This window comes from Rhodanobacter sp. K2T2 (assembly GCF_013408815.1).
GTDB lineage: Bacteria > Pseudomonadota > Gammaproteobacteria > Xanthomonadales > Rhodanobacteraceae > Rhodanobacter.
In genome coordinates this window covers 57,672-115,342 of record NZ_JACCCA010000001.1, presented here as the reverse complement: position 1 = coordinate 115,342, position 57,671 = coordinate 57,672, and the positions used below count along the sequence as shown (strand labels likewise).

Sequence of the window (57,671 nt, the reverse complement as noted above, 5' to 3'; positions counted from 1 at the left end):
CGCATCATGCCGCCGTGGTTGCGGCCAACAGTCGTCGGTCGCGTCAGGACGAATTGCGCTGGCTGGCCTCGATATGCATTCTTCAAGAGGGAAATCTGAGCACGCTCGCATCTGAGGCAATTGCAAGTTTTCCTGATGATCTTCCATTCGATTACGAGGAAGAGAAGGAAAACGCTAACCGAGTGGCTTATTTGAAACGAAACGCTGGGATCTGGGCGGAGATAGGCAAAAGAGAAAACTATCGAGCAACACCGATCGAAAATGGCTCGAAAGTGCTCATTCAATTGGACAATCCTAAGGCTCAAGGGCCAGACATTGACGCAATCAACCAGCGTCAGAAAGAGATGGAGGAGCACTATGGGTTACTCAACTGGATCTATACGTACTTTGAGAAAAACACGATTGGAGAGCGCCTTACGCTCGATCAGGCGATTGAAGGTGCGCGGCGACTAGATAGCGCATCACTATTCCTAGAGGCTTACCCGCACGTTAGTCCAAGCTTTGAGCGACAAAGCGCTGTAGCCGGCGTGGCTGCTGTGGTGGTGATAAATCACGGCACGGTGTCGAAAGCTGAGTTTGAATGGGCAGCCGAAGTGTGTTTCCGCGCATGGAAGACCATGGAGGTTCCTGACGACCTCTTCTACCGCGGATCTATTTTGCTCCACCACCCCGTGCTCTATGCCACCCGCGGGCTGGGTGCACTACTTCGCCATGAGCCGAAACGACGGAATGCTCAAGAGGCGCTCTTGCAGCTAGCTGGACATCCGTACGACCAGATTGTGATTGAGACGCTGAGCGCGATGTTGCGCGTTTGGGATGAATTGCCGGAAGTTAGTTGGCTTGCACTTGGTCTGACGATTACGCTGACCCTCTTCAATCATCTTCCATACGATGCGACACCCCAGCAGCATGAGGAAGAACGTCGGCATCACGTCGAAGCTGCAATTCAAAGTGCTTTAGCTCGGGCTGGTGCCTCAGAAAAGCCCCCGTCACCGTTACCAGAGCTGCCATCCGCATGGGTTCCTGTTGCCAAAGGGGCGCCGGCGAGAAGGAGTCGGCGTGGCAAGAACGTTTCGGGTGAATGGGAGCACTCGACCATTGACCTTCAAACGGACTTCCTAGCGAAAGTTCTAGCTAGTGTCCCGGTGCATGTCGTGATGGCGGACGCCTCGAGGCGCGAGCCGTTCTTGTCCTGGTGTGACAGCCTCGTCGCCTGGACCATCGAACGCCTTCATCCGGCCTGGTCGCGTAAGCTTGGTGGACAAATCTTCGAGAACGACTCGTCGGAGCTGTTTGAATGGCGACGCTCCCTCTTTCGATTTTTGGCAAACGTGTCATCGCGATTGGAACTGGCAAACGCTCATCGATTCATTGATCCGGCAACCAACTGCGACGATGAGACGTTCGGTTCACTCGCAGAGTCATTCGTCTCGTATCTCACGTGCAACATCATGGACGAGGCAATCTTTCCCGTCGTGTCGCTGACCCTGTTGGAGCGAATTGTTCCCCGAATGGTATCGTTCGAGAGCTGGAAACAGGCTACGTGGAATGATGGCTCGCTTCACGACGCGGAACTGTCTCACATGATCAGGTCGGTGTTTTTCGTGGACGTTGAGACGGCGATGGGGGCTGCACGGTATGCAAACGGTGACTGGAATGATGTTTCGGTTGTCCTTCCGCTCACCGAACCCATCTTGGAAGAGCACGGCGAAAGCCCGACAGTAGTTTCGGCGTTTCTGACGCGCTGCGAACGCGCATTCGAGGCTTATCCGGTCGATCAATTTGTTAGGCAACTTCCTTTGGTGCTTGAACGCAGCGAAGGTATGCCGCTTGGATGGCATCGGTCATTGTTGCCCGCGCGACTCGCGGGTTTAATTCAACGTTTTTCAGAAAAGACGCGGCCTTTACCGATAGCAATGGCTCGTGCTTTGTTGAGCGCACTAGACGCGCTCGTTGACATGGGTGACCGGCGTGCTGCGGCCGTGCAGACTAGCGAGGTTTTCAAGGATGTTCGGACTGTATAGCATCTTCGCTTAGACCTGACCCTTTGCTGGCGGATCAATGTGTAACTCGATCTGAGTCGGATGGCTCCGATCAACCAACAGAACGATGATCTAAGAGCCTTCGATTCAAGTAGGAAGATAAGACTTTCCTACGCTCCGATGCTTTCTCACCGTTGCCATATTGCCTATCGCCGTCTATTCATTGCGCTCATCGATACGGCGTTACGTTGACAAAATTTGCTATGAGCGTTATGGCAAATCCTTGCCTCGCGCGCCTTTCGCGTCGACCATATAGGCATGAGCTTCTACTACCGTTTTCGCCCCATTGGCCGACTTCTCGGGGATTCCCGAGAACTCGAAACTCAAACCATCTTCTTCGCTTCCCCAGAGAGTCTCAATGACCCGATGGAAGGGCTGACCGAAGTGGTCTTCCAGGGTGATGTTATCGTCTGGGAGAATCTTTTTCGCCACTTCATTGGCTGTCTCGCATGGGCAGTCTGCGACCATTTGGTCCGCCGGGAGGAAACGGAGATGAAGGTCTCCGACCTTCTTGTGGTGGACCCATGGCATACACCTGCAATGCCCTTCGTCCAGATCATCAAGAGGCTTGCCGACGAACTCGTCGGCGCAGAGGATGTGCAGGCACTTGTTTCCCACTTCGCGTCGCGGAAAGACGCGGTCAGTGAGTACGAGCTACGCGCCTATCTTTCCCGTCTTCATAGTCCGTGGGCTGTGTCGATCCTACACACACTGCCCGAAGATGCGTTCAACGGCCAGTTGCCCGATGTTGCCGCCCCCGAACTTATAACCATGCTTAGGTCGGTAGAGGCAACGCTCGCGGAACTTAGTGACGACGATATCGCATCCGTGGAGAGGCTCCACGTTACCTTTCAGGTTGCCAACTCCACGTCCGATCAGATTGCCTTGGATACATGGATCAACGGGAATGGGCCGGACCTGCCCAATCATCGTTTTATCTACGTCAACTTCGTTGACCACTATCTCAAGAGCTTGCGTACGCTTCTCTACCCCGACTGGTACACGGCTTGCTTTATGGACGACATCAGCAATGCCTCGGTATGGGGGCATTACGCCAATGGACACCAGGATGTCTGCTTGAAATTCCGTGCGCGGCCATTGAACGGGCATGATTGCTTACCGCTGCGTATTCCCAGCGCAGCAAATAGTGAGGGGGTGATCTGGAATATCGCACCCCTCCCCTTCAAGCCAGTGTCGTATTCTCCAACGCTGGTACGTCTGAATTTCTTCACGGCCATGGGCAACCTGCCGGTGCCGCTCCTTAACAAAGTTTGGCGGAGCAGTTGCGTGGGCGCGCTCAGCCCGATCGAGCGAGAGGTCCATGGCGACGAGGGCAAGTGGAGAGCTGGGTACTGGCAGGACTTCGAAGGCAGCATCACAACTAAGCTCAAGGACTGGGAATATGAGAGGGAGTACCGCTTGACGTTCTGGAGCGGCATCAACGACATCACCGAGCCATCGATGCGCTGCATGAAGTACGACTTCAACGATCTCGAGGGTATCGTATTCGGCATCAGGACGTCGGAGGCGGATAAGCGCCGTATAGTTCACCTCGTGCGCTCCAAGTGCAGGGAAGCTGGTCGCAAGGATTTCGAATTTCTCCAGGCCTACCGCAGTCCGGATGGCCAAGGGATCAGTACGTTTCCGCTTAGTGTGTTATCAAGAATGCCTAGCGATTGACGCAATCGGTGCTCTGGCTTCCAGGTACGACCAAAGCCTGCGGTCAACGTTGCTCAGATCCGCGGATGGCTTCCTGGGTCGGGAGCGATCCTCTACCCTCGATAACAGCGGCGAATTGCCCGCCCATGGACCTATTTCATTCACTTCAGTTAATCATCCACACTACGAGACGTTCTTCAGCTTCGACCTAGCATCGCCCTGTCGCTGCGCGTGCTCTTTACCTTGCTGATGTCCATGCCTGATAGTTTACTGAAACCGCGAAACCACATCTGCGCTGATCGGCAGTCAAGCAAGCATGAGTGAACTTGAACGTACGCCCCTGGCACAACGGCCCTCACGACACGGTGCGCCTTGGGCAATAGACGAGGTCGAGATGCTCGTCGATGAGATCCAGCAAGGCCTAACTCTTTCGGAGCTCGCAGGCCGGCACCAGCGTACGCCTGCAGGTATCACAGGGGCCGTCATGCGCTTGATTCCACCGGCGCTGCGCCCGGACAGTCGCACTCGTTCAGTGGAACTTCTTGCCCAATACCTGCGTGAGCATAACGATGCTTACAAGCAGCAGCTGATCACCGACTTCCGACCAACTCGCTCGCCTCCAACCAGATCGAGACCTTCGGAATTGCCACGGGATTCTGTGATAAGGCCGATATCCGAGCTGACCGTGACGATGTCTACCGAGATCAACCAGACCCATGATGAGAACACACCACTGAGTCCCACTGCGTCGACGAAAGCTGTGGCCAAGCCCACCGAGGAATGCCTCAGCGCTACAGATGTGGGAATGCTCATTACTGTCGCCATCACCTGCTTGCCGAAGAGTCGAGATTGCGAAGTGCTCGAGATGCGCCTGGGCATAGATGGCCAGCCGCTCACGCTAGCCGAGATCGGTAAGAAATATGGCCTATCGAGAGAACGGGTGCGCCAGATCCAAGAGCGGGCGCTAAGAAAACTAGCGCGACATGCTCGCGATGAAGGCACACCTGGCTACATTCTCAAGAATCTGTTGGAACCACTTCGCCATAACGATAAGGCATTGGCGATATGGCTGCTTGAAGCAGCCAGCAGCGGTTTCGAGATTTCGCCGCGAGCCGCCGCGAAGTTTATCCTTCACACCGCTGGCTACACCAAGGCAAAAACGACAGAAGTAGCAGCACTATTGCCCACTGTCGAACGCCCTCAGAAGGCGAGATCGACCAATGAAGCCCAAGCTCGCGTAGCAAGACCCTTTAAGTCCAACGTTAGTAAATGGCTCGAACACTCGGAATGGCCGACTGTGGTTGCGCCACCACCGCCAGCCGCGCAGCTGTCTGCATATCGCGTTGTCAACGAATCCGATATCGCTGGTAATTTTTTTTCGCACAAGCTCGGTCGCACGGTATATTACGAGTCACACCTTGAGCTTGAGGTGTTGACTGCATTGGAGCGTAGCGAGCACATCGCGTACTACCAGGAGCAGCCGGCCCAGATTCCCTATACATTCAATGGGCGGCAGCGCGTATATTTTCCGGATGTATTTGCCGCCACTGCGGATGGGCGAGGCTTGCTCATCGAGATAAAGCCAACGGACAACATGGCATTGACCATTAATCGCATCAAAGCCAAGGCTGGACGAGCCTGGGCCCACGCTCAAGGATGGGGGTGGCTGATAGTGAACAATCGACACACCTTTCGTGAAATTGAGGGACACGTCATCCCTGACGGCAAGCGGGCTTTGCTAGAAAGTGAGCTAAAGATACGCGGCGCTCTTACATGGCGCGACTTGCTACGTCTTCGCAATCAACAGGGGCTCACTAGACTCGACTTCACGGCATACATTGTTCAATCAGGCGCTCATCTCGATCGGACATATCGTGTCACTGCCAGCGACGCATCATCCTTCTAGAGTCGACTAGTAATCACGACGAGATGGGCATTGCTCTGCCCGCTGCATTAGCACCATGCTGAGTGGGGATGGGAAGTATCGTATGGCGTCCGTGGTAACTAACCTTTCATTTGCTTTGCCTAGCGTCGACTGCATGACTGCGTTTGTAGCATACGAAGACTACGTCTCGTGGCACGTCCTAAAATGTGACGATGTGGCTTGTGACGCTATTCCTAGTGCCAATGGTTCACATCATTACCGAAGCTATAGCAGCGCCTATAGGTACCTCCCATTTGCGCAAAGCCAATGCGCTCGTCCCCTCGTAACCCCGCCCTACCCCGATAACTTGGCCTAATCCTCAGCACCTCGACTCCTCTTTCGGTTACGCGCTGGCGCAATCTGGTCGGTGTCCGTTGCTCAATGAAGGGATTCCGCCAGCGGACTAGAACGGCGCAGGTGGTAACGGACGACCCATAGCAATTTGGAGTGCTGCGCGCGCCCAAATATCGCCAGGCCGCTGCGCGGCCTCCCTCAAGGACGGCGTGCAGGCTAACTGCCATGTTGGTGACGACATCTTCAAGGGCTCGTCAGACTGCCGGAGCGTCATGCACTGGCCGACGAAGTCGGCGACCCGTTGCTCCATCGATAAATCGGCTCGCATGTCGATGTCGCGGCGACCACGCTCATGGTACCGAAGGTAACTTGGCTGCGCCTCGTTAAGTGGCCAACGAACAAGGGGCATGCGCGCAATCGACCAACTGCTCTCGGCGGGAAGATAGTGAGTCCCGACATCTAGCAGCACGTCCGCCGTCTCGACCCAGAAGTGGGCCGCCGGACCTTTCCCATCATTGGCGAAGCCCTGCCAGCCAGCTCTTTGTGCATCAGGGGATATGGTGAAGCAGGCCACGTCCCCGTAAACGACCTCTGCAAGGACACCATCCGCACACAGCATCTCTCGCATGCCGATCGCTGCGTACATGCAACGCTTCCAATAACTTCTCGGAAACGACTGGCGAAGCGTCTGGTCGACGACAGAGAAGCAACGGGTGATAGAGTCGTTTTGGGACATGAGAAATAGTTTGTTAGATTGGCATGACGCGACCAACTAGATCGCTGAAAATAGCGAACAATTCTATCTTCGCCCTACACTTTACGATCAAAAGCACCTGCCCTCGTCGACTTCTCCCGCTAAAGTGGATAAGGAATCCATTCGACCATCAGGTCCCCATGAGCGAAAAATCGCAAGCCATCGTCTGCTTCATTGCAAACCTATTGCCGCTTTACACCAGCGTTTCTTTCGAAGAGCGAACCTGTGCCCTCTGCTTGCTTGACGGAACTATCGTTGCACCCATTGTCAATGTGGAAGTCGACTCTTTGGACGACGACGGATGGGTCATGATCTATTGGCAAGGAAATCCAGACCGAAAGACTGAGATGTCTGCAACCCTGTTCGCAAGTCAGGCTGTCTTGCGCTATGTAGAGCTTCGCAGCGCGGGTCTGCCACCGGATACCTATCGCAATGAAAGAGCCGGCCTTGCTGAGCACTTTAATCACAAGACCGGCGCATCCCTTTATTTCGCTGATGGATGGATCGAATCCGAAAACACCGCAATGATGAAACGTTGGGGAGCGCGGGTCTTTGGTGTGCTGGCGAGCGTATTAGCAAAGCACTTTGGAGCTGCGTGAATAACATGATGTACCCGGACCTTGAAGCTGCCCTGTCGAACTGGCGGCTGGACAGCTAGCTATCCTCGGTACATCAACGGCTGGCCTTTCCTACCCCCGATAACAGCGGCTAATCGCCCGGCCCTGACTAGGCCACTGGTTAAGAGTGGAGGTGCGACGCTGGGGTTAAGCGGCGGCGCATGCCAGTGGAGACGACGAGATCATCACCGTGTCGTCAGTAATTTTACCCTATGCATATTGCCGGCAAAATTATTGACCTCCTCTCGGTGCGCGAGCCAGAAGCTTCAATCTGCCCGTCAGAGGTTGCGCGCGCCCTGACTGATGGTGAAATGGCATGGCGGGCAATGATGCCAGCCGTGCGCGAGACGGCAGCCGCATTGGCCCGCTCAGGCCGCATCGTCATCACGCAAGGCGATCAACGGATTGACCCCAATGATGCATATCGAGGCCCCGTCCGGCTGCGGCGAGGGCCCGTATTCCGATGAGCGCGTAGAACGCTCACCGCGAAATGCTGTAACCGGCTTCGCCAGAAACTGCGGTGGTTAGGCTAGGATCACCCAATGGAAATTTGCGGTAAATATTCTGAAGTCGGCAGCTCTTCGGCCCCCTTCGCTATAGCTTCCTCGACCTCATTGGGCGAGATGGGCTGCACGAGGCATAGGACATCCAGCTTTGCCTTTGCGCGCACGTAGAGCTCGTCAGTGGGCTTCATACGGCCTGTGCGCACTTCCCGCTCCGTAATTTCCCGAAGCGCAACTTTATTAACCCTTCCGGATAAGGTTGACGCTTCGCTTACGAGTAGGCATCGGAACTGAGTCTCATGAAGAGCTTTGAGCCTGCGAAGCTCTTCAAAAGTGCCAGCCTGTTTTTCCAGGTGTCGACTGAGACCAATGCGCATGGTTAGAAGGTGCTCTCTGCGCTCTATCGACTCCGCTCGGGCATATTCGGCCCTAATCCATCCACGCACCTTCTGGGCGATGAAGTATAAGTCGTGATTTTCCTGCCCGTCACACATAAGGGCTCCCCACCGATATGGTTGACTAAGTTGCGTCGATGAAAAAACTACCGGCGCGGCATACAAAAGTGTGTGAATTCAATCGTAAAAAAAAGTAAAAATTGTGGCTTACATGGACACACTGCCCATGCGACCATACCCCGGAGCGTCCATCTATACCCCAACGAATTGCTGCTGCTCTTAAGCTTAACGTGAACATGTGGAGCTTATCGACCAGCGCTAGACAGCGCCCCTATAGCTGATCACCAATATCGCCGTGGAAATCGATAGCGTCGCAGCTGCCATGATCGATAGCTAAAGCAGAAAGGAGGCGTTTGCCGATGGATACCCTCAAGCGCTTAATTCCCCTGCATCGGTCAGCGAACTTTGGAGATCGGGTGGATAGCAAGGCCACAAGGTACAGGGTAGCGAATGGGACTGCTTCCACCGCCGTGACTCGGCACAGCATAGACGTGAGAAAAAAACCGTCTGCCGAAGCTCTCAATCCACAGGCTTGAGGTCGGGCGTGAATAACCGCCACTTCTTATCTCCGCCTTGCACGCATAAATAGCTACTTCGCTTTGTTCGGTAACCGTTTGCTTGGCAATTCTACGGGCAAATGCGAGTGCATCATTGCGTGAACCAAATTGCCTTTCCCCATCCTTCGGAATCGGTACTTTCCAACCGTGTGTAGCGTCTGGTTTGAAAGGGATATAGAAAATTTCCATCTATGTATCCTCGGCGTCAGGCCACGGATAAGTTCAAACCTGTGATCGCCGGGTATAAAATTTGTCGCATTCGAACGAGTTTAGTCATTCGAGCTAAATCGGTTCCTTCCCAGTCCCGTTGTCGCTAGCGAAGCGAATACGTCAAGCTTCCTTGCGTATATCGTTTTCGGCTTATCGGTTGGGCATAGCCAATCTGGGCCGCGAAGAAGCCTATATACGCAAGTTATTGCCGGTGCTCAGCGATTCCGGCGCGTTCTATACCCTGCTGGTAGGAGGTCTGGAGTGAACAAGCGCCACTGGTCGTCGGCACCCTGGACGCAGACCAAACTATCGCCATGACCCCTCTTACGGTCTTCATTCGCTAAAGCCAGTGCGAAAGCCAACGCTTTATCCCGGGAAGCAAATCTTCTTTCGCCATCGCCGAAAACCGGAACAATCCATTCCCCGGATGGGTCGGAATCAAACGGAATTTCAAAAAGCCTCAAACCCGCATCCTCGGCGAATGGTGGCGGCGAGGCTAGGCTGGCGATCGTGAAGAATCCGTGCATGGAAGAATCGCTAACTATGCGCGGACTACCGGACTCGGAGCGAACATATTTATTGATCCGCGATGGCGGCTTTGTTTAACCAACCTCTCTAAATTTTTTTATGAAACAGTGCAGATAAAACTGCGGGTCTCGTGCACAATTCGCCGCAAAGGCCTTCGTCACCTCAACACAATCTTCGGATGTCCTAGCGCATGACCCGCATTCCTAACGGCGATCCTCTAGCCTTCCTCGGTACTAACAGCGGGATCGCGGCGTTAATTCGATCGTATGACTGGTCTTCAACCCCGCTGGGTACCATTGCCGAATGGTCGACCGAGCTCAAAAACATCACATCCTTTATGTTGCGCTCCAACGTCCCTATGACGCTACTTTGGGGCCCGGAAGGCATCATGATTTACAACGAGGCGTATCAGGAGTTTGCCGGGCAGCGGCATCCTGCCCTTTTGGGGTCGAGGGTCTTGGAAGGCTGGGTAGAAGTCGCCGATTTCAATGCCCATGTGCTGAAAACATGCCTGGCCGGCGGCACACTTTCTTATCTCGATCAACACTTGATCCTATCCAGGAAGGGCGAACCAGCGGACGCGTGGCTCTCACTGGACTACAGCCCGGTCGTTGACGCCGGCGGGAAACCAGCTGGCGTTATGGCCATCGTTCGGGATACCACGGACAGAGTGTTGGCAGAACGAAAGCTTCGCTTTGCACAAGAAGTGGGGGGCGTTGGAACGTTCGAGTGGGATCCAGACACCGGCCAATTGGAGGTGTCCGACCAGTACCGAAAAATCTGGCATATAGCGCCGGATATTGAAGTGACCGAGTCGCTACTCGTTAGCCTGATTCATCCGGATGATCGGCACCTCCTCGGACCGAGCAGATATGGCTCGTTCAATCCCATCAGTTACGCCGAATTTCGGCGCGTGTATCCGGAGACGGGAGAGATTCGCTGGATCGCGCGACGAGGCGAAGCCGTGACGCTAGCCGCCTCGGATCGTCAGCGCTACATCGGTATCGCGATGGACATCACTGAGCGTAAGGCTGCCGAAGAGGCCGTCGCACGCAGTGAGTTTCGTTGGCGAGAGCTGTTCGAACAAATGCAGGAAGGTTTTTTTGTCGGCTATGCCATACGTGATGAAGGCGGTCGCATGGTTGATTTCCAGCTGTTGGAAATCAATCCGGCCTTTGGCACCCAGACAGGCCTAGATGCATCAACTGCGGTGGGGCATTCGATCCTGGAGCTCGTGCCCACTCTGGATGCATCTGTCATCGACACTTACGCCGAAGTGGTGAGAACAGGCAATCCCATTCAATTCGAGATAAACGTACCTGCCCTGCAGAACCGGTGGTTCGAAGCTCGCGCTAGACGCATGGATGCGGACCGCTTCGCGGTACTGTTCGTTGATATTTCCGCGCGTAAGGCCGCCGACGACGCGTTGCGAGAAAGTGAAGTTCGCTTTCGGCTACTAGCGCAATCCATGCCCAATCAGGTCTGGACAGCGGATAGTGCCGGACAACTCGACTGGTTCAACGACCGCGTGTACGAATACTTTCAAGTTGATCCAGGCGCCTTGAACGGGGGGCAGTGGACCGTGGTGGTGCATCCCGACGATCTGGACGGGACGCTCGCTGCCTGGAATGCTTCATTGAGCTCTGGATCTCCCTATCAGTCTGAATTTAGATTGCGTCGCCATGATGGAGCGTATCGTTGGTACAGCACCCGTGCGTTGCCCGTACGCGGCGATAGTGGAAGCGTTGAGCGCTGGATCGGAAACAACGCGGATATTCATGATCAAAAAGTCGCCGAAGAAGCGATCGCCGCGCTTGCGGCATCACTTGAGCAACGGGTGGAAGAGCGGACCGCTGATTTGATAAAAAGTCAAAACGCACTCAGGCAAAGTCAAAAGATGGAGGCGATTGGCAATTTAACTGGCGGTGTGGCACACGATTTTAACAACCTGCTTCAAGTCGTCAGCGGCAATCTCCAGCTGCTCGCCAGTGATGTCGACGACAACCCGCAGGCTTTACGCCGTCTTGATAACGCGATGGCCGGCGTCACGCGCGGAGCCAAGCTGGCCTCTCAGCTGCTTTCCTTTGGTCGCCGTCAGCCGCTTGCACCGCGCGTAACCAACCCGGCACGTCTCATTCGCAATATGGACGATCTGCTGCGGCGAACGTTGGGGGAAGAAGTCGAACTTGAAACAGTCATTTCTGGGGGCCTCTGGAACATTTTTATCGATCCGGGCAATCTAGAAAACGCTTTGCTCAATCTGGCCATCAACGCGCGCGACGCGATGAATGGGCGGGGTCGCTTGACCATAGAAGCAGGGAACGCGTGGCTGGATGACGAGTACGCACGCGCCCACCCTGACGCTACCCCGGGGAGATATGTCCTGGTTGCTGTGACGGATACTGGATGCGGCATGGCACCCGACATCATCGAGAAAGTCTTCGAGCCTTTTTTCACGACCAAACCCGAAGGACACGGCACCGGATTAGGCCTGTCCATGGTCTACGGTTTTGTAAAGCAGTCCGATGGCCACATCAAAATCTATAGTGAAATAGGTCACGGTACGACATTTAAGTTGTACTTGCCTCGTACGACGCGCATCGAAGATAGCTTGCCTGCACAGGAAAAGGGACCAATTCAAGGCGGTCACGAAACGATTCTAGTGGCCGAAGACGACGACTCCGTTCGCGAGATCGTCGTGACACTACTGATAGAGCTTGGTTATCACGTGCTTCAAGCGAAGGACGCGCAGAGCGCGCTGTGTATCCTGGAAAGCGGCATCGAGGTCGATTTACTGTTTACGGACGTCGTCATGCCGGGTCCTATTCGCAGTCCTGAATTGGCAAGAAGAGCGCGCGCACTTCTTCCTGGAGTGGCCATCCTCTTTACGTCGGGCTACACCGAAAACGCCATCGTCCACGGCGGTCGACTTGACGAAGGCGTTGAACTGATCAGTAAACCCTATTCCAATGAGGCGCTCGCGCGAAAAGTCCGTACCGTGCTTTCGTCCCGGCCTCCAGCTGCGCCCGTCGACGCACTATCCTCTCCTCCTTCAAAACCCAGGTTAGCAACTACTGTCCCTAAGACGTCGAAGCCGTTGCGTATCCTGTTGTGCGAAGACGATGAACTCATACGCTTGACAGTCGTGGAGATGTTGCAAATGCAAGGGCACGAAGTCACGGAGGCGACGACTGCGCAACAGGCACTCAACTTTTACGCCGATAAGAGTTATCACTTATTGATTACGGATGTCGGGCTCCCGGACGACTCCGGCGTTGAGCTGGCCAAGGCCATTAGGCAGCACACGCCAGACTTACCGGTGCTGTTCGCAACGGGACGTTTTGACGATGATCGTGTCCGATCAGAACACCGCACGCGCACCATTTTGAAACCGTACGGATCAGAAGACTTACTGCGTGCGATAGAACAACTAACCAACTGATCAACCCGCTTTTTCACATTTTCTTAACGTCTACGGATGTCCCCAATTCGGAAATTTCTCACGCCAAACAATTGCTCGTAAGTTTACGTACGCTTTCTATAGAGCTAAATCCCCGATAGCTACGAACGCGTGATCTGGACTACGTCGGTGCGCTGGATTCACGCTTCGAGATGACAGAATTATCCGTCGAGCGTAGTAATCCTATCGGGGAGCCATAGGCATTGCTAAGAAGGGGAATCGATGTGGGGCACAACGCACCGGTAGATGCCAAAAAATCGTTGTGGGCCAAGCTAGGCGCCGGACTCATCACCGGCGCCGCCGACGATGATCCAAGTGGCATAGCGACGTACTCCCAGGTTGGCGCAGCTTACGGCTACGCAACGGTCTGGAGCCTCTTTTTGGCGATGCCGCTGATGATCGCCATACAGACCATCAGCGCGCGCATAGGATGCGCAACGGGAAGAGGTATCGGCTCAAACATGCGGCTTTATTATCCGCGGGGCGTGGTTTATGGGCTGATCTTGTCTGTGGTCGTAGCAAACGTCATTAACCTGGCCGCCGACATAGGTGCCATGGGGGCTGCGCTGAAGCTGCTTATTGGCGGGCCTGCTGTGCTTTACGCCACCAGTTTCGCTTTAGCCTCGCTGGCCCTGCAGGTGTGGGTGCCGTTTTCTCGGTACTCACCCATATTGAAGCTTTTGACGCTGAGCCTATTTGCTTACATCGCGACCGTATTCGTTATCCACGTACCGTGGGGCGACGTACTAAAGGACATCGTTTTACCAAAAGCAAAATTCGATGCCAAATATGCAGTGGCCATCGTCGCCGTACTCGGAACAACCATCAGCCCCTATCTCTTCTTTTGGCAAGCAGCCCAAGAAGTGGAGGAAATACGTGCAAGCAGTGACCGTAAGGCACTCAAGCGTGCGCCGTCTCAGGGGCTAGAGGCTATTCGACGTATCGGTATCGATACGACGATTGGCATGTTGTTTTCCAACATCGTGGCTTGTTTCATCATTCTGACCGCGGCGGTTGTGTTACATGCACACGGTAAAACGGATATCCAGTCGTCCTCAGATGCTGCCCAAGCGCTACGACCTATCGCTGGCCCCTTTGCCTTTTATCTTTTCGCCGCCGGTATTGTTGGTACAGGACTTTTAGCCGTGCCCATTCTTGCCGGGTCGACAGCGTTTGCCGTTGCGGGTGCATTTGACGAGCCGTACGGCCTTGAACAAAAGCCAAGTCAGGCCAAGCTGTTTTACGGCGTACTGATGTTTGCCAGCGTGGCGGGAATCGCTCTCAATTTCACCCCGATCGATCCGATCAAGGCACTGTATTGGAGTGCAGTTATTAACGGCGTCGCGGCTGTTCCTTCGATGGTGATGATCATGAAGATGAGCACGAACTCGAAGGTCATGGGTGCGTTCACCATAAGCACCTCACTGAATGTCTGGGGATGGCTCGCCACGGCGGTAATGGCCGCAGCGGCGGTGGTTATGTTTGTTACCTGGGGTAAGTGACACCTAATCGCCGATTAAGCACCGGGTCGACCGGCCGCCGCTGTGGGTTTTTTTTAGCAAGGAGATTCTCCACTTCCACCTTGGCCCAAGCGCAGGACTTGCCGCTCGTTCAGAGGTTGGCTTAGCTCGCTGGACTGAGCGCCCAGTTCACAGTCAAGCGACAGTTCATAGGCAATCGCCTCACATGAGAGCGCTCATTGTATCGTGGTGGTCAAACCCACTGAGCATCGATGCAATTGCAGCGGCGGTTATCAAATAAACCTACCGCCTGCCAACGGAATCAAGCTATGACGCTATCTTTGGAAGGACGCGTAGCCGTGGTGACTGGCGCGGCTAAGGGTTTTGGACGTGCAGCGGCTGTTGCGCTAGCCACTGAGGGTTGCGATATCGTCGGAATAGACGCAGCGGCGCCGGTAAGTTCCATTCCTGATTATAGACCCGCGTCGCCTGAGGACTTGTCGCAAACCGGTCGCTCGGTGCAAGCGCTGGGCAGACGCTGGCTCGCTTATCAACTAGACCAGCGAAACATGCCTGCGTTACGAGATCTTGCCCATCAGATCAAAACTGAATTGAAACGCATTGATATCGTCTTCGCAAACGCGGGTATCCAGCCTGGCACGAAATTCGGAGCATCTTATTCAGCGTCAAAGTGGGGAATTCTCGGGCTGATGAAATCAATCGCTTTGGAACTCGTAGAGCACAAAATTACGGTGAATGCCGTCATTCCAGGCCTCATTAATACGACTCTTACCCGGCATGAGGATCGATACGCGCAAGCGCTCGGGGAAGGCGGAAAGTCAGCATCGGTTGACCCCGAGAAAGACGAATCGGCGGCAATCAAAGTTCTTAAGGGGAAAACTCCCCTTGGTCTTCCCTGGATTGAGCCGGAAGACGTTGCGTCTGCTGTAGTTTTTCTCGCGTCCTACGCAGCACGTATGATTACTGGCACGACAATAGCTGTGACCGGCGGGGACAGTGCTCACGGAGTTGCGTAGAGACCCCACTGAATCTTCGTCAATGAAGCCGCCCATTACCGTGGAGCCTGCTGACCAAGCGTCTAGCGACTGATGCCTATCGACGAATGAATGACGCCACTTTTCGGAGAACGCATATGTCATCAATTATCAACGGACTTGCTCTGCCTTGGTGGGAATTCGCGGTACGAGGCGTCGCAGTCTACCTCATTTTGCTTTTACTGATGCGCGTATCCGGCAAACGCTCCTTCGGCGAAATGTCCGCGTTTGACGTCATCGTTCTTGTCTTGGTCGGTGGCACGCTGCGTACCTCCATCATTGGGGCTGACACCTCCTTCCTTGGGGCGCTGATCGCCGTTACGGGCATCTTGGCGACCGACAAATTTCTTGCAATCATCTGCACAAAATACCCGGTCGTAAATCGTATCGTTGAAGGAAAAGCGACGTTCCTTGTTCGTCGTGGAAAACACGTTCCCGGTGCACTTAAGCGATGCAACATACCTTTAGCCGCGTTTGATCGCGCACTTCACTCTGCGGGCCGCGAAGATATAAACGATTGCGACAATGCCCGTCTGGAGCCGAACGGTCGAATCACTGTTACATCAGATCGTTAGACAGCGTAAGAATCAGAACGGTTGGGCAAAGACGCTCACGCCGTTAGTCTCAAATCGGTGCCAAATAATGAGCTGCCCGCCCCGCCGTGATCGCGTTGTCGGCATCGGGCAACCTGGTTTCGACGTTCCCGGCATACGTTTTGTCGGGGAGCGCGGCGGGGAGAGCCAAATGAGAGTCCGCAGCTAAATATTCGAAACTCGCTCTCGACTGCGGCCGTTCACACCGAGCACGCTTCGAGGACACGCGCTGTTAATGGTCACTGTTGAACGATGCACTGCCATGCGGTTACTTGATACCGCCTCGCCTACACGGGCACGAAGAAATCCATGAAAGCTCTAAGTACTTCTTTAAGAGATCGCCTGCATCGATATTGGTCAGCGGCTAATTACCTGACGGTTGGCCAGATATATCTGCAAGAGAACCCCCTGCTCAAAGAACCGCTGGCGTTTAAGCACATCAAACCCCGATTGTTAGGGCACTGGGGAACAACGACCGGGCTTAATTTCATCTATACCCATCTCAATCGTGCGATCTGTCAGTTTGACCTGAACATGATTTTTATAGCGGGCCCGGGTCATGGTGGTCCAGGCCTAATTGCGCATACTTACTTGGAGGGCTCTTACAGCGAGATCTATCCCAGGGTTGAGCGGAATTCGGCGGGGATGAGACAGCTGTTTCGCCAATTTTCTTGGCCCTACGGCATTCCTAGTCATGCGGCTCCCGATACTCCTGGGTCGATTCATGAAGGTGGAGAGCTTGGATACTCGCTATCCCACGCTTACGGAGCTGCCTTCGACAACCCGGATCTCATTGTGGCTTGCGTGGTCGGCGATGGTGAGGCCGAAACAGGTCCATTGGCTACCAGCTGGCATTCCAATAAATTTCTCAATCCAATACGCGATGGGGCGGTCCTGCCGATTCTTCACCTCAATGGATACAAGATAGCCAATCCCACCCTGCTCACTCGGATAAGTGAAACCGAGTTACTTCAGCTCTTTCAAGGGTATGGCTATGACCCTATCGTCGTCTCGGGGGACGACGAGATGAAAATGCATGACGCTTTTGCCGACGCTCTTGATGGAGCTTTAGCAAAAATACGACGTATACAGCACGCCGCTAGAAGGGCCGGCGAACCTGCTAATCGTCCGGCGTGGCCGCTGATCATTTTTCGCTCGCCAAAGGGATGGACAGGCCCCAAAAGCGTCGATGGACTTCCAGTCGAGGGGAGCTGGCGCTCTCACCAAATTCCCATCGCTCACCTAGAGAAAAAAACGCATCTCAAAGCTCTCGAAAAATGGATGCGCAGCTATTCGCCTAAAAACCTTTTTGACGCGGACGGGCGATTGGTGCCGGACCTACAGGAGCTATCACCCAAGGGCCATCGTCGCATGGGAATGAATCCCCACACGAACGGCGGCTATTTGCTAAAGCCGCTGATACTGGCTGACTTCAGGGAGCAAGCCGTGCTCGTGGAGACGCCGGGTGACCGGAAGGCAGAAGCAACCAAGGTCTTGGGCATCTGGCTGCGTGACGTTATGCACTTAAACGACGCGGAAGCGAATTTCCGTCTTTTTGGTCCGGACGAAACCGCGTCTAACAGGCTGGATGCCGTATACGAAGTGAGTCAGAAAAGTTGGATGGCTGACTCCATTGAGACAGACACCGACTTAGCGACCACTGGCCGCGTCATGGAAGTTCTGAGTGAACACCAGTGCCAAGGCTGGCTCGAGGGTTATCTGCTCACAGGGCGACATGGTCTTTTCAACTGTTATGAAGCCTTTATCCACATTATCGACTCGATGTTCAACCAACATGCAAAGTGGTTGAAGGTAACCCGGTCAATGCCATGGCGTCCGAAGCTAGCTTCGCTTAACTATCTGCTCTCGTCTCATGTCTGGCATCAGGACCATAACGGCTTTTCTCATCAGGATCCTGGCTTCATCGATCACGCCGCGAACAAGAGCTCTGCCGTGGTTCGAATTTACCTCCCTCCCGACGCCAACTGTCTACTGTACGTGGCAGATCAATGTCTACGTAGCCGCCATCTCATCAACGTCATTGTTGCAGGCAAGCAACCCGACTGGCAGTGGTTGAATATTGAAGACGCCTGCGCGCATTGCGCGGCAGGAGCCGGCACGTGGCGGTGGGCAAGCACAGATCCAGATGATCCAGAGCTTGTTATGGCTTGTGCCGGTGATGCTCCCACCGTCGAGGTACTCGCTGCCGTCATGCTACTGCGCAGCTATGAGCCGGATCTGCGTATCCGGGTGGTGAACGTCGTAGACCTGCTAATTCTTCAACCCACAAGCGAGGAACCGCACGGCATGGATAATGACCAGTTCGATCGTCTTTTTACCGCTGACAAACCGGTAATTTTCGCGTTTCACGGTTATCCCGGAATTGTGCATCGGTTGACCTATCGCCGGCATAACCACCAAAATATTCATGTTCGTGGCTACCGTGATGAGGGCACGACAACCACAGCATTGGACATGATGGTGAAGAATCACATGGACCGCTTTCAATTGGCCTTAGATGCGATTGAACGGGTTCCACGTCTGAAAGATCGTGTCGAAGCAGCAAGGCAGCGCTACTGGACCGATATTGAACGACACCATCTGTACGTCAGTGAAAACGGAATTGATCTTCCCGAGATTGTATACTGGCAGTGGGTTGCCCCATCGGTCAGCTAACGATGAACGCGAGCCCTGAAAAGAGCGGCATCATTGTTTGCCTCAACATCGGTTCAAGCTCGTTGAAGTTCTCTCTCTACAGTCTGGCTTCTGCCGCGCTGACTGAAATAGGATCGGGGACTATCGGGTCTCGTGAAACCTCCCCTCAGCTGTCCTTCGATTACGTACATCAAGATAGAAAGCCGCTAAAGAAAGTGCCCATCTCCGGGCTCATTACGACCTCGCTTCGTGAATTGGCATTGGCGGAAGGTGAAATCATCGCGATCGGCCATCGTTTAGTGCATGGCGGTCTAACGATCTTGGAGCATCTTGTCTTGTCGAAGACAGTCGTTGCTACGCTTCGGCGTGCGGTGCCCTTTGCCCCTTTGCACCTGCCGCCTTCGCTAGATTTGATTGATGAGTGTTTCGAGACATTTCCGGGTACGCCGCAGGTCGGATGCCTTGACACAGCTTTTCATAGGACGCTCCCCGCTTTAGCGGCAACACTACCGCTACCCACTCAAATCCGCGATAGCGGCATAAGGCGCTTTGGTTTCCATGGCTTGTCCTGCGAGTCGGTCCTTGAACAGCTCAGAAATGCGCCGGTAAGGCGGTTGGTTGTCGCCCACCTAGGTGGGGGATGCAGCATTACGGCGATTCTCAATGGTCAATCCGTGGACACTTCTATGGGACTTACGCCCATGGGCGGCGTAGTCATGAGTCGCCGTACCGGCGACCTCGATCCCGGGATAATTTTTTATCTGATGCGCGAACAGCGTTACGACGTGAACACGTTAGAAGACCTTTTTGAACATCGGTCTGGTCTTGCAGGAATCTCCAAATCGGACGGCGATTTACGCGATCTGCAAAGCGCATCCGATAGGGGCGATGCCGATGCGGCACTCGCACTCGATATCTTCAGTCACTCAGTTGCGAAGCAAATCGCTGGGATGTGCATCGCCCTGGGGGCCATTGACGTACTGGTTTTCACGGGCGGCGTAGGTGAAAACGCTGGCGTAGTGCGAGAACGCGTCACACAACTCATCGGAGCCCTGGAATTGTCACTGAGCATCCTGGTTTTGCCAGCTCGCGAAAATGAGCGGATAGCCTTCCATGTCGCCAACCTGATCTAGCTTTTATCGACGAATACTAAACTTCGATGTCGAGATCTATGACTATGCAAACGTCAACTTACCGTAATGTCGTCTATCCGACGCACCATCTTTTCTCTAAAAAGGGTAGAAGTCTCGCGACTCAGTAATGTAATTAGTCGGCTTTGGATGTGGAGAGAGCTATGCCGATCGCAGCCGGTAATCGAAAGCTAGTACTTGAGGGTTATGAGGCATGGCTCCATGCGACCGATGCTGAAAAGAGCCCCTACGCCGCAAGCTTATTCGCCAAGCTGATGACAGATTTCGGCTCAGCCAACTACGAGGGAATGACGCAGACCGAGGTAGAGGCCGTCATTCTGTTACCTGAATAAAACATCGAAGATCATAGAAGCCCCATAAAAAACTATGACGAAGATTAATTGGACTAGTGGCAACGAACTCACGGAAGCAGCCACGCTGACTTTCGGCACGGCACCTACGTCTGTGGATCATGTCAACGGATTTATCGTCGTGGCCGGTGCTTTTTTTGTTGATGATGTTGGCTGGTATGGGCAATGGTCGATCGCAGAGATGTATCCACCTAACTCGTATCGGTTGTTGCATGACGGTATTACTTTCGACGTAAGGGAGAGCGAGCTGGAAGCCAGAGCGGACGCAAGGATTGATGGGCTAAGCGCTGCCGCTACGATCCGACCCCACGTCGATCGCTGCTAGAGCTCGCCCGTGGTAACAATCGATGGCGACTTTAAGGTCACGTTTGAGAAATGTTGACAGCCTTCCTCCGCTCAGTTTTGTACCATGCCCATACGAAGTCCCAGCGAGGCCATGATCCATAGCGTGCCGGCCAGCATGATGGAAAGAATCAGGGCGGAGAAAATCAAAAGCTGAAGATCTTCGCGCTTCTGCCTGAAGCTGATATGCAGAAAGAAACGAAAGTGCACGACGATTTGCACGAGCGCTAATACGCCGATAACGGCAAGCACGGCTAGCGGCGTCATCGCACCCCATTTCACCATGGCAAACGGCACGATCGTGAGCGCGAGCGCCAAGCCAAGGCCCCAGACATAGCTGAGGAATTCCCGGCGTTCCTGCGCTTTGAGATCGGCTTTTTCGTTACCCGATGGCATGCATGCACCCCGGTAGATAGAGGACTGAAAAAATGGCGATCCATATGATGTCCAGAAAATGCCAGAACAGCGCCAACCGCATGATGCCGAGCTTGGCCTTGGTATCCACACCGTAGCGCACGAGCTGGCCCAGCAACGCAATCATCCACAGGCACCCTGCCGCTACATGCAGCCCATGCAGCGGCACCAGGTCGAAGAACGCCGAAAGAAATCCGCTGCGCGTGGGCACGCCACCTTTAGCAGCCATGCTGGCGAAGTCGTGCAGCTCCACGCCGATAAAGGCCAGCCCTAGCAGCAGCGTCACCAACAGCCAGGCAACCAGACGTCGCTCGCTATGCCGATATTTCATCGCCAGCGATGCCATGCCGAAGGTGAAGCTGCTCGCCAGCAGCAGCAGGGTTTCGACGAACGTGCTGGTGAGGTCGTAGAGCTGCGAGGCGCCGGGCCCACCGGCGGTGGCGCTCAGCGACGTGAGGTACGTGGCGAAAACCATGCCAAAAAGAATGGCATCGCTCATCATGAATACCCAGAAGCCGAACATCAGCCCTTCGGCCGCCGCATCGTCTTTGCCGTGACCAGGGCCTAGATTGAGTCCAGGATGTTTGGCGATGCCGTCACTCATTGTTCGGCGCCCGTATCGATCGGCATGGCCAGCCCCTCATTGGCAGAGGTCGTTTCCTTGTCGCGCGCTATCGGCTCGGCGCGCGCCACGGCATCCATCCAATGCTGATGCTGGCGGCGCACTTCTTCCGCAGTCACGACGCGCGAAGTGTTGCGGGCAAAGCCACGAACGATCATCGCGGTGATTACTATCGTGCCGAAGATGATCACCATCCACCAGATGTGCCACACCAGCCCGAAGGCGATGGCGAATCCCGCCGCGCCGAGCACAGGCCCCAACGCGCTGTTTCGGGGAACCTCGATATCCTCGAACGGCACGGCCGCTGTGTAGGCCGCCCCGCTTTCCTTCATCACGGTAAATGCGTCGCGATCGGTCACCACAGGAATTGCCGCAAAGTTGTATTCCGGTGGCGGCGCCGAGATGGACCATTCCAGGCTACGGCCATCCCAGGGGTCGCCAACAAACACGCGGTTCGCGTGCCGGTGTTTGATCGATACCCACAGCTGCACACCCAGCGCGCATAGCGCTGCGACCACCAGGATGGCACCGAAAAAAGCGACCGTTTCCAGCGGCACATAGGCCGGCTCGGTGTAGGCCACGGTGCGCCGGGGCATGCCCATCAATCCCAGGGCATAAAGCGGAAAGAAGGCGAGCATGAAACCGAGAATCCAGCACACCGCTGACACTTTCCCCCAGCGTTCGTCGAGACGAAAACCGAACGCTTTGGGAAACCAGAAATGGTACGCCGCGATCATGCCGAACAGCAGCCCCGGCACGGCCACATTGTGAAAGTGCGCGACGAGGAAAACGCTGTTGTGCACCTGATAATCGATGACCGGGTCGGCCAGCAGCACACCACTCAGGCCACCCAGCACGAACAGCAGCATGAAGCCCATCGCATAGATCATCGGCACACTGAAACGTATGCGCCCGCGGAACATCGTCCACATCCAGTCATATATTTTGACGCCGGTCGGGATGCCGATCAGCATCGTGGCCACGCCGAAGGCTGCATTGAGATCTGCACCCTGCCCCATGGTAAAAAAATGGTGCAACCAGACCGTGAAGGAAAGAACGCCAATCGCCATGGTCGCCACCACGAGCGAACGATAGCCGAATAAGGCCTTGCCGGAAAACGTGGAGATCGTTTCCGAATAAACGCCAAACGCCGGCAGGATGAGGATATAGACCTCCGGATGGCCAAACAGCCAGAACATGTTGGCGAAGTGCATCATGTTGCCGCCAAGATCGTTCGTGAAAAAATGGAAGCCCAGGTAACGGTCCAGCGCCAGCTGCGCCGTCGCCACGGTCAGCGGCGGCATCGCGAAAATCATTAGGATACTGGTGCACAGCGCCGTCCAGGTGAAAAGAGGCAGGCGCATCAACGTCATTCCCGGCGCGCGTTTCTTGTAAATAGTGACCGCGAAATTGATGCCGGTGAACGTGGAGCCCAGCGAGGAAAGCGTCAGCGCCCAGATCCAGTAATCCGGGCCAACGCCCGGGCTGAAGCTGGCTTCCGTATACGGCGGATAGCCGAACCAGCCACCCGTCGAAAACGTGCCGAGCACCAGCGAGATCATGACCAGCGCGGCGCCGGCGGCCGTCAGCGCGAGGCTGATGGAATTGAGCACGGGAAAGGAAACGTCGCGCGCACCGATCTGCAGCGGCATGACGTAATTGATGATGCCGGTCAGAAACGGCATGGCCATGAAGAAGATCATGATCGTGCCGTGCGTGCTGAACAGCTGGGCAAAGTGGTTTGGCGTCAGAAAGCCACCGCCCAGACCGTATGCCTGTTGCGCCCGCATCAGCAGCGCCTCGAGCAGCGCCCGTATCAGCATGACAAAAGCCAGCACCACGTACATGACGCCGATCTTCTTGTGGTCCGGGCTGGTCAGCCACTGCGACCAGAGCACGCGCCACAGGCGATAGCGGCTGATCAGCGCGACGGTGACGATACCGCCCAACACCACCATCAATGCCGCACCGGTGGCGATGATGCCGTTGATCACCACGCCCTTGCTCGGGTGTTGCAGCATGTCCCAGAACGGCAGCGCCTGAAGGCTAAGCCGTCCGAAAGGATGCGCCAGCATGCCGGCGCCGATCACCGTCGTTGCCCCATCGGCATGTCTGCCGTCGTGGCTGCGGCGCCAGGTGTTCCGTTTGTCGCCGCAGCGGAATCCGCAGGGATGGTCATGGGCTTACCAGTACCGGTTGTTGCCACCACGGCGGAAAAAAGCGACGCGGGGACGTCCTTGAAATACACGCTGCCACCAGCGGCCCCACGGCTGGTCAGAGCCGCCACCAGCTCGCCCTGCGTCGACCGTCTGGCGATGAGCGCAAGCGCGGACAAATTCATGGGCACGCCCTGCGTGCGGGCGTGGCGCACCCAACCCAGAAATGCCGTCGGCGTCATGGCGACGGCCGTGAAGTGCTGTTGATGAAAGCCGTCGCCGTTGTACATCGTGTTTTCGCCCAAGAAGCGCCCTGCCTCACTGGCTTCCAGATTCAGCTGGGTAACCATACCGCCCATGGCATAGATCTGGCTGCCCAGCGCGGGAATCTGCAACGACTGCATCACCGTGGCGGAGGTCAGCGTCAGCGCAATGGGGCGTCCGACCGGAAGCGCCAACTCGCCGATGCTGGCCACCCCCTCGTCCGGATAGATGAAGAGCCATTTCCAGTCGTAACCGATCACCTCCACGCGCATGGGGGCGACGCTGGAAGCGATACGCCTGTACGGATCCAGTGCATGCGTGCTGCGCCAGACCAGGATGCTGAGCAGGGCCACGATCACCAGCGGACCGCCCCAGGTTGCCACCTCCAGCGGCCCGTAATAGGACCATTTCGGCGCGTACCGCGCGCGTCTGGCGCGATAACGGTAGCGCCACGCAAACCAGGGCAGGATCACGAAAATCGGCAGCGCGACGAAGATCGCCAGCAGCACCACCACGTCAAGAAGCTGGTCGTGCTGCGATTGCGCGACGGGACCGTGAGGATCGAGGAAACCCAGACGCACGCTGCTGCAGCCAGCCAACGAAGAAGCCAGCACGAGAAGGCCAGTCGCCGCGATGGCAACCCTTGTTCCGCGTCCGATGGATTTAAACCCCATGACGTTGATTCGCCCATTGCACATCGCTGAGCAGCGCCGACTTCGGCTCACAATCAAAGTTGCTCACAAATTGCCGCTCCCGGTCGGATCGACTTCTTGTGAGTTGCTCTACCATCCGGTAATCGTGCGCGCGGCCTTGTTCAAGCGACGTCAACCCAGTCGTCATTAACTCAAGCGGCGTTGGCTTGCTTGAGTTCATTCGGTCTCATACTGTTCGGTGAAACTCTCATCCTGCCTGGCGTCGATCGAAACGTCTCTCGCATGATCCCGATGCGCTGATAGGTGCTAACACTTTTGCGCCTTTCGAACTCCCAAGCGATCTGCGCGATTGGAGCAACGATGCTTCCAAGCGCAGGCTATCGACTTTTGCCATGCAGTTGCCGGTCCATACTTTTTCTGGTCAATGAAGTCTTTCGGCTCCATCAAAAGTTTCGTGAATGGAAAATCATGGCATCTGAACTCGCGCATGAAGAATTTTTCGGAGTGCCTCGACGTGCGCACGGAGGGCGTACGTTTGTGTACGTCCTCCAATGTCGAGGGGAAGACTTGCTCAAAGTCGGCTTTTCGCACCAACCGATCGTGAGATTCCACGCGCTGCATCCCCGGTTCTATGCGTTCTTCGACCTCGATGAGAGTTTTCTGATCGAGACGGATCGGCTAAAGGATGCCCGCCGTATCGAAAGGCTCTTCATCGAGCGCTGGCCAGAACATCAGGCACCCGCGCCGCTTGCTATCAAACCGACGGCAGGTGGGCACACGGAATGGTTTCGCGGCGTTGGCGATTCCGTTTTTCAGATCGCGCAGAGACTGGCCGAGCGATACGGCCATCCTGTCCACGCGCCGGTGCGCCTTTGGCTTCGTGCGCAAATGATAGAACGCGCAGACTTGCTCTTTGCGTGGTCGGATCGCCTATTTCAGATCGTCGACTGGCAAGATAAAAATCAGCACGACCAGGCGAGAGATCCGAGATACCGCCGCATGCTTTGCGACGCGCTGGATGCCATGGAATCGGTAGGTATTGAAAGCAAAGAACTTGTCCCCGAGCCTGTGCATCAATGGTATTTGTCGAGCTGCGCATTGAGGTCTTGATGCCTCATGTCGAGAGTCTCAAATTTTGATACAAGCTCGTTGTAAGCTCCGCCCAATGCGCCAGCCTTCCCTATTTGCCAGCGATACATCGGCCTTGTTGAGCGGGCCGGAGGGCGAGGTCCGTTACTACGCGAATGTCCTGACGCCAGAAGACGCCGGCCGATGGTTTGCAGATTTGCATGAGCACACCGTCTGGCAGGCCGAGCGACGGGCAATGTACGACCGTGAAGTGGACGTGCCCAGGCTACGTGCGCATTTTTTACGCAACGACCACCTGTCGCCCACCCTGCTCGAAGCTTTCGGCCTCGTGACCCACTATCTCAATGTTCCGTTCAACAGCGTGGGATTGAACCTCTACAGGGATGGACACGACAGCGTCGCACCTCACAATGACAAGCTTTCTTTTCTCGAGGCCGATCAGCCTATTGCGGTGCTATCCCTGGGCGCGACACGCCGTATGCTCATTCGCCGGAAAAAGGCGCCGTATAGGCGCCTATCCATTGATCTGGAAGCGGGAAGCTTGCTGGTCATGTCATGGACGAGCCAATGGCATTACGACCACGGCGTGCCAAAAGAGCGCGGCGTGGTCGGCCCCCGGATAAGCCTGGCGTTCCGGGTGTCGAAGGGCGCCAGCACCGGCGAGAGTTCTTCGTCCGCTTAGTTGGACGGGCCACCCATCACCGGCACTATGGCACCCGAAATGTAGCTCGAGCACGACGGCGCGGCGAGAAAGACATAAGCAGGGGCGACTTCCTCCGGCTGTGCGGGACGGCCCATAGGGCTGGATTTTCCAAAGTCTCTTATCTTCTTCGACGACTGATCGGCCGGGTTCAGCGGTGTCCACACAGGCCCGGGAGCAACCGCATTAACGCGAATCCCTTTGGCAACCAGGTTTCGCGCAAGCGCTTTGGTGAAGGCATGAATGCCGCCCTTCGTCATGGAATAATCCAACAGGTTTTCATTGCCGAAGAGCCCAGTCTCGGATCCCGTGTTGATGATGCAGTCGCCGCTTTCAAGGTGAGGTAGCGATGCCTTGGCCATATGGAAGTAACCGAAGAGGTTGGTTCTCAGCGTCAGTTCGAAATGCTTCTCGGTAATGTCTTCCAATTGATCAGCATGTTCCTGGAACGCCGCATTGTTGACCAAGATCGACAACTTACCGAGCTTCTTGATCGTCTTTGCCACCGCCTTTTTACAAAAACTGAAATCTCGCACGTCTCCATCGATCAACAGGCATCGGCGGCCTTCCGCTTTGACGTGATCTCGTGTCTTGCGGGCATCCTTGTGCTCGTTCAAATACACGATGGCGACATCGGCGCCCTCCCGCGCAAAGAGCACGGCGACAGCGCGTCCAATGCCGGAATCGCCACCGGTAATGATGGCGACCCGGCCATCGAGCTTCCCGCTGCCGTGATACGCCGGCGCTTCGAATTGAGGAGCCAGAGCCAAATCCGATTCCAGCCCTGGCTTACGCAAGTGCTTCTTCGGTAGCGGATTGGTTGGATACGTCCTTGCTCCCGCTTGTGAAGGCTTGTGAGCTTTCTTGCGCGTGTTTTTAGTTGCGTCTTTCGCGTCTGTTGCGCTTTGAATGCGACGCTGCAGCCGAGCGGTTTTTGACGTTGCTTTTTCTGCTGTTGCCATGGTCATCTCCGATACTTTTGACGATAGCTCGCCATGCGCATGTATCAATTGTTTATGGGCTAACGGATCGCACTATTCGCACGGGAACGCCCTTTGACGCAGGCGTCTTCGACGCCTCGTCGTGATACCACAGAGGTATCAACGGATTCATTTCCGGGTAGTAGCCACCCAGGCAGCCATCGGGGAGATTGAACGGTGTCACCGTCAAACCGGATACTTCTCGATGCACCCCGTCTTCCGCATCGCCTGTGAGATTGACGACATCGCCTTCATTCAAACCCGCGCGCGCCATGTCCGCAGGGTTGATCAGCAGAATTGTCCGCGATCCCTCAAGACCACGCAGTCGATCGCTGAAGCCGTAGATCGTCGTGTTGAACTGATCGTTCGAACGCATTGTGATCAGATGATATCGGCCCGGTGCATCGCCGATTCCCAGGGCCGAGATGACCGTTGGATGAGTAAATTCCGCCCTGCCGCTTTCGGTTTTCCAAATGCGATCATGCGCTGGGTTGCCCCGATAGAAACCTCCCGGCTGAAACATCCGTTGATTGAAGTCGTGAAACTCTTTTGCGTATGTCTCGGCGATAAGATCCCGAACCCGACTGTAGTCCGCCGACCACTCGTCCCACGGGCGCTTGGGATGTTCGGGTAGCGTCGCTTTGGCAATGCCTGCGATGATCGCCAGCTCCGAAAGAAGGTGTTCGCTGGCGGGCGCTCGTTTACCGATGGACCCGTAGATATGGCTGAAGCTGTCTTCGATCGAGACAGACTGCGGACCGCTAGCCTGGATGTCTTCTTCGGATCGAACCAGACACGGCAGGAGATAGGAGGCTTTACCGTGCACCAGGTGACTGCGGTTGAGTTTGGTAGCGATGTAGACAGTGATTTCCTGGCGCGTCCACGCCTCTTCCATGATGGCCCGATCGGGTATCGCGCGGACAAAGTTCCCGCCCAGACTGATAAAGCCTTTAACTGAGCCATCGCGAATACCTTCGCAGGCGTCGACGGTGGTTAGCCCCTTTTCTCGGGGTGGCTCGAAATCGAACATTTCCGCCAGCTTGTCGAGCGGCACCAGCTCCGGTTTTTCCGAGATGCCCACCGTGCGCTGGCCTTGTACGTTGGAATGGCCACGCACTGGCGACATGCCGGCGCCCTGGCGGCCGATATTTCCCCGCAGCAGCATCAGGTTTACGAGCATGCCAATGCTCTGGGATCCATGAACGTGCTGGGTCAGGCCCATACCGTAAACGCCGATGACGCGCTCGGACGCGATATACACATCTGCCGCCGCCATAAGGTCAGCGCGCGCCAGGCCCGAGGCCGCTTCTATCGTTTCCCATGTCACCGCGCTGGCAATATCGACAAAGGCGTTGAACCCATGGGTGTGCTGGTCGATGAATGCACGATCGAGCACGCCTGGCGACCCCTCGGCAATCCGTGCCGCGTCGACCGCGAGCACGTGCTTGCAAAGCCCCATCAGTGCGGCGATATCGCCGCCAGGCCTAACCTGCAGGTACATATGCGATAGTTCCGTCGCATCATCGGTGAGCATTTGCAGCGGATTTTGAGGATTGACGAAGCGGAGCAGGCCCTGCTCGCGAACGGGGTTAAAAGTAATGATCTTGCAGCCTCGCTTGACTGCGTCCTGGAGAGGATGAAGGAAGCGGGGGCTGTTGGTTCCGGGATTTTGTCCAAAGTAGAAGATGGCGTCGCAGTGTTCGAAGTCTTCAAGCACACATGTCCCGACGGGCGATCCGATGACCTTTTTCAGGCCCACCGACGTTGTTTCGTGGCACATGTTCGAGCTGTCAGGAAGATTGTTGTTCCCGTACAGGCGCGCCGATAGCGCGTAAAGATAGGAGGCTTCCAGACCGGCCTTGCCCGAGGCGTAGAAGACAACTGATTTAGGATCGAGGGTTTTCAGCGACGATCCAATGCCTTCGAAGGCCGCCTCCCATGTGCATTCGACATACTTGTCCGTGGCTTCGTCGTAGCGCATGGGATGAGTCAACCGGCCTTCCATCTCCAGATCGTAATCCCGCCATTCGAGCAGTTCGGTAACCGTATACTTGGCGAAGAACTCCGGCGTACATCGGTTTTTGGTCAGCTCCCATATCGTGGATTTGGCCCCGTTTTCGCAAAACTCGAATTTGTGCGGATGTGCCGGCTTGCCCCACGCACACGAGCTGCACATGAAACCCTCGGTTTTGTTTTGGCGCAGCAGGGTCTGCACAATCGTTGGACTAGGTAATTCTCGAAGAAAGACGCTGCCAATACCTTTGAGAGACCCCCATCCGCCAGCCGGCTCACTCGGGGTTACAGGCTCCACCTTTTCGTCAGTCATAGCTACTTACCCGTTAGATTTTTTTGGAAGGCGCTACCGCGCGAGTGAGACGAATCCAGCCTGCGCGCCTCGCCTACTGGTTGTGGTGGTTGTCCTCACCCGTACCGTTCAGCGCATCGCCGCTTGCGTCGGTATCTTCCGGCTTGGTGGGAATTGATGAACTCTCAGAGGATCGCTTTTTATTATCGCTATCGGGCTGAGTATCGGATTCGTTATTTTGGGGCTTATTCATCGATGGCTCCACGAGCTTGTGGTTTTAAGGCGCAGCGTTTTAACAAAAAAATCATTAATGCGATTTGTCGCGCTGCGGCGTTTGGACTTACGGTAGCGCTCATCAAGCGGGTTGAACGAAGATGCGCGAACCCGCCAGATTCACTATGGAGTGAGCACTACCTTGCGGCAGGCGTCGGCCATGTCGTTGAAGGTCTTGTAGCCAAGTGCCGCATCAGCAAGATTCATTCGGTGCGAAATAATCACGTCCGGCTGAAGATCGCCGTCTTCAATATGCTGAAGAAGTTTCGGGAGATATTTCTGTACGTGGGTCTGTCCCATCTTGAATGACAGACCTTTGTCGAACGCATCCCCTATCAGAAACGCGTTGACGAAGCCGGCATAGACGCCTGGAATGCTGACGATACCCGCACGGCGCGTCGACGCAATGCACTGACGAAGGGTTGCGCCCGAGCTAGTTTCCGCCTTTAACGCGGTCATCAGGCTGTCCCCCATATTCCCTTTGGCCTCAAAGCCGACTGCGTCGATACTCGCATCTACACCTCTTCCACGCGTCGACTCCAAGATCTTCTCAGAAGGTTCGACATCATCGAAGTTGATCGGTATCACTCCATATGTGGCTTTTGCAAAATCCAGACGGTAACCAACGTTATCGACCATGAAAATAGTTTCCGCTCCCATGAGCTTCGCTGACGCAGCCGCCATAAGCCCCACCGGTCCGGCGCCAAAAATGGCCACCGTTGATCCCTGCTTGATTTCCGCATTAAGCGCGGCCTGATAACCTGTCGGGAGGATGTCGCTTAGAAACAGAACGCGCTCATCGGACAAGCTACCCGGGACAGCAAATGGGCCAACGTTAGCTTTCGGTACACGCACTAATTCAGCTTGGCCTCCGGGCACTCCACCGTAGAGATGGCTATAGCCAAACAAGGCGGCTGGGGGCGTTATTTTATCCTTGTGCTTGAGCGCTGCGCCTTGGTTTGGATTGGTGGTCTCGCACGCGGAATATAATTCCTGCGCGCAGAAGTAGCACTCGCCGCAGGCAATAACAAAAGGAATCACCACGCGGTCACCTTTCTTAACTGCGGTGACGTCTTTGCCGGCTTCCTCAACGACTCCCATAAATTCGTGGCCTAAGATATCTCCAGATTTCAATTCTGGAATCTTGCCGTGGTACAGATGAAGGTCTGAGCCGCAGATAGCAGTCGCTGTGACTCGCAAAATCACGTCGTCACCCGCTTCAATTTTTGGATCGGGTACGGTTTCGACGCGGACGTCTTTCGTGCCGTGATAAGTCAAAGCTTGCATGATCCATCTCCTCTGGAAGGGAGCCCCACCATGCGAAATTTAAGGTCAATCAAAAGTGATTACCTGACGTCACTGCGATCTCACTTTCCCGCGCATCTCTGCTCCTAAGGAGCGACACCAGCGACTACCCCGAGGTGTGGTGTCTGAAAGATATGAACGCCGAAGCTTCAGCCGGCCCGCTTTGAGCACCTTCCTTTACAGGTCGATCGAATTCGTGATCGTCGGCATGCTCTGCACCGCCGAGGCACGAAGTGGCCCCGGCGATTGACGCGATTTTGCCTTTAGATAAAACAAGATATTTCTCAAAGCCCGATTGAAGAGGAATCGAATGAACGCAAAAGAAAGCTCCGGTATGCGGGCGGCGGCGGCAGCGATGAAATCGTCGAACTCAGAGACCAAGTCACGTTTAATCGTAGTTTCCAATCGCGTAGCTCTTCCCGGCGAAACCTCCACAGGAGGGCTTGCATCCGCCATGAGCGCAGCACTCGCCGAAAGCGGTGGACTATGGTTTGGATGGAGTGGAAAGATTGGTAGCGTCACAGGTGATGTGGTTCATCGTGTATCGAACGGGCAGGTGGACTACGTAACCATTGACCTCTCACGCCCAGATCATGAGCAGTTCTACACCGGCTTTTCCAATAGCGCGTTATGGCCGCTGTTTCATTATCGTCCTGACCTGGTCAATTACCGTCGAAAGGATCTGGATGGATACCTCCGCATCAATGAAACGTTTGCCAACAAACTTTTCCATTTGATCAATCCGGATGACGTCGTGTGGATCCACGACTATCACCTAATTCCCCTGGGTTCGGCGCTACGTGCGCGCGGCATAAAAAATAGAATAGGCTTCTTTCTGCACACCCCACTGCCCGCGGCAGCGCTGCTCATTGCGCTGCCAAAGCACCGGGCGCTATTCGGGAGCTTTGCCAGCTACGATCTCGTCGGCGTTCACACTGCGCGCGATGCGCGGGCCCTTGAGGACTATTTCCTCCATGAACTGGGGGCCGCCATGCGAACGAAGGGCCGGATCCGCAGCCCGAGCGGGAGGGTGTTTCAAGTGGGCGTCTTCCCCATTAGCATCGATACCGAAAAGGTGGCTCGCCTAGCGAGAGACGCGTCACAGGATGTGACGGTCAAGAACCTCAAGGCAAGTATGGTGGACCGGTCGCTGGTAATAGGCGTGGATCGGCTCGATTATTCCAAGGGGCTGGCCGACCGGCTAAGGGCGTTTTCGGCGTTCCTGGAAAACAACGGCAACATGCAGCGAAAAGTAACGCTGCTGCAGATCACTCCGCCCTCGCGCGGCACAGTGCCTCAGTATCGGCAGATTCGTCGAGAGCTCGAACGTGAGGCCGGCCACATCAACGGAAAGTACGCGACCGCGGATTGGGTCCCGGTTCGCTATGTCAATCAATCTTTCCCGCATGAAGTTCTCGCCGGATACTACCGAGCCGCCAAGGTGGCGATCGTTACACCGCTACGCGACGGCATGAACTTGGTCGCAAAAGAGTATGTGGCATCCCAAGACCCCAGCGATCCTGGGGTTTTGATACTTTCCGAATTTGCCGGGGCTGCTCACGAGCTTGACGGCGCATTGCTCGTTAACCCGAATGACATCGATGAAGTAGTACAAGCGCTTGAGAAGGCCTTGAGAATGTCCCGGTCAGAACGTCTGAAGAGATGGCGAAAGATGATGGCGGTTCTCGAGAAACATGACTTGACCGCTTGGCGGCGAAAGTTCGTTGACACTCTGTCGAGCGAGCCGCATTCGCTCCCCTAAATCTGACCGTCACTTTTGCCTGCCGGGCCACCGACCGATTGGATGTTGGAAGTGGTTACAAAGCGAAATCGGTAGCCCGGTCACATTTGCCTGCGCTCGATACGCAGATTGAAGTCTCTAAGCCGTATACGCTACCGATATTCAACCCCAGACCTCGGCTTTTCGCTGGAATGGATTGGAAACGTCGAAACGGAGTATCCGGTAGGTAGCTCTTCTAATTTGCTGAGAACTGCATATTGTCCTGATCCTTTGAGAGCTCCTCATCCACTAGTGCTCGGATGTCAGTTTCACAGTCGGCTGCATTTTCCTTGTAAAACGTGAACGTTTTCTTGCCGTCTTTGAAGTGGATGTGACCAACAAAGGCGTCTTGGTCGATGGAGTAGCCAAATCTATAGCGCACGTTTCGATATTCGTGCATTTCAGGTACCGAGGTCGTCATGGGTGCTCCTCCAATTTCGTGGCATTCAGTAGCATCGACAAGTGTCGACGATTAGCTTTGCGGCGTGCGCTCACGCAGGCTCATAACTTTCAACCGCTCGCGGCCTCATCGAGCGCCCTCCTTGGCGCTCTTCAGCCGTTGAAGCTGAAGGCGCTGTCGGTTTGGTAGGACTTAATCTTCCGAGCGTAATGTTTTTTGACGCTCGGACGTATCGATTGGCATAAGTCCAAATCTCACCTGTCTCCGCGATTAGAACAACCCAATACAAATCCGATTCCGGTCCGTAGTCCAGCATGACGTGGGCGAAGCCTTCGCCTTTTGGGGTATTCATAGGGATAGGTGGATTTAGCTGGATCATTACGTTTTCCGCCTAAGTTCTTATCCACTTAATGTATTTTGAGACTTAAAGTTGAACCCTGCAGGGTGAACAAGTCGAGAAAAAAATGGATGTCCATATTTCACTCTGATGAGCCGAGAGGATTAATTTTTTCCGGCAGCTTTGCAGCCTCTCCGATCCACACATTCCTCACGCAGTTGGGCAGTAATATTGAGTTCCAGCCCAAGGAGAGTCGACATGTTTCCAAAAAAAGAAATGCTGGTTGGTTTGGCCATTGCTGCGGCGTTTGCTGCCCCAGTTGGTATGGCGCAGTCTGATGGCTCAAGCATGCACTCGAAACAGGACGCAGTGTTTGTCGCGAAGGCATCGTCCGGTGGACTGACTGAAGTGGCCGCGAGCAAGTTGGCTGAGGCGCACGCTAAATCCGACGACGTCAAAAGTTTCGCAAACACAATGATTGCAGATCACACCAAGGTCGGTGATGAGCTCGCTCAAACGGCGCAGAAAGATGGCTATACGCCGGCGACGGGCCCAACTTCATCGCAGCAGGCGAAGCTCACGAAATTGGGTACGCTCAATGGCGAAGCGTTCGACAAAGCGTATAAATCGATGATGGTCATGGATCATCAACAGACGGTTACTCTATTTAAGAAGGAGGCAGCGTCTGGCAAGAACAGCGACTTGAAGTCATTCGCCTCTGAGACGTTGCCCACTTTAGAGAATCACCTCGCCATGGCGACTAAGCTCTAATAGATACAATGAGCGCCGGCATAAGTTACTTAGTTTTGTGCTGGATGCTAAGGGCTAGCCATGTTTTCCCACTGCTGTTAAGGGAGAGAATTTGAAAAAGGCTGCAGGCTGGTTGTGACATTGACATTGCGGATCTAGACGTTCGGAATAACTTTTTTCGCATGATAGCGACGCTGGATCTGAAGGATTTCAGAAACGTTCATTTCATCCTCAAGCCTTGCGACGCTGACAAATGCAATGAGGGCGCGATCGCGCGTGGGAAGCCACTTCCAACACGCTTTCACTATTATTTTTGCAGAACGGCATGGACTTTTGTTGAGGCGTGCGGCAAGCCCAATGCTGTAGCTCTTTGCAATTTCCAGAGACTTCTAGTTATTTAGGATCCCGCGTTCGCCTTACGCGTTTAACTTCAAAGCGAACGAACAAAGGTAGCTTTGCAATCTTCCCGGCAAGCTCATTAATGGCAGAGTCAACTGTGGACTATGTAGGACTTCTTCAGTGGCCCGCGATGTTGATAACCGTCGTAGCCGCTTGGTTCGTTTCTTCGCAGAAAAAAGCCTCTCGCGGCGTTGGCTTTTGGTGTTTCCTTGTAAGCAACGTGCTCTGGATTGTTTGGGGATGGCATGCTGAGGCATATGCGCTTATCGTCCTGCAATTTTGCCTCGCTTTCATGAACATCCGTGGTGCCAGAAAGTCCGACGCTCTGTGATGAGCTGCCATAGCGGATCAAAATTCGCGATCCCTATATGCGGGGGAATATGGGCTATCGGTATAGGGTCGCGGTTGTCCTCTTACCAGTAAGCACGTTTTGTTTGGGATAGCCGCCCGAAAGAGTGTAACTATCAGGGAAACTGCCAGACATCCAGCCGATAGTTGGCCGTGTCTCGGCGCTCGAGCGAGGTCAGGTTGGCGTGTCTCGCAAACAGTTCGCATGCTTCGTCGGCACCCAACGGGTAGTCCGTTGAGCCAGTCCAATGCACTCCGATGCACACTGCTGAAGGTTTCACCGCTTCAGACAAGCGCTTCGCGAGCTTGAACAACGCTTCGTGCTCTAAGTAATAGAGGACTTCAGATGCAACGACCAGATCCATTCCCTTGCCTAGCCATCCCTCTGGCAAATGCGCCTGGCGGAAGTCGACGCGAAAGCCGGCACATACTTTTTTAGCTTCACTGATCGCTTTCTCGCTAGTGTCAACGGCGATGATACGTTCGCATCTTTCAGCAAGCAGGCGAGTAAGAACGCCAATTGAACATCCGAGCTCAAGACATAGCGAGAACCTGCCAGGGGGAAGCGCATCGATGGTTTTTTGATATTTATCTGCCTCATAGTCACTGTCCCTGAAGCGCCAAGGATCTATTTCTTCCTCGTAGAGCCGTTCGAAGTGCAAATGGTCATACTTTGACATTCAAGAGAACCTCGTAGGGTAGATCGCTGAAGCGCAAAAGACCTTCAGGCAATACAAAAGGGTCAGCCGCGTCGTTGATTAAGGTGCCGTGCTGGCTCTGGTGCTCAACAATGGCTTTTCTTTTTTTTTCGCGGAATTTCTCAATATCAATGCGGCGTCCCTCCGGCATTTCGCTGCCCACCATCTCGTCGGTTACCCAAGTCCAGACCGCATATGCAAGCATTTCTATATTCTGTACACACCGGATTGCGTCTTTCACCATCGCATGGGCGGCTACATGATCGCTGTGGGGATCAGATGCAGCAGGGATGCAAATGACGGCATCGTTGGATTGCTCGACCCAACTCCGGATATTGCTAACAAGGGCGGCCCGCTCCTTGTCCGAAAGTGCTAGCAGACCCGAGTCCGGTGCACCTAAAAATGTCGTGGCCACCTCGCTCAAACCCAGCGCGGCGCAAGCCTTCTTTCCTTCGCTGCGTCTAACGTTTCCCAACCGGTCTGGTGGGTAGAGATGTGATCCTGGGTGGGAACCTTCCCCGTCGGTGAGAAAGAGTACGCGAGGCTTGTTTCCTGAAGCCGCCGCCCACGCAAGTAATCCACCGCATCCCAGGCTCTCATCGTCGGGGTGGGGGGCGACAACGAGGAGATCTCGGTCGCCGATGACTTCCTGCGGCGAAACCAGTGGAAACGACGACATAACGGATGCATAGCTAAACCTCTGCGTCATCGCCACTCCCCGATAAGGTGGCAATGCCTTTAGCGAAAGCGTGCTCCCCCAAGAATTCAAGCAATGCATCGGGCGCGGGCTGACGAAGGTACGTCGTCAGATCGCGAAGAATGCGTTCCCCAGGATGATCGCGACTGAGTAGCTGCAAGCCGATGCCCCGCTGCACTATCTCCATCACATCCAGCAATGACCTCTCCACGACCACGCGCGCCGCATTGGCGTGCTGAATGACTTTTTCGACTGAAGGCCTCTTTGCAGACGCCAAATAAGCCGTATCAAGAATCCACTTTCTCCCTGTTTCGAGCGCGGTAACACAGTGAGCCATCCGTGCGCGTTGATGGGAGTCCGTCGTTCGTCCTCGCCGGACGAGCTCCAAGCGCATTAATTCAACCAACGCCTCTCCAGCGCCCAACTGAGCTGCGAGGAATCGCCACGAGCCACCGGAAAATTGAGGTTGGCTGTGATAGTCGTCGGCCTTTCCGAAAACATGCGAAGACTTGATTATGCCGTCAAACTTCACCGATCGAGTCACCGATGCGCGCATGCCATGCATTGACCACTCAGATGCGTCACCCACCTTGTAAACGATATCCGGCCAGACTATGACCAGGCCCTTCTGCGGGTGACGTGCGGTGACAAGCGGGCGCTGTATGCCGCCGGCTCCTGACGCATAGGCTTTAGGGCCTTTCAGCATTAGACCTAGGCCTTCCTCTTCACAAAGCAGAAGCTCGCCTTCACGCGAGGGTGCATTCCATACCCCAAGCAATCCACCGTCGGAGACGTAACGGCATACGCTATCCCGTTGAGCGGCATTTCCGAATGTCCATAAAAGCTGAAACGCGTTGACATGCCCTTCAAACAGCCGCGCACACGAGAGATGCAGTCCACCTATCGTGCGCAGTAGATTAAAAAGCAGATCGACGCTCTCAGCATGCCACCCTGCGCTTACCCCGCCATAAGCCAAAGGCAAAACGGATTTGAGGCAGCCTGCTTTTTTCAAAATTTCCATGCTGGCCGCGGGAAATGTTTCGGCTAGATCATCTGTTCGAGCGGACAGGCTCAGCTCTTCTCGAACTTTGCGCAACTGCTCGAGCACACTCTTAGTTAATGGCCTGGTTGTGCGGGTCGCTGCTGAAGTCATGCTCGCACTTCGCTCCTTTCAAAGTCCCAAGCATCCTCGTAGCCATCAACCAGGCTCCGTATGATCTCCTGCGCTTTTCTAATCTCGCTAGGCAGCTGGGAGGGCAGAATGGGAACTCTCTTCAACGAAGGCGCCATCCGCTCCAACTTCTGCCAGATGTCATCGAAATGTTTACAGGCACCTGCCTGGATTGCTAGTTGGTCTGCTATTTTAAGGTAGCGAACCCATTCCCCTGCAGCGCTTGGCCATCTCTCGCGATTGATCCATGCTTCGCGTAGACGTTTTCGAAGTGATGCACGCTGGTAGGCTGCCTGCGCCGTTTCGAGACGAGGGTCACATGGCGTGAGCGGCGCCTTGAGCCGGCGACGCAGAGTATCTGCCATTCCTCCCGGCGCTCGTCCGAACAACCTGCCGGATGTGAGTACTCGGGTAGCGCAGTCGTGCCGCACACGTCTGCCTTGTGCTTCCATCATCCCGATGAGAAGCCGGTCCTCTCCGCAGGGCACTACCGGGAAATCGCAGATCCCGCGCAGAGCGTCGACTCGCACTGCGATGTTCGCGCCCGACGCATTGTAGTGTCGAGGCCACGGGTCATGAGGAATGGGATCGACAATCGAATCGAGCTGATCAAGAAGCGACGTATATTGATTCTCGAGAGTCCCTCGGCTATCAAGCAGGGGAATAATATCGTCGCTGTCGTCTGGATTCAGATCCACCTGCCCTGCCACGGCATCGTATCCACCGCGCAGCATCTGGCAGTAGTTGGCTATCCATTGGGGCGGCGCGACGCTGTCGGCGTCCGTCATGAACAACAGTCCAGACTTTTCGTGGAGGATTTCGATTGCTGCGTGGTTTGCCATACGGCGCGCAAAACCCGCGTTTCTACGTGTCTCGGGAAGTCGAGCGTGATACGCGGTTACCGCAATTCGAAAACTTTCGAGATTCCGGAGGACGAACTCATAAGTGCCGTCCGTACAACCATTAGCCATCAAGACGACGCGGACCTGACCCCTTCCTATCAGTAAGCCGGAAGAGTCGCGCTGTTCAGACAGCGCCTCCACGCATCGGCCAACGCGTTCAATCTCGTCACATACGGGTATAGCAACACAGATGAGCGGGCGCGGATGTTTTTGGGCTATGCGATTGGACTTGCAGTCAATCAACAACTTTTCCAATTGGCTCATGGCGCGCTTGTGAGAGCGCATAAGACCCAACGCGTTCCCGCGTAAAGCGTCTTCGGTGCCGCTATTAAGAGTTGGCTTGGCGGCGCGGCTCATTTGGGTTTGCACTGGCGATCCCTCCTATTCGCAGAGAGATTTTTAAACTTTGACCATCAATCGGCGGTGATGCAGTCGTATATCGGGCGTTCACGCAAGAGGGATAGAGAGAGCCTGTTGGCACATTGACTCGCACTCTGACGTACTTGGCGCGCGCCATTCTCCGCCGAACTGAACTAGACAGCTGGCGTCTAAACTCACCCTTTTTTTCCGACGACCCGGGTCGTGGGCTGCGGATTGGCTCCAACTTGACGGGTGTTTCACTGGGGCGCTGCTACCTGTAAAAGCACCCAGCGACGAAGGAGTACACCCATGAGCGATGACAAATCTAAAGCAGGCAGTGCCGATCGCCAGTGCGTCAACGTCAACGAAACCTATGAATTGCGCGACTGGGCTAAAAAATGGGGGGTCGGAACAGCAAGTTTGCGACGCTGTCGCATAAGTCGGCGTCATGGCGGATGACGTTGAGCGCGAGCTCGAGCTGAAGAAGTGAATCGTGTCACTCGCTCTTTATAAGCGGAAGCGGCAGTTCGATCACACTCCCGAGCCGAAAACCGAACGGTCGGCAAAAGGGTTCGCGCCCAATTTTCGTTGTGCAGCTTCACCATGCGAGCCGGCGGCACTACGACTTCCGGTTACAGGTAGGCGACACGCTGAAAAGCTGGGCATGTCCGAAGGGTCCCAGCTTCGATCCGGCAGTAAAGCGGCTCGCCGTTGAAGTCGAAGACCATCCTCTTTCTTACGCCACATTTACCGCGTATTTTAGTGGCTATGGGATAGCCTGCCCTAAGCATCGCACGTCGCGCGAGGCTTATTTTTGACCAGGGTCGGGGCTTAGGTGTTCAAAATTTGGTTCATACGCTTTGACAAACGCATTGCGAAGCACCGCAACGATAGCTTCTGAAACGCTCAAGCTTTTCTGGTCTGTGCGGCCGCTGATGGGCACACGCGTGGCGAACTGATCTTTGTCGTGGTTCTTGAATATGGATGTCACGCCTTGCAACGTGGCAGACCATGCCACCTGGATCGGATTTTTGTGCTCCTGTTCGACATCTTTTTTCCAGCTGAATATTTTCAAATCGTGGAATAAAGGCTTGGCATAGCCGGACAATTGCTGGTTTCGCGCCGCGAGCTGCATTACGAAGTCCCCCTTCCCGCTGGCAAAGTCGAAACCGCCATACGCCCGCGCCAGGTCATTCGCCTTAGTTAGATCTATGGAGAGCACTCTCAGTTCGAACGAGAAATTACCTTTAGTAGACAGTGGATCAAAGTCGCCTTTGAAGGTCAGGGGCGCCTGTCCGAGAATATCGGCGCGCACCTCTGCCGTCGCCACGACGTCCCCTTGATTACGGGAGGCGTTGGATAGATTGGTGAGCGTGCCGTTGACCTTCGTCGCTTTCAGGTCGACGCGCGGGCTCGATACAAAGTTTTGGAACGTCACCGTGCTGTTGTGAATATTCAACTCGTCAATACGGATGGGGGTGAGCGCCTCCATCTGCGCGCGCCAATCGGTGCCTTTGCCAGTTTGTGACGCCCCTTTTCCACCGCCGTCGACGAAATTAAGCGAAGAATCAAAGAAATCAATTTTCGAACGCACAACGCCATGCGTCAGTGCCCTCCAGCTGACAGCGATGTCGATGCGCGACGCTTTGAGAAACGGGACGGGCACCTTTCCCTCTACGTTCTCAATAACCATCCCGTCCATGGAGTAAGCACCGCGCCATAAATGGATATCGATAGCGGCGACGTGCCCTTTATAGGACCCCATGTTGGCCAGCCGCCGGTTCACATAGCTCAGGGCAAAGTGCGCCAACGCCAGCCGCAGGACCAGCAACAAAACGACCAATGCGGCAAGGGACCACAGGCCGACTCGATAACGGGTTCTCATGGCTTGGCGCCTCCGGCGATAGTTCTGAAGCTTTCCAAACGTACCGTCATGTGGACGTCAAACGAAGTTAGGGAGCCGTACCCTGCGTCAGCCTCCCTTTCTCTTGTCCGCGGTGCCATACGCCGAGGGAAAGCGTCCTCCAGCAACCACGGTGATGGCACCTGAATTTTTCATTGTCCCGAATTCACTAAGTTTGGTACCCGACCGTGATCATGGCGGGTATCGATTTAGTGAAAGTCCCTTGAGCGAGTATCGAGAGTTCCTAGCAGATGGGTTAGGTCGCGCAAATGATGCGCGATCAAGTGACACACGCCGTCCTGCACTTCCCACTGCCCATCGATCGCCAATAGTTGGCTTTCCAGCAAAACACGGTGCTGCAATTCAGCAATCTTTCTCCACACCACCACATTGACCATCCCGTATTCGTCTTCAATGGTCACGAATGTCACCCCACTCGCCGTAGCGGGCCGCTGTCGCATGGTGACCATTCCGGCCACGCGCACGTAGCTTTTGTGTGGGCGGGTATGAAGGGTCCTGCTATCAACGCAGCGCGAGGCATTTAGCCGGGCGCGAATCTGACGAAGCGGATGCGACCCGAGCGTGAGCCCCGTGCGCGCGTAGTCAGCCAGAGTGTTTTCCGCCTGCGTCGGGGCAGGCAAGAGCACCGCCTCCTCCTTTGGACTGCCGTTGCCAAACAGCGGCAGTTGTTTTTCAACGCCCGACGTGGCCCAACGTGCACGGTGTCGGTTGCCGGCTAATCCGCGTAATGCGGACGCATCGGCGAGCAATTCCTGGTGTCGCTTGTCAAGGCCGGCGCGCGCGCAGAGGTCGGGAATGTCATCGAAGGGTCGGACCGCGCGAGCAGTTTCAATGCGTAACGCGATCGCCTCGCTAAACCCGCGCACTTGTCGAAATCCCAGCCGAATGAGTGGTGCCCCGTCGGCATGACGAGGGTCATTTTCCAAGGTGCAATCCCAATCGCTGTAGCGCACATCCACCGGGTAGACGCGGATCCGATGGCGCTGGGCGTCCTGGACGATCTGACTGGGCGAATAAAACCCCATGGGCTGGCTGTTCAACAGCGCGCACGCAAACGCCGCCGGTTCGTGCGCCTTGAGCCAGCACGAGGCGTAGACGATCCCGGCAAAGCTCGCCGAATGGGATTCGGGAAATCCGTAGGACCCAAACCCTTTGATCTGCTCAAACAGCTGCGCTGAAAACTCAGCGGTATATCCCCGCTCGAGCATACCGGTCATGATCCGTTCGCGATGCTTTTCCATGCCGCCATGGCGCTTCCACGCGGCCATCGCGCGGCGCAGCTGGTCGGCTTCACCCGGGGTATAGCCTGCAGCCACGATGGCTAGCTTCATCACCTGTTCCTGAAACAGCGGCACGCCCAGGGTCCGCTCAAAAACGGCCTTCAAATCTTCGGATGGATAAGTCACTGGCTCTTCACCGCGGCGACGCTGTAGATACGGATGCACCATGTCGCCCTGAATCGGACCCGGCCGAACAATGGCTACCTGGATGACCAGGTCGTAGAACGTCGCGGGGCGGTGCCGGGGCAGCATCGACATCTGCGCCCGGCTCTCGATCTGGAACACCCCCAAGGTGTCGGCGCGCTGGATCATGGCGTAGGTCTGGGGATCTTCCGGTGGCAGCGTGGCCATCGTGTAATCCTGCCCGCGGTGACTCCGTAGCAGTTCCAGGCATTTGCGCACGCAGGTCAACATGCCCAGCGCCAAGCAATCAACCTTGAGCAAATTCATGGTGTCCAGATCGTCCTTGTCCCACTGGATGATCGTGCGATCCGGCATGGACGCGTTTTCCACCGGCACCAATTCACTCAACGGGGCATCGGCGATGACGAAACCACCGACGTGTTGGGACAGGTGTCTTGGCTTGCTGAGCAGTTCGCTAGTCAGCCGAATGACACGCCGGATGACGGCGCTGTCCGGATCAAAGCCGCGTTCGCGCAAATGATCGGAGATATCCGCCTCGCCGTCCCACCAAGCAAAGACACGGCTGAGCTGGTCAATCTGGTCGAGCGGCAATCCCAAGGCCTTGGCGACATCGCGCACGGCGCTCTTGCCGCGGTAGCAAATGACCGTCGCGGCCAAGGCCGCGCGCTCGCGCCCGTACTTGCCGTAGATGTACTGGATGACCTCTTCGCGGCGCTCGTGCTCGAAGTCGATGTCGATGTCCGGCGGTTCGTTACGCTCCTTACTGATAAAACGCTCAACCAGAAGATTCATGCGGGCCGGATCGACCTCAGTGACGCCGAGCGCAAAGCACACGGCGGAGTTCGCCGAGGACCCCCTGCCCTGGCAAAGAATCCCCTGGCTTCGCGCGAACCGCACGATGTCGTGGACCGTCAGAAAGTAGGATTCGTACTTGAGTTCTTCGATCAATGTCAGCTCGTGTTCGATCTGCTGACGAATCTTGTCCGCGCCCCCTTCTGGCCATCGCCAGCGCATCCCGGTTTCGGTCAGCTGGCGTAGCCAGCTGGCCGATGTATATCCGTCGGGCACTAGCTCGGCGGGATAGCGGTACTGCAACTCTTTCAATGTGAATGTGCAACGTCGCGCGATAACGGCGCTTTCTTCTAGCAAGTGTTTCGGATAGATCGATGCGAGTTTGGGCAATGCGCGCAGGTGACGCTCACCGTTGCGCGCCATCACCGCGCCGGCCTCGGCGATTGGCAGGCGGTGACGAATGGCCGTGAGCGTGTGCTGTAGCGCGAGGCGCTTACGGATGTGCATGTGGACGTCGCCCGCGGCGACCATTGGAAGGTTGAGTACGCGGCTAGCCTGCTCAAGCACACGCAGACGTCCGGCATCATCGGGCCCATGGTGTAGTTCGACAGCGAGCCACGCGCGTTCCCCAAACTGATCGCGCACCCATTGGCCCTCCTCCATCGCCACATCAAACCCGGGTATCCAAAGCACCAACGTGCCAGGCAGCCCATCCTCAATATCGGCACGCTCCAGCTGATACGTGCCTTTTTCCGAGGCACGCCGACCTTTGGTGATGAGCTGACATAAGCTGATATAGCCCAGTTTCGTCTCGCATAGAACGACGAGCTTGGGACCATCGGTCAACTGGATCTCACTGCCGACAATCAGCGGTACATCAGTGTCGCGCGCTGCCTCGAAGGCGCGCACGATGCCGGCCAGTGAGCACTCGTCGGTGATGGCCAATGCGTCGTACCCGCAGATCTTCGCGCGATCAAACAGCTCACGCGCGCTCGACGCGCCGCGTCCGAAGGAGAAGTCCGAGAGGCAGTGCAGTTCAGCGTAGGCGCTCACGCGAACCAACCGTGGATCATCCACCCCACTTGCTCACCGGGCGAACAGAACGCCCACGCATGTTGGCCCAGTGACGTCTCAACGATGTAGTAATCCCGGCAGACCTCACCGTCATCCCACCAGCCCGTTTCCAGACGCTCCGGTCCCGACAGGATCAATGGTGGATGTCCCCGCAGTGGAATGGGCCGCTCCAACAACCATGTCGGCCGGGGGTGCGGTTCGATCGCCACGTCTGCGCTGGCCGCGATCTGTTGGGCACGCTCCGGCCGTGGATCGGTCGTGCTGCCCAAGCCATAAACCGCGCTATCTCCCAGGCGGGCGCGAAGGCGCTCGCGCAATTGTTCGAACGGCAGCGCATTGGCGGGTCGCTCATCGAAGAGATCGCGTCCGGCCGGCACAAACGCAGGCAGATCGCGCGCGACCAGTCGCAAAGCCAGCACCGGTTCGGTCAGGGCCACATGCTCTAAGCGACCGCGGGCAAACTCGAAGAGCATGGCCGGGTCGCGCTCGGCAGCGAGCAGGCCTACGACCACGTCGGTATGACGATCATCGCGGTGTTCCAGCCGCAAAAGGAACCGCTGGACCCCGCCATCGCGCCCAGCCAAATACGCAGCCAGGTCACCCGTCATGCGGCGAACAGGAAACACCAGCATGGCGAGGTTTTCGACCTCATGAACCAGCTCGATCCGCAGATCAAACACATCCGGCGGTCGGAAGCTGTCGAGCCCGAACGGCAGATCGCCGGTCACGCGGTCCAGGCTTGCCAGAAGCTCTGCGCCGAAGCGCCGGCGCAGGCCATCTCGAGGAAGCGCCAGAAGTTGACCAAAGGTGCGTACGCCCATGCCTGGCAAACTCGACGCCGAGGCGGGCAGCCGGCTTTTCTGAATGGGCACGCGTCGCAGCGCGTTGATCAAAGTGTCGCGGGTGAGAACGGCTAGCCCATCGCTGACACCCGCCAAAATGTAAGCGGCGTGAGGCGTCGGTGCCGCTGCAATGCGGTGGCGGAATCCGAGCTCCACTAGGTCGGCGCGCAACATGGATTCTAGGCGTGGCCAGGGACCGAACAAGCCCATGCTCTTGCTGACTTCCAGCACGATGGCATGGGGCAGCAAGCAGACTTCGGAGCTGTAGCGGTAAGCCACTGCGGCCAGAAAGCGGTGCCATTTCTCGACTCCGTCCGGGTCATACGGAACCGCATCGAATTGCGCCAAAAGTGCGTGGGCGGCGGTCAGCCTTTGGCCAACACGCAAGCCTGCCGCGCGCGCCGCGTCATTGACGGCGACCACGGTCCGCGCGTTGACGGGTCCGTCGACCAGCACCAGCGGACCTTCGACGGGCCGGCGTCGAAGGATCCCATCCAGCGCCAGATGCGGCAGCAATAGACACGCCCACATACCCGGCCGCCATCAATGCACGTGGCGCGAAAGGGGAACGGGCTGGCTCGGCGCATTGCCACCCCGACATTTGCGCACCCAGATCTGAGCTCGCGGCGTAGCTTCCAATTCCAGCCGAAGGGCCGCAGGTGACGCGTTCGACAGATGGCGACGGTCGCGAAAAGCCAGCGCGAGCGCTCGGCCCGTGTCGGCAGCAACCTGGAAGCGCCGCAGTGCACGGTCGTCGGCTTGATGCGGCCAGACCAGGACCGCCGAGCAGCTGCCCGACCGCAGGCACTGTTCGGTCGCCCAAAGCACGTCCTTGTCGGCCGCAGCGACAATTTCAACGCGGCGCATGTCGACGCCCCGCTGCTGCCAGCCGGCGACGCACGGCACATAGGGCGGCGCGACAATCACGACGCTGCGCTTGCCTTGGGTCAGCCGCGCGAGGGTGGGCAACACCAGCTGGAGCTCACCGACGCCATCTGCAGGCAGCAGGATTTCCGACAGTGCCGCGTCCGGCCAGCCACCGGCCGGCAGAATCGCGTCCAGAGCCTTCCAACCCGTCGGCTGATCGCCAGCCAGTGCAGGTGCCTCCCGGCTCCTCCAGACCTGGCGACCTTCCAGTAAGCTCGACAGTGCGACAACGGCGGCCATCAGCTGCGCCTCAACAAACCTGCGAACAAGCCTTCAATGGCGAAGTCTTCGGTGGGATCCGGATCAATCGGGTGGTAGCCGGGGCTATTGGGTAACAACCGGATCACTTCGTCTTTCCAATACAGCCGTTTGATGGTGAAACGATCGCCACCCACACGCGCAGCCACCACCTGGCCGTGGCGCGCCACCGGCGTGGCATGCACCCCCACCAAGTCACCGTTGAGGATGCCTTCATCGCGCATCGAATCGCCGATCACCTCGACCAGGTAATCCGGTTGGAGCTGGAACAGCCAGCGTGACACCCGCAATGTCCGCTCCACTCGCTCTTCTGAAAAGATGGGCTCACCCGCGGCGATGCGCCCCACCAAGGGCAGCTCCATGGTGTCGGCATCAAGCGGGTCGGCTTCGTGGACCAAACGGATCCCACGAGCCTGATTAGGCTGGATAGTCAGCCGCCCTTTGGCTTCCAGGGACCGGACGTGTTTGAGGACCGAACTGACCTGACCGATGCCCAAAGCGTCGCCGATCTCATCCAGCGTCGGAGCCTGGCCGCGGCGCTCGATGTGGCTATGGATGAAAACCAATACGTTGGATTGGCGGCTGGTCAGTTGAATGGTCATGACTATTAGTTTTCGCCTAAATGGGCGAAAATGGAAGCGGCAAAAAAGCCACTGGCAAGATCAAAGAGTTAGGTCTGGAATCCAAAGTGAGGCACCCACGTGGTTCAGCGGGAGGATGCCCAAGAGCGGTCTCAGGGCCTGAGATGGCTCCGTGATCCACTCATGACCGACGCACTGACCTGTCACACAGCGTTGGTGAGACTTGCCGGTATATCGTCCACGAACGCCCAGGAGCGCCGAAACCCCTGTGCTACCGCGCGCAAACATCGGCGCGTGGCTAAATCCGGATCCGAACGACCTACTAAGCCAATACGCCGTTCTGAATCGACGTGTGCGGCCCTTTTACGAACATCAGTTGGCAAAGCCCGAAAATTGATCCCTCCTATATTCCCTCACCTGCAGGGTGTCCACTTCCGACGATGCTAATGAGATCCCAGCCCTTGCCACATACGAATGATCCAAGTTCCCACCAGTTTTCAGATGGTCCGGTAACTTCCATGTTTTGTCCTTCTGCCGCATATGCGGACCCGTCAGCTTCCCTTTCCTCTCGCAGCACGCTTGCGAAGCGGACACGGCTAAAGACATGGGCCGCCATCATGCTGCTGGGTATCAGTGCAAGCGCACTTTGCGCGCCGACGGCTCCGTTCTTTGACGGGGTTCTCCACGCCCGAAGTCCGCACGGTGTTTACACAGAACTCCGGTTTGAGCCTTATCGCCTGATCGCGCAGGTGCATGGGCCTCGAACATGTGTCTTGCACGCCCACCTTGTGCACGGCGATCCGCATGTCAGCCACTACGCGATCGAAACGCCTCAGGGCGGACATTTTTGCGACGAACTGGTCGACGGAGAAATCGTCATCCACCCGCATTCACCGATCGACGTAATGGCTGAATTCAAGTCACCGCGTATGCGTTGGTCAGGTGAGTTTCACCGCTACATGCCAAGGCGCTGATTCGTTTTACCATCCAGGCCCGATATTTTCGAACGGATCCCAGGGAATACCAGAGGGCTCGCCCGTGTTTTTATTTGCCAACTTACAGCTGACTTCGCGCTATGCCCCTCGTCAACATACAAATCCAATGTTTTGATGCCCCCTCTCCCTCCTCGTGGGAAACGGGCACGCGCCAGTGGGTGACCGCCATTCTCAATGATGAGCCGCCGGCAGCCTGGACCGAGTTGTTCGACAGAGAGGTCGCTCAGAGAGGTGGAGACCTCGCGGAAAGCGAACCAATGATCAAAAAAAACACAATTGTTTTTTTCTCCGCGCCCGATAACGCCAGAAATCTCGCAGGTTTGTTTCGCGAGCTCACGGTAGCGGTCAATATCGCTTATGCGGCGACGTCCCTTACAATCGCTTCCAAGGACAAACCCTTCGCTCCGTAGGGCAACTGCCACGGCACGAGCGAGAGCGTTCCGCGCCTTTGCTCTCTTTCGTTTCGGCCCATTGACCCGACCGTAGGCAGCGTACTTTTTCACTATGGCCAACTTACCTACTGAAAAGATTTCACCGGAAAACGATCGGCATCCCAATCGCCCATTGCTATGGCGTGTGCTGCTACGAACGTTCAATGGTTTTTTCGATCATGACGTCTTGTCCCTGTCTGCATCGCTTTCGTTCTACACGCTGTTGTCATTCGCCCCGCTGCTCTTGCTCGGTGTCTGGTTGACTTCGACGGTAGGCTACGACGTGCGCCAGACGCTGCTCGACCAGATCGGTAAGCTCGCCGGGTCCGAGGCGCGAACGACCGCTGCAGCGGTGTATGCCAGCGCCAACCAGCATCCTTCAATCGGAACCTTCGCTGGCATTATCGGTATCGTCGTCTCGGTGGTGGGTGCCACCACCGTGTTTGCTCAGTTGCAGATCTCGCTGAACCTGATCTGGGGTATTCGGGCGCATCCGGGTAATGCAGTCTGGGGATGGCTGCACAGGCGTGTGTTGTCCGTCGGGGTCATCGCGGCGACAGTTTTCGTCATGGTGGTGTCACTACTGGTGAGCTCACTGATCGGCATGCTTCTACCGCTCAAAGGCTCGGTATGGGACGTTCTCAATCAGGTCATCAGCACGGCGGTGCTCGCGGTCCTGTTCGCCTTGCTCTTCCGGTATCTGCCAGACGCGCGTCTACCCTGGCGCCGCGTGACCTGGGGCGGCGGGGTCACGGCCCTGCTGTTCGCCCTAGGCAAATGGGTGATTGGGATTTACCTCTCCAGCGATAACATCGGCGGTGCCTACGGCGCAGCTGGCTCCCTGGTAGTGCTGCTGGTGTGGGTGTATTACTCTGGCGCGATCTTCTTCTTCGGCGCCGAAGTAGTTCACGCCTGGGCGCTGGAGCGCGGCGACTATGTGCAGCTCAGCCAGCACACCGAACGGCGAGACTGAGTGGGACATTTGACCCACAGCTTGATGGCAACCTCGAAATGTTGTCGCGTTTCGGTCGATCAAGCAAAAACTAACGCGCGCACAAGCGACGTTAAGCCCCAGCCTCACATTTAGGTCAGCAGACGGAACGCCAGCATGCTGCGCAGCGTTGGCTTTAATTGATATGACATAGGCATGATCGCCCCTCGATGCGGTGACGGACAAACCGATGTCGGCGCATACGGGTTCTAGCCCGTTTTTGCGCAGATTTCAAAGAAAGCCATTGACTTACTCCACTGGCATAGCCAATAGACCGCCGTCTCGCTCGGAAAGCTAACCCAAAGCGGTTGGTCGCGACGGGCAGAAATGGATCGGAACAAGCCGCCCGCCCTACCCCCGATAACGCTTCCTAATCACTTCGCCAGGCATTCGCGTAGCCCTCCCCTATTCCTCCCGCACCACTGTCTCTGGCCATTGAACCACCTTGTAGTTGGATGGCAAATTCACCGGTCGGTAGCCTGGTAGCCGCTCAATCCGCTCGAACACTGTTCGGTGAATGAACGCCCCTTCCGGGATGAAACGTGGCTCGGCGCGTGGCAAGTACCATCCGAGCACCGAACGGCGCTCCTTCCACTCCCTCCACTTGGAATTCTTGGGCAACCATTCGAGGGGCTTCCATCCGGCCGTCATCGACACGTGCAGCTCTCCCGTTGCATCTGGAGCTACATAGCTATGATTGCTGCCCTTCCTCGGGTGACCAAGAACGAGATGATTGACCATGGCACGATTGATAAGGAGGCCTTTGGCATGGGCCTCTTCGATCATCCAAAGAAGTGGATACTTTGAAAGGCCGCTTTCGGACTCGGGATAGCCTCCACCGACATCAGCATGGACACCGGCGAACCAAACTTGAAGGATATCTTGAGGGATTTCCGAAACGGGGTTAAAGGGAAATGGTCGATACGCTTGCCCCTCCTTCCAGGCATTCAGCCTAAACATGCGTCTACGCTCATCGATCGCCATCGCTTGTCGAAAAATCTTGACGCTTGAATTCGTCCTCGTGAAACGCAGTGTTTGCAGGTCGGGCAGAAACTTTTCTTTGCGAGGAGTGATGACTGACGCAACCGTATCCCATACCCCAACAAACTCGATACGGATGGTCTTTCCGCCCGCGACCCGGCTGAAATGCCACGCGGCCTCAAGCTCTGGGCTTCGATTTCCGTTGCCGGCTTCAGTCGCGGAGTTACCGATTTCCCCACGATTTACGCGCTGGCTATCGCCGCTTGATTTCTTGAAGGCCGTCAGAGCGTATCCGGCCAGATTCAGTTGATCAGGTCGCAGGAGACCTATGACATGGAGAAAGGCGGCGAGAACGCGAACTGTGTAGGCGCCGCGGCTGAATCCGAAGAGCCAGATTTTGTCGCCCTCTTCGTAGGTTTGGCTCAAGAAGCGGTAGGCGCCCAGTACATCGTCATCGAGCCCATAGCCGGTGGCTAGACCAAATACACCAAGCGCCTCTTGCTTGAAGCGCTGCCAGGCGTTTTTCTGGCCAATAGTCCCGATGCCTGGATTGTAGTAAACGCGTTGGCGATCGCCCTTTTCGAGAATTCGGTAAAGCTTGAGCACGTTCGAAATGGTGTTGTCGATCTGATTGCCGGTGCCGTCACAGCAAATGACAATATTTTTCGACATTAGGCCTCCGATTGTTCTTCGCCTCACACATTGCGCCGGCGCCCAAGCTAGCCGGTCCTATTCTGCATCGAATGGTTCTTTCCGCACCCAACGCACTTGCGGTATGGCCAACGTCCCGGGCGTTCAGAGCTGAGCAAGCACCCACAGACAAAAAAACCATTGCCGCCGCCGTGCTCCCAGCGCCAAATCCGAATGCTCTGGTACGAGATGCACGAAATATGTCTGCTTGCGTCAAAAGCAAACCACGGCTCTAGCCAGATAACAGCGGCTTATCGGATCGATTACTAAATCCCCCTCCCTCGCGGAGGAGAGGGTAAACACATCGCGATGGTCGATCAACGACATTAGGCGTCAATCCTCGAAGTCCCGTCTAACGAAATGTCTCTAGTCAACGATACAAAGTCAGCACGCTTGCCATCTACTGAATGAGACCTTTGCACACATAACCGCCCGTGACCGCCACGCACTGTCGATGAGTCTGATCGCACACTTGGCAGGTCTTCAACGGCGGCGGTGGTGGCGGGATGACATGGATGGGGCATTTGCCCGAACCGTTTGGAATGGAAAAGCCCTGGCAATTCGCGGTCCCCGGCGTACACGCCGTGACATAACTCGATGCATTGGGCTGCTCCTGCCCGCTAAAGCTCGTACCTGATTGCTGCAACTGCCCATTGACAGAAAAGTTGACCGTCATAGGGCAGGTGATTTGATATCCCTCATAGCCGCCCTGCGCGGGACAGCCTTTTTCAGCAAAACTACATTTCGTATTGGCTCCCCCCATGCAGATGGGGCCATAGCTGATCTGAGTGTTTCCATCACCCAGATTGTCCCAAACACGCACATAGACCATATGGCAGCCGGGTGCGAACGGGATCTGGATCGAACCACCACTGGGTGAACCGACCACTTGGGGACCGTCCCAGAAGGGGCTTCCAGTGCCCGGCGACAGCTCGGACTTTGGGTCGCCTGGGTCACGATCAGAATAAGCCGTATAGCCAGCAATACCTCGGTTGGCCCCATTGAACTGAAAGTCCACGGTGACCGGACCGGTATAGAGCGTGTCAAGTTGCGCTCCGCTGAAAGATACGATGGGTGGTGTCGATCCATTTGAAAGCAAATAGTAGTTAATGGCCCAAGCGAGCTGCATCATGTTGACCGAGCCAAGCCCAGTCGCCAAGTCATACCCGCGTGCAGCTTGATAGCCGTTGCTTTGACCATTCGCGTTGGATCCTTGCTCGATGTCGTAGAACGGATTGTGCGGTTGGTGAACAGTGGCAAAGATAATAGGACCTGCTCTACCGAGGGGCGCGCAAGGCGCGTCGTGATATGTACCGCAAATGTTTCCAAGCGTAAGTAGGTATGAATTTTCCTGCGCGAAGAAGCCGGCTAATTCAGGAGCAACGATGCTCGATCCTGTCGCAAAGCATCCCGCTCCATTGCCCTTACATTTGCCATAGCTGTAGTAAATACTTTGCCCCGCCCCTTGACCAGCCAGGTTCGGCGAGGCGTTCAGTGACATATCGGGAATCGCTCGTCGATTGCTCGGGCAGCCCGTATTGTTCCAAGCCGTCGCGGGAAAGGTATTGTTACTGCATCCCCCACCACCGCCGCCGCCGTTGTACGTTGGATTCACTTTGGCGCACGCATTCCCCGACCAGGCATTTTCTGATGAAAAGGTGCCATCGGTGTTTAGAATAAGCGTGGAGCCGCCAGCAGCGACGACGTTTGGGTCCGTCGCAGGGTATTGAACCACATTGGTAGTGTTGCATCCGTTGCCGCCGTAGTAGTCCACCCCCGTGTCGCCCGCAGCAGCAACAATCGTCCAACCAAGCGCCGTCATCGCATTGGTGATGTCGGTAAAATCGCCTATGGATGGCGTCCCCAATCCGCCATATCCAGACTCAGCCGCTCCGAAGCTGGTCGATGCGACGCGGGCCTTGTCGTCGGTAAAAGCTGCCTCCCACGCATTCAGTTGATCAGACAGCTGCGTGCCGCCACCTTCGTATACATGGATCGTTGCCGTATCAGAGTTGGCACCTTTGCTATTAGACATAGCCCCAGCCCATTCCGTATCTATCGTCATTTCATCATCGCAGCAGGCCGGGCCATCAATGGCGACATTTTCAATAACTTCGGCCAGACCATACTGTATGAAAAATTTATTCACATCGTTGGGGTCTGCCTTATTTTCACCAATAATGGCGATCGATGTTTCGGGCGGTGAGCCGGTGGCCAAATGGGCAGGATTGCAGCAATGGCTGAATTTCGCCAAGCCGTCGTAGTTATAGGCACTCTCACTCCATATATCTGACGGGACGTATGGATTAGATTGCGTGCGGATGTCCGCAGGCTTTGCTGAATTCATCGTGGCCGAGATCTTAGGCGTAACCACGTGACCGTGGACGGAGCCTTGAGCATCCCCACGCAAGACCGTGCGACTGATGAATGGCTCCGTGCTGACGCGTGGCGTATCTATCGGCGACGAATGGCCCTGGTCTTGCGACAGAGGAAGCACCTGCTGCATCGAATTAAGGCCCAATATGTCAGCGATTTTTGGCGCTATTTCCGACGAGATGGTAGGCCTCTTGTCATTTGCGTAATAGACATTTCCATTCAAGCTGTACTTGCCAAGTTTTACGCCGAGAAGCGTATTGACCTGTCCGACTGTTCCTTGGATCACAATCGCATGATTGGACGGCCATCGTTGGACTTCAGAAAGACCGCCTGCGCGCGCCCACGCTTCGACGGACTCGACATCAGCGTCTGAAGCCATAAAACGTGATTTCAACTGGTCGAAGGTAAGAAAGCGATGGAAGGTTGGGGAAGCAGGGTCGCTTACTTGGTCAATAAAGCTTGCAAGCTCACTGCGATGTGGCATGACGACGATCGTCAGCCGAATGGGAATGGTCGCCGGCAGATCTGCAGCCCGAACTGCGTGACCGGAAGCTACATCGGCTGGAAGCGATCCCACCAAAGCCATAGAGGGTACGACATTGGTCGCGACAGGCTTACTATCTGACGATGAAGAAGCCGCCGACGTTTTCATTCTATTCAATGGATTGGAATATCCAGTGCTACAGAAACATGTAGCGATGAATGCAATGACAATTTTAAAGGCAATGTTCATTAGTCACTCCCTTGTCAACGCATGGAACATCCGAAGAAAAATACACTCTGTGGCCGTACTTACTGTGCGGTTGCAAAAAATTTTAAGAATTGAACAAGACAAAATAAAAACAGATCATTTGATCGCAGTGCTTGCGTCGTCAAATTTTCAACATTACTAATCGATACCACTTTAACCTTGTGAAGCGAGCTCAGTCGCGCAGCGTTACGAGTTCCTTCCGTCGCGCTTTCCGATTGTATGCAAGCGTATTCATGCCTTCGGTTCCCACGTATTCAAATAGTCAAATGTGCGTCATGAAAATCGGGCGGCATATGTCCCGCTGGCCCCTTCCTAGGGCAGCATTCATAGGCGATTCTGTACTCCCCGAACCATGCCGCAGCGTCCGTTGGCGCATCGGAAAAATCTTTCCGGACAACGTTTACCACCTTTCCGCTCGCTGAAATTGTGGACCCGTCCTCACTTATCTGTGGTCTTTGCGCTTGAGGCATGCTCTGAAAGCGTCCGCGTCGGGTCGGCAGCAGTCCCTCCCTAGTATTGATAACTTGACCTAATCATCCGCCCTGCGCCGGCTCGGCTAAATGCGGCTACTTCCTCATCACTACCGACGATAAATCGTCGACGTCGTATTGACTTGCATTTTATATGCGGCTGCTGATTAGTTTTTATTCTAATCAAGACCACTTGCCCCACGTACTTGGAGCAGGGCTTCAATCTTTTTAATGTCTCCCGGACGGAATGGCTTCATATTGATATCAAAATCAAGCGTTCTGTCGTCTCCGACACTATGGATCTCCAACCGGTTTGGAGGTCGACTGCCGTGGGAGACGAGATCAATTTTCCTGACAGCTTTCATAATATTATTCAACTTAACTTTTCTACGTCTCAATAGTGACTGATAAACTAATTCACCGTCCGTTATTTGCAGCAAAAAAGATCTCCACCAGACGAAAATTAATATGCATAAGGCTCCGGCTATCACGGCGCCTCCCCATTCCGCGTGATTAAACACCGCGCCATATAGAAATAGAAGAAACATAGGTACGGCGAAAGACTCAAAAATAATTAGCATTGAGGGTGCCGCCGTTGCGCGAATTGAAGGGTCATTCATCATTGGCATCCGCACTCTTCATCGGAACCAAGGGTATCTTCCACGGCAGAAACAACAGGGCCAAGTGCAGTTCCGGAAACTCCCTCAGCTTGCTTTACGGTCGCTATTTTCATGGCGGTGCTTACTGATATGCTTGAAATTGTTCCGTTCGACTGCTTCGTAACCATTTGTTTGAAGATAGCTGAATAACTTCCTCGACCGGATGTAATTCCTTCGATTTCAGGACCGATGATCCTACCTAATCCAGCGCCTAGACCAGTATCGAGCGCTAGCGATCCGTAGTTGAAATGACATTGCTTGTGAGTAGCCATCTTCAAGCCCTGCTTAGCTAAATTTGTGGCTCCCCCAAAAACGGCTCCTGTGGCTAGCGGCCCTAGATAGAGGCTTGCTTCTCCAGCAGCGGCGCCACCGAATGCCGATCCGGCGTAGTCCTGCCAACTGCTAAAATGTCCCTCAATGGCATCACTGAATCCCTGAGAAGCCAGACCGATTACTGCTCCTAAACCGGCGGCGGCGGCATCATCCACACCAAAGTAGAGCCCGGATGGATCGGTGTACATCAGTGGGTTTCCTCCGGCATAGGCATAAAAATTAAGTTGCCCACCGCCAAATCCCATCGGGTCCTCGGAGATAAACCGCCCCATCGTCGGTGAGTAGTACCGAGCCCGGTAGTAATACAGCCCCGTACTGTCCGCTTCCCGCCCGGTATACAGGTACGGGTTGGTAAATCCGATGGTGGTGTTGCTCTGCGTGACGTTGCCGTACGGATCGTAGCTGTACTGCTGTGTGATCGCGCCGGTGGGATCGGTCAGGGCGATCGTGCTGCCCAGCGCATCGGTCAGGAAGTCGGTCCGCCCGTTCACATCGTTCCGGGCGTAGCGCTCGTCTGTGCCTAGGCCGGTCAGTATGGGATTGGTGACGTTGCCGATCACTTCCTGCACCGCGTTCATCCCATCGTAGAGGTACGTCGTCGGTGCGGCCGCGCCCGCCGCGCTCTTGCTGGTGCGCCGACCCAGCGCGTCGTACGCATAGCTGAACTGGGTCGTTCCGCCCTGGGTGATCTGGGTCAACTGGTTGCGCGCGTTCCACACGAAGGTGTTGATACCGTTGCTGGTGAGGTTGCCGTTGGCGTCGTAGCTCATGGTGCTGCCGTTGAAGCTGGTCTGCCGATTGTTGAGATCAAACGTCCCCGGCCTAGTGCTGGGCGTCGGTAGTACGTTAGGTGCCAGACTGCCGCTCTGTCCGGTTCGCCGACCGTCGTTGTCGTAGCCATAGACCAGATTGCCCAAGACGGTGCCGTTGCCTTGCGCGTAGCTCAGACCGGTCAACTGGTTGCCGGCATCGTAGCCATAACTCACGCTAATGCCATTAGGCAGGGTCAGCGCGTTGCGTCGGTTGGCATTGTCGTAACCCAGCTGCACCGTCTCGCTGCCCTGCGTCAGCGACGTCAGCCGGTTCGCATTGTCATAAAAGTAATTGACGATAGCTTGCATCGCGGGCGTCATGCTGGTGCGGCGACCCGAGGCATCGTAGGTGTAGCCGATGGTGCCCTGCGGCGTGACGGTCGTGGTGGCCCGATCCAGACCGTCGTAACCCCAGCTGAGGTTGCCGCTGCTGGAGTCCACCAGGCCGGTCAGGCGATTGGCCGCATCGTAATTCGGCTGGGTGGTCGAACCGTCGGCGTAGGTCGTCAGTGCCGGGCGATTCAGCGCGTCGTAGCTGACCGTCGTGGCCTGCCCTTTGCGATCGGTGTGCGACAGCACGTGGTTCATGCCGTCGTACGTCCACGATTCGCTCTGGTTCAACGCGTCCGTTCGCGTGTGGGGGCGGTTGCGTGCATCGTACGTCGTGGCGATCACCGCTCCGCTAGGCAGGGTGGTGCTCAGCAGGTTGCTGTTGCCATCGTAGCTCAGGATCGTGGTCTGGTTCAGTGCGTCGGTCACCTGGCTGACACGATCGTCAACGTCGTACTGGGTCAGCGTGACGTTGCCCAAGGGATCCTGGGTGGCGATGGGCCGCCCGAGGGCATCTACCGTATAGCTCACGGTGCGACCCAGGGGATCGGTCACGCTGTGCAAGTCGTAACCCTGGTAACTCAAGGTCGTGGTATGACCGAGCGCATCGGTCAGCGTTACCGGCTGCCCGGCACCGTTGCACTGTATCGTGCTGCCATGGCCCAGCGGATCGATTATCTGGTTCAGGCACCGATGGTCATAACCAAAGCTGGTGGTATGCCCCAAGGGATCGGTCACGCTGGCAAGCTGATTACTGTCGGACGTGAAGGTGAACTGATAAGTCACCGCATTGGAGGTCCCATACAGTCGGGTAACGC

General features: G+C 55.8%; 48 protein-coding genes and 1 pseudogene (2 of these 49 cut by a window edge). 23 read left to right on the top strand and 26 right to left on the bottom strand.

From position 1 onward, the window contains the following. From HDE78_RS00435 to HDE78_RS00425, 3 genes are all read left to right on the top strand, one after another. Nucleotides 1-2,024: the final stretch of an ATP-binding protein gene (locus HDE78_RS00435; protein WP_179476559.1), read on the top strand. It extends 3,247 nt beyond the left edge of the window; only the last 2,024 of its 5,271 coding nucleotides appear in the window; the start codon falls outside the window, past its left edge; the stop codon is at nt 2,022-2,024. A 276-nt stretch (nt 2,025-2,300) separates the two neighbouring features. Beyond that, the gene (locus HDE78_RS00430) at nt 2,301-3,722 is read left to right on the top strand and encodes a hypothetical protein (RefSeq protein WP_179476558.1); all 1,422 of its coding nucleotides are present in this window, start codon (nt 2,301-2,303) and stop codon (nt 3,720-3,722) included. A 295-nt stretch (nt 3,723-4,017) separates the two neighbouring features. After that, nucleotides 4,018-5,607: a sigma factor-like helix-turn-helix DNA-binding protein gene (locus HDE78_RS00425; protein WP_179476557.1), complete on the top strand. Its 1,590-nt coding sequence runs from the start codon at nt 4,018-4,020 to the stop codon at nt 5,605-5,607. A 421-nt stretch (nt 5,608-6,028) separates the two neighbouring features. Here the strand turns inward: HDE78_RS00425 and HDE78_RS00420 are convergent, their stop codons facing one another. Then, entirely contained in the window at nt 6,029-6,565 is a 537-nt protein-coding gene (locus tag HDE78_RS00420) for a hypothetical protein (RefSeq protein ID WP_179476556.1), read from the bottom strand. Nucleotides 6,566-6,813: 248 nt separating this feature from the next. Here HDE78_RS00420 and HDE78_RS00415 point away from each other — a divergent pair, with 248 nt between their 5' ends. Together HDE78_RS00415 and HDE78_RS00410 are read left to right on the top strand one after the other, a co-directional pair. Further along, nucleotides 6,814-7,272, top strand: a complete 459-nt coding sequence (locus HDE78_RS00415) for a hypothetical protein (protein WP_179476555.1) — start codon at nt 6,814-6,816, stop codon at nt 7,270-7,272. A 230-nt stretch (nt 7,273-7,502) separates the two neighbouring features. Continuing rightward, nucleotides 7,503-7,757 carry a DUF3253 domain-containing protein gene (locus HDE78_RS00410; protein WP_179476554.1) on the top strand — a complete coding sequence of 85 codons (255 nt, stop codon included), beginning with the start codon at nt 7,503-7,505 and terminating at the stop codon, nt 7,755-7,757. Between the two features lie 68 nt (nt 7,758-7,825). On the opposite strand, the gene HDE78_RS00405 is transcribed toward HDE78_RS00410, so the two are convergent. Beyond that, complete coding sequence (locus HDE78_RS00405; protein ID WP_179476553.1) at nt 7,826-8,170, bottom strand: hypothetical protein; 345 nt, start codon at nt 8,168-8,170, stop codon at nt 7,826-7,828. Nucleotides 8,171-8,643: 473 nt separating this feature from the next. Then, the gene (locus HDE78_RS00400; RefSeq protein WP_179476552.1) at nt 8,644-8,994 is read right to left on the bottom strand and encodes a hypothetical protein; all 351 of its coding nucleotides are present in this window, start codon (nt 8,992-8,994) and stop codon (nt 8,644-8,646) included. Nucleotides 8,995-9,145: 151 nt separating this feature from the next. Here HDE78_RS00400 and HDE78_RS20890 point away from each other — a divergent pair, with 151 nt between their 5' ends. The 9 genes from HDE78_RS20890 to HDE78_RS00360 all read left to right on the top strand — a co-directional run bounded on the left by HDE78_RS20890 (nt 9,146) and on the right by HDE78_RS00360 (nt 20,592). After that, nucleotides 9,146-9,280, top strand: coding sequence for a hypothetical protein (locus HDE78_RS20890; protein ID WP_255457529.1), 135 nt, complete (start codon nt 9,146-9,148; stop codon nt 9,278-9,280). A gap of 453 nt (nt 9,281-9,733) precedes the next feature. Beyond that, nucleotides 9,734-12,985, top strand: coding sequence for a PAS domain S-box protein (locus HDE78_RS00395; protein WP_179476551.1), 3,252 nt, complete (start codon nt 9,734-9,736; stop codon nt 12,983-12,985). 242 nt (nt 12,986-13,227) lie between these two features. Then, a complete protein-coding gene (locus HDE78_RS00390) occupies nt 13,228-14,505 on the top strand; it encodes a divalent metal cation transporter (RefSeq protein ID WP_343205629.1) in 1,278 nt (425 codons plus the stop codon). A 287-nt stretch (nt 14,506-14,792) separates the two neighbouring features. After that, on the top strand, nt 14,793-15,500 hold the full coding sequence (locus HDE78_RS00385; protein WP_179476550.1) for an SDR family oxidoreductase: 708 nt from the start codon (nt 14,793-14,795) through the stop codon (nt 15,498-15,500). 116 nt (nt 15,501-15,616) lie between these two features. Beyond that, complete coding sequence (locus HDE78_RS00380) at nt 15,617-16,093, top strand: YetF domain-containing protein (RefSeq protein WP_179476549.1); 477 nt, start codon at nt 15,617-15,619, stop codon at nt 16,091-16,093. Between the two features lie 327 nt (nt 16,094-16,420). Beyond that, nucleotides 16,421-18,787 (top strand): phosphoketolase family protein, encoded by a 2,367-nt coding sequence (locus HDE78_RS00375; RefSeq protein ID WP_179476548.1) that lies wholly within the window; start codon nt 16,421-16,423, stop codon nt 18,785-18,787. A gap of 2 nt (nt 18,788-18,789) precedes the next feature. Continuing rightward, the gene (locus HDE78_RS00370; protein ID WP_179476547.1) at nt 18,790-19,899 is read left to right on the top strand and encodes an acetate kinase; all 1,110 of its coding nucleotides are present in this window, start codon (nt 18,790-18,792) and stop codon (nt 19,897-19,899) included. Between the two features lie 161 nt (nt 19,900-20,060). Further along, nucleotides 20,061-20,249: a hypothetical protein gene (locus tag HDE78_RS00365; protein ID WP_179476546.1), complete on the top strand. Its 189-nt coding sequence runs from the start codon at nt 20,061-20,063 to the stop codon at nt 20,247-20,249. 34 nt (nt 20,250-20,283) lie between these two features. After that, nucleotides 20,284-20,592 (top strand): hypothetical protein, encoded by a 309-nt coding sequence (locus HDE78_RS00360; RefSeq protein WP_179476545.1) that lies wholly within the window; start codon nt 20,284-20,286, stop codon nt 20,590-20,592. Between the two features lie 71 nt (nt 20,593-20,663). On the opposite strand, the gene HDE78_RS00355 is transcribed toward HDE78_RS00360, so the two are convergent. From HDE78_RS00355 to HDE78_RS20780, 5 genes are read right to left on the bottom strand one after another with little or no spacing between them, the layout of a single operon-like run. Then, nucleotides 20,664-21,005: a cytochrome C oxidase subunit IV family protein gene (locus HDE78_RS00355; RefSeq protein WP_179476544.1), complete on the bottom strand. Its 342-nt coding sequence runs from the start codon at nt 21,003-21,005 to the stop codon at nt 20,664-20,666. Continuing rightward, nucleotides 20,992-21,627 (bottom strand): cytochrome c oxidase subunit 3, encoded by a 636-nt coding sequence (locus HDE78_RS00350; RefSeq protein WP_179476543.1) that lies wholly within the window; start codon nt 21,625-21,627, stop codon nt 20,992-20,994. Before HDE78_RS00350 ends, HDE78_RS00355 begins: the two co-directional genes overlap by 14 nt. After that, nucleotides 21,624-23,720 (bottom strand): cbb3-type cytochrome c oxidase subunit I, encoded by a 2,097-nt coding sequence (locus HDE78_RS00345; protein WP_179476542.1) that lies wholly within the window; start codon nt 23,718-23,720, stop codon nt 21,624-21,626. The genes HDE78_RS00350 and HDE78_RS00345 overlap by 4 nt, the downstream gene beginning before the upstream one ends. Nucleotides 23,721-23,731: 11 nt before the next feature. Further along, complete coding sequence (locus tag HDE78_RS00340) at nt 23,732-24,679, bottom strand: ubiquinol oxidase subunit II (protein WP_218861881.1); 948 nt, start codon at nt 24,677-24,679, stop codon at nt 23,732-23,734. A 49-nt stretch (nt 24,680-24,728) separates the two neighbouring features. After that, complete coding sequence (locus HDE78_RS20780; protein WP_184504924.1) at nt 24,729-24,938, bottom strand: hypothetical protein; 210 nt, start codon at nt 24,936-24,938, stop codon at nt 24,729-24,731. A 347-nt stretch (nt 24,939-25,285) separates the two neighbouring features. Between HDE78_RS20780 and HDE78_RS00335 the strand changes: the two genes are divergently transcribed. Further along, nucleotides 25,286-25,828 carry a GIY-YIG nuclease family protein gene (locus HDE78_RS00335; RefSeq protein WP_184504922.1) on the top strand — a complete coding sequence of 181 codons (543 nt, stop codon included), beginning with the start codon at nt 25,286-25,288 and terminating at the stop codon, nt 25,826-25,828. Between the two features lie 55 nt (nt 25,829-25,883). Beyond that, nucleotides 25,884-26,489, top strand: a complete 606-nt coding sequence (locus tag HDE78_RS00330) for an alpha-ketoglutarate-dependent dioxygenase AlkB (protein WP_179476539.1) — start codon at nt 25,884-25,886, stop codon at nt 26,487-26,489. Here HDE78_RS00330 and HDE78_RS00325 read toward each other — a convergent pair. The 4 genes from HDE78_RS00325 to HDE78_RS00310 all read right to left on the bottom strand — a co-directional run bounded on the left by HDE78_RS00325 (nt 26,486) and on the right by HDE78_RS00310 (nt 31,352). Then, the gene (locus tag HDE78_RS00325; RefSeq protein WP_179476538.1) at nt 26,486-27,469 is read right to left on the bottom strand and encodes an SDR family oxidoreductase; all 984 of its coding nucleotides are present in this window, start codon (nt 27,467-27,469) and stop codon (nt 26,486-26,488) included. The two genes, HDE78_RS00330 and HDE78_RS00325, sit on opposite strands and share 4 nt — an antisense overlap. Nucleotides 27,470-27,521: 52 nt before the next feature. Then, nucleotides 27,522-29,813, bottom strand: coding sequence for an FdhF/YdeP family oxidoreductase (locus HDE78_RS00320; RefSeq protein WP_179476537.1), 2,292 nt, complete (start codon nt 29,811-29,813; stop codon nt 27,522-27,524). A 73-nt stretch (nt 29,814-29,886) separates the two neighbouring features. Continuing rightward, nucleotides 29,887-30,045 (bottom strand): hypothetical protein, encoded by a 159-nt coding sequence (locus HDE78_RS00315; protein ID WP_179476536.1) that lies wholly within the window; start codon nt 30,043-30,045, stop codon nt 29,887-29,889. A gap of 143 nt (nt 30,046-30,188) precedes the next feature. Then, entirely contained in the window at nt 30,189-31,352 is a 1,164-nt protein-coding gene (locus tag HDE78_RS00310; RefSeq protein WP_179476535.1) for a zinc-dependent alcohol dehydrogenase, read from the bottom strand. Between the two features lie 373 nt (nt 31,353-31,725). On the opposite strand from HDE78_RS00310, the gene HDE78_RS00305 reads away from it, so the two are divergent. Beyond that, the gene (locus tag HDE78_RS00305; protein WP_179477085.1) at nt 31,726-33,132 is read left to right on the top strand and encodes a trehalose-6-phosphate synthase; all 1,407 of its coding nucleotides are present in this window, start codon (nt 31,726-31,728) and stop codon (nt 33,130-33,132) included. A 214-nt stretch (nt 33,133-33,346) separates the two neighbouring features. Here the strand turns inward: HDE78_RS00305 and HDE78_RS00300 are convergent, their stop codons facing one another. Next, nucleotides 33,347-33,571: a hypothetical protein gene (locus tag HDE78_RS00300; protein ID WP_179476534.1), complete on the bottom strand. Its 225-nt coding sequence runs from the start codon at nt 33,569-33,571 to the stop codon at nt 33,347-33,349. A gap of 574 nt (nt 33,572-34,145) precedes the next feature. Here HDE78_RS00300 and HDE78_RS00295 point away from each other — a divergent pair. Further along, nucleotides 34,146-34,658, top strand: coding sequence for a DUF4142 domain-containing protein (locus HDE78_RS00295; RefSeq protein WP_179476533.1), 513 nt, complete (start codon nt 34,146-34,148; stop codon nt 34,656-34,658). 842 nt (nt 34,659-35,500) lie between these two features. Here the strand turns inward: HDE78_RS00295 and HDE78_RS00290 are convergent. The 4 genes from HDE78_RS00290 to HDE78_RS00275 are packed head-to-tail and all read right to left on the bottom strand — an operon-like array spanning nt 35,501 to nt 39,116. Next, nucleotides 35,501-36,064, bottom strand: coding sequence for a class I SAM-dependent methyltransferase (locus HDE78_RS00290; RefSeq protein ID WP_179476532.1), 564 nt, complete (start codon nt 36,062-36,064; stop codon nt 35,501-35,503). After that, nucleotides 36,051-36,791 carry a PIG-L family deacetylase gene (locus tag HDE78_RS00285; RefSeq protein ID WP_179476531.1) on the bottom strand — a complete coding sequence of 247 codons (741 nt, stop codon included), beginning with the start codon at nt 36,789-36,791 and terminating at the stop codon, nt 36,051-36,053. The genes HDE78_RS00290 and HDE78_RS00285 overlap by 14 nt, the downstream gene beginning before the upstream one ends. After that, nucleotides 36,775-37,932 (bottom strand): acyl-CoA dehydrogenase, encoded by a 1,158-nt coding sequence (locus HDE78_RS00280; protein WP_179476530.1) that lies wholly within the window; start codon nt 37,930-37,932, stop codon nt 36,775-36,777. The genes HDE78_RS00285 and HDE78_RS00280 overlap by 17 nt, the downstream gene beginning before the upstream one ends. After that, the gene (locus HDE78_RS00275) at nt 37,929-39,116 is read right to left on the bottom strand and encodes a glycosyltransferase family A protein (RefSeq protein ID WP_179476529.1); all 1,188 of its coding nucleotides are present in this window, start codon (nt 39,114-39,116) and stop codon (nt 37,929-37,931) included. The genes HDE78_RS00280 and HDE78_RS00275 overlap by 4 nt, the downstream gene beginning before the upstream one ends. Nucleotides 39,117-39,521: 405 nt before the next feature. On the opposite strand from HDE78_RS00275, the gene HDE78_RS00270 reads away from it, so the two are divergent. Together HDE78_RS00270 and HDE78_RS00265 are read left to right on the top strand one after the other, a co-directional pair. Further along, nucleotides 39,522-39,671: a DUF3606 domain-containing protein gene (locus HDE78_RS00270; protein WP_179476528.1), complete on the top strand. Its 150-nt coding sequence runs from the start codon at nt 39,522-39,524 to the stop codon at nt 39,669-39,671. 34 nt (nt 39,672-39,705) lie between these two features. Continuing rightward, nucleotides 39,706-39,961, top strand: a pseudogene (locus tag HDE78_RS00265) (DNA polymerase ligase N-terminal domain-containing protein); the annotation flags it as partial. 59 nt (nt 39,962-40,020) lie between these two features. On the opposite strand, the gene HDE78_RS00260 reads toward HDE78_RS00265, so the two are convergent. From HDE78_RS00260 to lexA, 5 genes are all read right to left on the bottom strand, one after another. Then, the gene (locus HDE78_RS00260) at nt 40,021-41,097 is read right to left on the bottom strand and encodes a DUF748 domain-containing protein (RefSeq protein ID WP_179476527.1); all 1,077 of its coding nucleotides are present in this window, start codon (nt 41,095-41,097) and stop codon (nt 40,021-40,023) included. 227 nt (nt 41,098-41,324) lie between these two features. Beyond that, a complete protein-coding gene (locus HDE78_RS00255; protein WP_179476526.1) occupies nt 41,325-44,405 on the bottom strand; it encodes an error-prone DNA polymerase in 3,081 nt (1,026 codons plus the stop codon). Further along, complete coding sequence (locus HDE78_RS00250; RefSeq protein WP_179476525.1) at nt 44,402-45,799, bottom strand: DNA polymerase Y family protein; 1,398 nt, start codon at nt 45,797-45,799, stop codon at nt 44,402-44,404. The genes HDE78_RS00255 and HDE78_RS00250 overlap by 4 nt, the downstream gene beginning before the upstream one ends. A 12-nt stretch (nt 45,800-45,811) precedes the next feature. Continuing rightward, nucleotides 45,812-46,435 (bottom strand): translesion DNA synthesis-associated protein ImuA, encoded by a 624-nt coding sequence (gene imuA, locus HDE78_RS00245; RefSeq protein ID WP_179476524.1) that lies wholly within the window; start codon nt 46,433-46,435, stop codon nt 45,812-45,814. Then, nucleotides 46,435-47,055 carry a transcriptional repressor LexA gene (gene lexA, locus HDE78_RS00240; RefSeq protein ID WP_179476523.1) on the bottom strand — a complete coding sequence of 207 codons (621 nt, stop codon included), beginning with the start codon at nt 47,053-47,055 and terminating at the stop codon, nt 46,435-46,437. The genes imuA and lexA overlap by 1 nt, the downstream gene beginning before the upstream one ends. Nucleotides 47,056-47,651: 596 nt before the next feature. Between lexA and HDE78_RS00235 the strand changes: the two genes are divergently transcribed. The 3 genes from HDE78_RS00235 (at nt 47,652) to HDE78_RS00225 (ending at nt 49,433) form a co-directional block, all read left to right on the top strand. Continuing rightward, complete coding sequence (locus tag HDE78_RS00235; protein WP_179476522.1) at nt 47,652-48,008, top strand: hypothetical protein; 357 nt, start codon at nt 47,652-47,654, stop codon at nt 48,006-48,008. A 179-nt stretch (nt 48,009-48,187) separates the two neighbouring features. Further along, entirely contained in the window at nt 48,188-48,439 is a 252-nt protein-coding gene (locus tag HDE78_RS00230) for a hypothetical protein (RefSeq protein ID WP_179476521.1), read from the top strand. A gap of 94 nt (nt 48,440-48,533) precedes the next feature. Then, complete coding sequence (locus HDE78_RS00225) at nt 48,534-49,433, top strand: YihY/virulence factor BrkB family protein (RefSeq protein ID WP_179476520.1); 900 nt, start codon at nt 48,534-48,536, stop codon at nt 49,431-49,433. A 423-nt stretch (nt 49,434-49,856) separates the two neighbouring features. On the opposite strand, the gene HDE78_RS00220 is transcribed toward HDE78_RS00225, so the two are convergent. The 4 genes from HDE78_RS00220 to HDE78_RS00205 all read right to left on the bottom strand — a co-directional run. Then, complete coding sequence (locus tag HDE78_RS00220; RefSeq protein ID WP_179476519.1) at nt 49,857-51,104, bottom strand: DUF2235 domain-containing protein; 1,248 nt, start codon at nt 51,102-51,104, stop codon at nt 49,857-49,859. 418 nt (nt 51,105-51,522) lie between these two features. Next, on the bottom strand, nt 51,523-54,231 hold the full coding sequence (locus tag HDE78_RS00215) for a protease pro-enzyme activation domain-containing protein (protein ID WP_179476518.1): 2,709 nt from the start codon (nt 54,229-54,231) through the stop codon (nt 51,523-51,525). Between the two features lie 667 nt (nt 54,232-54,898). Beyond that, nucleotides 54,899-55,339: a hypothetical protein gene (locus tag HDE78_RS00210; protein WP_179476517.1), complete on the bottom strand. Its 441-nt coding sequence runs from the start codon at nt 55,337-55,339 to the stop codon at nt 54,899-54,901. Then, nucleotides 55,339-57,671, bottom strand: the 3' end of a protein-coding gene (locus HDE78_RS00205; RefSeq protein ID WP_179476516.1) for an RHS repeat-associated core domain-containing protein. The gene runs 3,079 nt beyond the window's last position; only the last 2,333 of its 5,412 coding nucleotides appear in the window; the start codon falls outside the window, past its right edge — the gene reads right to left on this strand; the stop codon is at nt 55,339-55,341. Before HDE78_RS00205 ends, HDE78_RS00210 begins: the two co-directional genes overlap by 1 nt.

Coding starts and splice junctions, on each gene's coding strand:
- HDE78_RS00430 (WP_179476558.1), top strand. CDS start 2,301: ATGAGCTTCTACTACCGTTTTCGCCCCATTGGCCGACTTCTCGGGGAT.
- HDE78_RS00425 (WP_179476557.1), top strand. CDS start 4,018: ATGAGTGAACTTGAACGTACGCCCCTGGCACAACGGCCCTCACGACAC.
- HDE78_RS00420 (WP_179476556.1), bottom strand. CDS start 6,565: ATGTACGCAGCGATCGGCATGCGAGAGATGCTGTGTGCGGATGGTGTC.
- HDE78_RS00415 (WP_179476555.1), top strand. CDS start 6,814: ATGAGCGAAAAATCGCAAGCCATCGTCTGCTTCATTGCAAACCTATTG.
- HDE78_RS00410 (WP_179476554.1), top strand. CDS start 7,503: ATGCATATTGCCGGCAAAATTATTGACCTCCTCTCGGTGCGCGAGCCA.
- HDE78_RS00405 (WP_179476553.1), bottom strand. CDS start 8,170: ATGCGCATTGGTCTCAGTCGACACCTGGAAAAACAGGCTGGCACTTTT.
- HDE78_RS00400 (WP_179476552.1), bottom strand. CDS start 8,994: ATGGAAATTTTCTATATCCCTTTCAAACCAGACGCTACACACGGTTGG.
- HDE78_RS00395 (WP_179476551.1), top strand. CDS start 9,734: ATGACCCGCATTCCTAACGGCGATCCTCTAGCCTTCCTCGGTACTAAC.
- HDE78_RS00385 (WP_179476550.1), top strand. CDS start 14,793: ATGACGCTATCTTTGGAAGGACGCGTAGCCGTGGTGACTGGCGCGGCT.
- HDE78_RS00380 (WP_179476549.1), top strand. CDS start 15,617: ATGTCATCAATTATCAACGGACTTGCTCTGCCTTGGTGGGAATTCGCG.
- HDE78_RS00375 (WP_179476548.1), top strand. CDS start 16,421: ATGAAAGCTCTAAGTACTTCTTTAAGAGATCGCCTGCATCGATATTGG.
- HDE78_RS00370 (WP_179476547.1), top strand. CDS start 18,790: ATGAACGCGAGCCCTGAAAAGAGCGGCATCATTGTTTGCCTCAACATC.
- HDE78_RS00365 (WP_179476546.1), top strand. CDS start 20,061: ATGCCGATCGCAGCCGGTAATCGAAAGCTAGTACTTGAGGGTTATGAG.
- HDE78_RS00360 (WP_179476545.1), top strand. CDS start 20,284: ATGACGAAGATTAATTGGACTAGTGGCAACGAACTCACGGAAGCAGCC.
- HDE78_RS00355 (WP_179476544.1), bottom strand. CDS start 21,005: ATGCCATCGGGTAACGAAAAAGCCGATCTCAAAGCGCAGGAACGCCGG.
- HDE78_RS00350 (WP_179476543.1), bottom strand. CDS start 21,627: ATGAGTGACGGCATCGCCAAACATCCTGGACTCAATCTAGGCCCTGGT.
- HDE78_RS00345 (WP_179476542.1), bottom strand. CDS start 23,720: ATGCTGGCGCATCCTTTCGGACGGCTTAGCCTTCAGGCGCTGCCGTTC.
- HDE78_RS20780 (WP_184504924.1), bottom strand. CDS start 24,938: ATGAACTCAAGCAAGCCAACGCCGCTTGAGTTAATGACGACTGGGTTG.
- HDE78_RS00330 (WP_179476539.1), top strand. CDS start 25,884: ATGCGCCAGCCTTCCCTATTTGCCAGCGATACATCGGCCTTGTTGAGC.
- HDE78_RS00325 (WP_179476538.1), bottom strand. CDS start 27,469: ATGGCAACAGCAGAAAAAGCAACGTCAAAAACCGCTCGGCTGCAGCGT.
- HDE78_RS00320 (WP_179476537.1), bottom strand. CDS start 29,813: ATGACTGACGAAAAGGTGGAGCCTGTAACCCCGAGTGAGCCGGCTGGC.
- HDE78_RS00315 (WP_179476536.1), bottom strand. CDS start 30,045: ATGAATAAGCCCCAAAATAACGAATCCGATACTCAGCCCGATAGCGAT.
- HDE78_RS00310 (WP_179476535.1), bottom strand. CDS start 31,352: ATGCAAGCTTTGACTTATCACGGCACGAAAGACGTCCGCGTCGAAACC.
- HDE78_RS00305 (WP_179477085.1), top strand. CDS start 31,726: ATGAAATCGTCGAACTCAGAGACCAAGTCACGTTTAATCGTAGTTTCC.
- HDE78_RS00300 (WP_179476534.1), bottom strand. CDS start 33,571: ATGACGACCTCGGTACCTGAAATGCACGAATATCGAAACGTGCGCTAT.
- HDE78_RS00295 (WP_179476533.1), top strand. CDS start 34,146: ATGTTTCCAAAAAAAGAAATGCTGGTTGGTTTGGCCATTGCTGCGGCG.
- HDE78_RS00290 (WP_179476532.1), bottom strand. CDS start 36,064: ATGTCAAAGTATGACCATTTGCACTTCGAACGGCTCTACGAGGAAGAA.
- HDE78_RS00285 (WP_179476531.1), bottom strand. CDS start 36,791: ATGACGCAGAGGTTTAGCTATGCATCCGTTATGTCGTCGTTTCCACTG.
- HDE78_RS00280 (WP_179476530.1), bottom strand. CDS start 37,932: ATGACTTCAGCAGCGACCCGCACAACCAGGCCATTAACTAAGAGTGTG.
- HDE78_RS00275 (WP_179476529.1), bottom strand. CDS start 39,116: ATGAGCCAATTGGAAAAGTTGTTGATTGACTGCAAGTCCAATCGCATA.
- HDE78_RS00270 (WP_179476528.1), top strand. CDS start 39,522: ATGAGCGATGACAAATCTAAAGCAGGCAGTGCCGATCGCCAGTGCGTC.
- HDE78_RS00260 (WP_179476527.1), bottom strand. CDS start 41,097: ATGAGAACCCGTTATCGAGTCGGCCTGTGGTCCCTTGCCGCATTGGTC.
- HDE78_RS00250 (WP_179476525.1), bottom strand. CDS start 45,799: ATGTGGGCGTGTCTATTGCTGCCGCATCTGGCGCTGGATGGGATCCTT.
- imuA (WP_179476524.1), bottom strand. CDS start 46,435: ATGGCCGCCGTTGTCGCACTGTCGAGCTTACTGGAAGGTCGCCAGGTC.
- lexA (WP_179476523.1), bottom strand. CDS start 47,055: ATGACCATTCAACTGACCAGCCGCCAATCCAACGTATTGGTTTTCATC.
- HDE78_RS00235 (WP_179476522.1), top strand. CDS start 47,652: ATGCTGCTGGGTATCAGTGCAAGCGCACTTTGCGCGCCGACGGCTCCG.
- HDE78_RS00225 (WP_179476520.1), top strand. CDS start 48,534: ATGGCCAACTTACCTACTGAAAAGATTTCACCGGAAAACGATCGGCAT.
- HDE78_RS00220 (WP_179476519.1), bottom strand. CDS start 51,104: ATGTCGAAAAATATTGTCATTTGCTGTGACGGCACCGGCAATCAGATC.
- HDE78_RS00215 (WP_179476518.1), bottom strand. CDS start 54,231: ATGAACATTGCCTTTAAAATTGTCATTGCATTCATCGCTACATGTTTC.
- HDE78_RS00210 (WP_179476517.1), bottom strand. CDS start 55,339: ATGAATGACCCTTCAATTCGCGCAACGGCGGCACCCTCAATGCTAATT.